Annotated in this window: 43 protein-coding genes, 2 tRNA genes and 1 other RNA gene (2 of these 46 only partly in view); 15 read left to right on the forward strand and 31 right to left on the reverse strand. The window is 58.2% G+C overall.

Features of this window, described 5'->3' with window-relative positions; translation table 11 throughout:
* The 6 genes from K227x_RS11235 to K227x_RS11260 form a co-directional block, all read right to left on the reverse strand.
* Positions 1–1,654, reverse strand: the 5' portion of a protein-coding gene (locus K227x_RS11235) for a 4Fe-4S binding protein (protein WP_145169578.1). It extends 716 nt beyond the left edge of the window; only the first 1,654 of its 2,370 coding nucleotides appear in the window; the start codon lies at positions 1,652–1,654; its stop codon lies off the left edge, out of view.
* Entirely contained in the window at positions 1,651–2,703 is a 1,053-nt protein-coding gene (locus K227x_RS11240) for a non-reducing end alpha-L-arabinofuranosidase family hydrolase (protein WP_145169579.1), read from the reverse strand. The genes K227x_RS11235 and K227x_RS11240 overlap by 4 nt, the downstream gene beginning before the upstream one ends.
* Positions 2,700–4,010: an FMN-binding protein gene (locus K227x_RS11245; RefSeq protein WP_145169580.1), complete on the reverse strand. Its 1,311-nt coding sequence runs from the start codon at positions 4,008–4,010 to the stop codon at positions 2,700–2,702. The genes K227x_RS11240 and K227x_RS11245 overlap by 4 nt, the downstream gene beginning before the upstream one ends.
* A gap of 136 nt (positions 4,011–4,146) precedes the next feature.
* Positions 4,147–6,054 carry a DNA polymerase III subunit gamma/tau gene (gene dnaX, locus K227x_RS11250; protein WP_145169581.1) on the reverse strand — a complete coding sequence of 636 codons (1,908 nt, stop codon included), beginning with the start codon at positions 6,052–6,054 and terminating at the stop codon, positions 4,147–4,149.
* Positions 6,055–6,130: 76 nt separating this feature from the next.
* Positions 6,131–6,225, reverse strand: an RNA gene (ffs, locus tag K227x_RS11255) — signal recognition particle sRNA small type.
* 274 nt (positions 6,226–6,499) lie between these two features.
* Positions 6,500–8,497, reverse strand: a complete 1,998-nt coding sequence (locus tag K227x_RS11260; protein ID WP_145169582.1) for a hypothetical protein — start codon at positions 8,495–8,497, stop codon at positions 6,500–6,502.
* Between the two features lie 377 nt (positions 8,498–8,874).
* Here K227x_RS11260 and wecB point away from each other — a divergent pair, with 377 nt between their 5' ends.
* The 5 genes from wecB (at position 8,875) to K227x_RS11285 (ending at position 16,845) form a co-directional block, all read left to right on the forward strand.
* Positions 8,875–10,035, forward strand: a complete 1,161-nt coding sequence (wecB, locus tag K227x_RS11265) for a non-hydrolyzing UDP-N-acetylglucosamine 2-epimerase (RefSeq protein WP_145169583.1) — start codon at positions 8,875–8,877, stop codon at positions 10,033–10,035.
* 270 nt (positions 10,036–10,305) lie between these two features.
* Entirely contained in the window at positions 10,306–13,389 is a 3,084-nt protein-coding gene (locus K227x_RS11270; RefSeq protein WP_145169584.1) for an AsmA-like C-terminal region-containing protein, read from the forward strand.
* Between the two features lie 371 nt (positions 13,390–13,760).
* Positions 13,761–14,855 (forward strand): polysaccharide biosynthesis/export family protein, encoded by a 1,095-nt coding sequence (locus K227x_RS11275; RefSeq protein ID WP_145169585.1) that lies wholly within the window; start codon positions 13,761–13,763, stop codon positions 14,853–14,855.
* Positions 14,856–15,266: 411 nt separating this feature from the next.
* Positions 15,267–15,488, forward strand: coding sequence for a small basic protein (locus K227x_RS11280; protein ID WP_145169586.1), 222 nt, complete (start codon positions 15,267–15,269; stop codon positions 15,486–15,488).
* Between the two features lie 379 nt (positions 15,489–15,867).
* A complete protein-coding gene (locus K227x_RS11285) occupies positions 15,868–16,845 on the forward strand; it encodes an acyl-CoA desaturase (RefSeq protein WP_145169587.1) in 978 nt (325 codons plus the stop codon).
* A gap of 143 nt (positions 16,846–16,988) precedes the next feature.
* On the opposite strand, the gene K227x_RS11290 is transcribed toward K227x_RS11285, so the two are convergent.
* Genes K227x_RS11290 through K227x_RS11320 form a run of 7 tightly spaced genes read right to left on the reverse strand, consistent with a single transcriptional unit; the run spans position 16,989 to position 22,597 of the window.
* A complete protein-coding gene (locus tag K227x_RS11290) occupies positions 16,989–17,915 on the reverse strand; it encodes a DUF1559 family PulG-like putative transporter (protein WP_145169588.1) in 927 nt (308 codons plus the stop codon).
* Positions 17,916–18,299 carry a hypothetical protein gene (locus tag K227x_RS11295; protein ID WP_145169589.1) on the reverse strand — a complete coding sequence of 128 codons (384 nt, stop codon included), beginning with the start codon at positions 18,297–18,299 and terminating at the stop codon, positions 17,916–17,918. It lies immediately after the preceding gene.
* On the reverse strand, positions 18,296–18,772 hold the full coding sequence (locus K227x_RS11300; RefSeq protein WP_145169590.1) for a prepilin-type N-terminal cleavage/methylation domain-containing protein: 477 nt from the start codon (positions 18,770–18,772) through the stop codon (positions 18,296–18,298). Before K227x_RS11300 ends, K227x_RS11295 begins: the two co-directional genes overlap by 4 nt.
* Complete coding sequence (locus tag K227x_RS11305; RefSeq protein ID WP_145169591.1) at positions 18,772–19,512, reverse strand: type IV pilus modification PilV family protein; 741 nt, start codon at positions 19,510–19,512, stop codon at positions 18,772–18,774. Before K227x_RS11305 ends, K227x_RS11300 begins: the two co-directional genes overlap by 1 nt.
* The gene (locus K227x_RS11310) at positions 19,509–20,747 is read right to left on the reverse strand and encodes a type II secretion system F family protein (protein WP_145169592.1); all 1,239 of its coding nucleotides are present in this window, start codon (positions 20,745–20,747) and stop codon (positions 19,509–19,511) included. The genes K227x_RS11305 and K227x_RS11310 overlap by 4 nt, the downstream gene beginning before the upstream one ends.
* Positions 20,748–20,792: 45 nt before the next feature.
* Entirely contained in the window at positions 20,793–21,584 is a 792-nt protein-coding gene (locus K227x_RS11315) for a hypothetical protein (protein ID WP_145169593.1), read from the reverse strand.
* An 11-nt stretch (positions 21,585–21,595) separates the two neighbouring features.
* Positions 21,596–22,597, reverse strand: coding sequence for a type II secretion system F family protein (locus tag K227x_RS11320; RefSeq protein ID WP_145169594.1), 1,002 nt, complete (start codon positions 22,595–22,597; stop codon positions 21,596–21,598).
* A gap of 854 nt (positions 22,598–23,451) precedes the next feature.
* Between K227x_RS11320 and K227x_RS11325 the strand changes: the two genes are divergently transcribed.
* From K227x_RS11325 to K227x_RS11340, 4 genes are all read left to right on the forward strand, one after another.
* The gene (locus tag K227x_RS11325) at positions 23,452–24,057 is read left to right on the forward strand and encodes an RNA polymerase sigma factor (protein WP_145169595.1); all 606 of its coding nucleotides are present in this window, start codon (positions 23,452–23,454) and stop codon (positions 24,055–24,057) included.
* Positions 24,058–24,373: 316 nt separating this feature from the next.
* Positions 24,374–27,631: a protein kinase family protein gene (locus K227x_RS11330; protein ID WP_145169596.1), complete on the forward strand. Its 3,258-nt coding sequence runs from the start codon at positions 24,374–24,376 to the stop codon at positions 27,629–27,631.
* A 20-nt stretch (positions 27,632–27,651) separates the two neighbouring features.
* Positions 27,652–29,682 (forward strand): matrixin family metalloprotease, encoded by a 2,031-nt coding sequence (locus K227x_RS11335; protein WP_145169597.1) that lies wholly within the window; start codon positions 27,652–27,654, stop codon positions 29,680–29,682.
* Positions 29,683–29,775: 93 nt separating this feature from the next.
* Positions 29,776–31,869 (forward strand): tetratricopeptide repeat-containing sulfotransferase family protein, encoded by a 2,094-nt coding sequence (locus K227x_RS11340; RefSeq protein ID WP_145169598.1) that lies wholly within the window; start codon positions 29,776–29,778, stop codon positions 31,867–31,869.
* 156 nt (positions 31,870–32,025) lie between these two features.
* Here the strand turns inward: K227x_RS11340 and K227x_RS11345 are convergent, their stop codons facing one another.
* From K227x_RS11345 to K227x_RS11360, 4 genes are all read right to left on the reverse strand, one after another.
* A complete protein-coding gene (locus tag K227x_RS11345; RefSeq protein WP_145169599.1) occupies positions 32,026–33,132 on the reverse strand; it encodes an aldose epimerase family protein in 1,107 nt (368 codons plus the stop codon).
* 213 nt (positions 33,133–33,345) lie between these two features.
* Positions 33,346–33,873, reverse strand: a complete 528-nt coding sequence (locus K227x_RS11350) for a hypothetical protein (protein ID WP_145169600.1) — start codon at positions 33,871–33,873, stop codon at positions 33,346–33,348.
* Positions 33,874–33,958: 85 nt separating this feature from the next.
* Positions 33,959–34,585 (reverse strand): hypothetical protein, encoded by a 627-nt coding sequence (locus K227x_RS11355; RefSeq protein ID WP_145169601.1) that lies wholly within the window; start codon positions 34,583–34,585, stop codon positions 33,959–33,961.
* A gap of 104 nt (positions 34,586–34,689) precedes the next feature.
* Positions 34,690–36,273, reverse strand: a complete 1,584-nt coding sequence (locus tag K227x_RS11360) for an OprO/OprP family phosphate-selective porin (protein ID WP_246146740.1) — start codon at positions 36,271–36,273, stop codon at positions 34,690–34,692.
* Between the two features lie 645 nt (positions 36,274–36,918).
* Here K227x_RS11360 and K227x_RS11365 point away from each other — a divergent pair.
* Positions 36,919–37,509 carry a hypothetical protein gene (locus tag K227x_RS11365; RefSeq protein ID WP_145169602.1) on the forward strand — a complete coding sequence of 197 codons (591 nt, stop codon included), beginning with the start codon at positions 36,919–36,921 and terminating at the stop codon, positions 37,507–37,509.
* Between the two features lie 282 nt (positions 37,510–37,791).
* Here the strand turns inward: K227x_RS11365 and K227x_RS11375 are convergent, their stop codons facing one another.
* From K227x_RS11375 to K227x_RS11385, 3 genes are all read right to left on the reverse strand, one after another.
* Positions 37,792–40,824, reverse strand: a complete 3,033-nt coding sequence (locus tag K227x_RS11375) for a VWA domain-containing protein (protein WP_391540431.1) — start codon at positions 40,822–40,824, stop codon at positions 37,792–37,794.
* A 2-nt stretch (positions 40,825–40,826) separates the two neighbouring features.
* Positions 40,827–42,017: a type II CAAX endopeptidase family protein gene (locus tag K227x_RS11380; protein WP_145169604.1), complete on the reverse strand. Its 1,191-nt coding sequence runs from the start codon at positions 42,015–42,017 to the stop codon at positions 40,827–40,829.
* A 231-nt stretch (positions 42,018–42,248) separates the two neighbouring features.
* On the reverse strand, positions 42,249–43,016 hold the full coding sequence (locus K227x_RS11385) for an NAD-dependent deacylase (protein ID WP_449314266.1): 768 nt from the start codon (positions 43,014–43,016) through the stop codon (positions 42,249–42,251).
* A 277-nt stretch (positions 43,017–43,293) separates the two neighbouring features.
* Here K227x_RS11385 and K227x_RS11390 point away from each other — a divergent pair, with 277 nt between their 5' ends.
* Positions 43,294–44,295 (forward strand): alkaline phosphatase family protein, encoded by a 1,002-nt coding sequence (locus K227x_RS11390; protein ID WP_145169605.1) that lies wholly within the window; start codon positions 43,294–43,296, stop codon positions 44,293–44,295.
* Positions 44,296–44,535: 240 nt separating this feature from the next.
* Here the strand turns inward: K227x_RS11390 and argC are convergent, their stop codons facing one another.
* Both argC and K227x_RS11400 read right to left on the reverse strand, forming a co-directional pair.
* Entirely contained in the window at positions 44,536–45,555 is a 1,020-nt protein-coding gene (gene argC, locus K227x_RS11395; protein WP_145169606.1) for an N-acetyl-gamma-glutamyl-phosphate reductase, read from the reverse strand.
* 51 nt (positions 45,556–45,606) lie between these two features.
* Positions 45,607–46,875, reverse strand: a complete 1,269-nt coding sequence (locus K227x_RS11400; protein ID WP_261343432.1) for a putative sugar nucleotidyl transferase — start codon at positions 46,873–46,875, stop codon at positions 45,607–45,609.
* Positions 46,876–47,087: 212 nt separating this feature from the next.
* Between K227x_RS11400 and K227x_RS11405 the strand changes: the two genes are divergently transcribed.
* Positions 47,088–48,305 (forward strand): hypothetical protein, encoded by a 1,218-nt coding sequence (locus K227x_RS11405; RefSeq protein ID WP_145169608.1) that lies wholly within the window; start codon positions 47,088–47,090, stop codon positions 48,303–48,305.
* Positions 48,306–48,313: 8 nt separating this feature from the next.
* On the opposite strand, the gene K227x_RS11410 is transcribed toward K227x_RS11405, so the two are convergent.
* Positions 48,314–48,387, reverse strand: a tRNA-Lys gene (locus tag K227x_RS11410).
* 121 nt (positions 48,388–48,508) lie between these two features.
* A tRNA-Ser gene (locus tag K227x_RS11415) sits at positions 48,509–48,597 on the reverse strand.
* Positions 48,598–48,835: 238 nt separating this feature from the next.
* On the opposite strand from K227x_RS11415, the gene K227x_RS11420 reads away from it, so the two are divergent.
* Both K227x_RS11420 and K227x_RS11425 read left to right on the forward strand, forming a co-directional pair.
* Complete coding sequence (locus K227x_RS11420; protein ID WP_246146741.1) at positions 48,836–49,999, forward strand: FAD:protein FMN transferase; 1,164 nt, start codon at positions 48,836–48,838, stop codon at positions 49,997–49,999.
* A 260-nt stretch (positions 50,000–50,259) separates the two neighbouring features.
* Entirely contained in the window at positions 50,260–50,496 is a 237-nt protein-coding gene (locus K227x_RS11425) for a hypothetical protein (protein WP_145169609.1), read from the forward strand.
* A 78-nt stretch (positions 50,497–50,574) separates the two neighbouring features.
* On the opposite strand, the gene K227x_RS11430 is transcribed toward K227x_RS11425, so the two are convergent.
* The 7 genes from K227x_RS11430 to K227x_RS11460 form a co-directional block, all read right to left on the reverse strand.
* Positions 50,575–51,252: a sensor histidine kinase gene (locus tag K227x_RS11430; RefSeq protein WP_145169610.1), complete on the reverse strand. Its 678-nt coding sequence runs from the start codon at positions 51,250–51,252 to the stop codon at positions 50,575–50,577.
* Positions 51,253–51,258: 6 nt separating this feature from the next.
* On the reverse strand, positions 51,259–51,624 hold the full coding sequence (locus tag K227x_RS11435) for an STAS domain-containing protein (RefSeq protein WP_145169611.1): 366 nt from the start codon (positions 51,622–51,624) through the stop codon (positions 51,259–51,261).
* A gap of 449 nt (positions 51,625–52,073) precedes the next feature.
* Complete coding sequence (locus K227x_RS11440) at positions 52,074–52,715, reverse strand: hypothetical protein (RefSeq protein ID WP_145169612.1); 642 nt, start codon at positions 52,713–52,715, stop codon at positions 52,074–52,076.
* Between the two features lie 139 nt (positions 52,716–52,854).
* The gene (locus K227x_RS11445; RefSeq protein WP_218933939.1) at positions 52,855–53,433 is read right to left on the reverse strand and encodes a hypothetical protein; all 579 of its coding nucleotides are present in this window, start codon (positions 53,431–53,433) and stop codon (positions 52,855–52,857) included.
* 116 nt (positions 53,434–53,549) lie between these two features.
* Complete coding sequence (locus K227x_RS11450; RefSeq protein WP_145169614.1) at positions 53,550–54,020, reverse strand: hypothetical protein; 471 nt, start codon at positions 54,018–54,020, stop codon at positions 53,550–53,552.
* On the reverse strand, positions 54,017–55,120 hold the full coding sequence (locus K227x_RS11455; protein ID WP_145169615.1) for a hypothetical protein: 1,104 nt from the start codon (positions 55,118–55,120) through the stop codon (positions 54,017–54,019). The genes K227x_RS11450 and K227x_RS11455 overlap by 4 nt, the downstream gene beginning before the upstream one ends.
* Before the next feature lie 30 nt (positions 55,121–55,150).
* Positions 55,151–55,420 (reverse strand): DNA-directed RNA polymerase subunit alpha C-terminal domain-containing protein, encoded by a 270-nt coding sequence (locus K227x_RS11460; RefSeq protein WP_145169616.1) that lies wholly within the window; start codon positions 55,418–55,420, stop codon positions 55,151–55,153.
* 1,045 nt (positions 55,421–56,465) lie between these two features.
* On the opposite strand from K227x_RS11460, the gene K227x_RS11465 reads away from it, so the two are divergent.
* A protein-coding gene (locus K227x_RS11465; protein WP_218933940.1) for a DUF1592 domain-containing protein crosses the window boundary here: on the forward strand, positions 56,466–57,671 show its 5' portion. 1,170 nt of this gene lie beyond the right edge of the window; only the first 1,206 of its 2,376 coding nucleotides appear in the window; the start codon lies at positions 56,466–56,468; its stop codon lies beyond the right edge, outside the window.

Below are 57,671 nucleotides of genomic sequence, written 5' to 3' on the forward strand. Positions count from 1 at the left end.
GAAAGTCTTGCTCGGGCACGCTTCCCGGTGGCCGGACCGGGCCAGCGGCATCCGGGGAACTCAGGTTTGCGCCCCAAGACTTGGTCGCCGCCGCGATCCCGACCCCGCCGGCTACGGCGGCGGTGGTGCCACCGGCCAACGACAGAAATCCACGCCGACCGATGGCGGTTTCATGCGTCGACGGAACACCAGCAACTTTCAATTCGACGACGTTCCAGCGTTCGACAAACTTGATCGCATGAGTCGGGCAGACACCGCCACAGGACTGGCACATCGTGCAGTCGGTGGTGCGGGTGGTGAAGTCCGGTTTGATCGCATCGAAGGGACAGATTTCGACACATTTGTTGCAATTGATGCAGGACGATTCGACCTTCCGCTCGGTCACTCGAAATAGATTGCCGAGCGAAAACAATGCTCCGCTGGGGCACACATATTTGCACCAAAACCGGGGACGCATGAATCCCAGGCACAACACGCCGGCGAACATCGCGATCGAAATCCACTGACCGGCATGGAACGATGGAACCAGGTGCCAGCCACGCAACGATCCCGATTGAATCGGTTCGGCAATGAACAGACAGGCTCGCGTGATCACCGGAATTGCGGAAACGAACCCTGACACTAGCACGCCCAACACGGCGCTGACCAACGTGCCGGCCAAAAGGTAATATTTGATGTGGACCCACCATCCATCCCCGGGGACTTGGAATCGTTTGGTGCGACGAGTGACGGCCCAATCAAAAAAGTCGATCGTGGTGCCTAGCGGGCACAGGTATCCACAGAATCCGCGTGGTATCAAAAGGCAGACGATCAGAATCGCCGCAGCCGAAATCAGCGATGCGACCCAGCTTCGCGACGCGATCGCGGTCGACAAACTGACCAGCGGATCGATCGTCAAAAAAAGGTCCGCCGGGATCCATTGTTTCGACGCTAGCGAGTCGGCATAGTGCGATGGCCAACCATTGGGATCGTGGTGGCGTAGTTCCAGATCCGCGCGGCCACTGATGTACGCATCCAGCAGTTCGGCCGAGATTTCATCGCCGGGTTCTAGTCGTCGCCATCCGGGTGACACCTCGGTGATCACGAACTGGCCTAGGACTGCAACGCCTGGACCGGCTTGGTTGCGAGATGAATCGGGATGGGCTAACCAACGCAGTGGGGATTGCGGCGGCGGTTTGTCCGCTTCATCGATGGTGTTGGAATCATCACGGGTTAGCAAGACGTCGCCGGTCGCCTCGTCGATCGTTTCAATCGACCAGCCGATGGATCCCGCATCACGGTCAACCGGCCGACTGTTGTAAGGCCACAACACGTACAGGAATTGTGTCAGGAAGATCAGCAAGCAGACGGTTTGGATCACGCGACGCACCGGAGACGCCAACCAGCTGATTCCTAGTCGTCGCAATCCGCGGCGAAGCACCCCTCGGCGTTTCGTTTGCCAATCCGAACGCAGTGACGGTGGGATGATCCGTTGGTAAACGCGGCCCAGCAGCGAATGGGAGCTTGGCTGTCCCGTTTTTCGTCGCCGCAAGGCGGGAACGAACCAGTCCAAACGCAGTCGAGCGGTCGTGCGGTTGCGATCCAGCAATGTCAACGCAGCGATCAACAGGATCGCCCCGGCGACGGCGGCCAAGGTTGCTGGGATGGTGTTCATGGCGACTTCAGCGTCAGAATTCCCAATTGCCAGGGCAGTTGGCCATAGGAATCGTCCGATGCGTCACGGCGGTCGATGCCTTGAAACAGAAAGCGAACGTTGTCGGGAGCGACTTCCAAGTTTTGGTCAAATCCCGCACGCAGCAGTTCGCCATGGCTGTAGTTGTCGGTCCACGATTCTTCGGAATCGATCATGTTGACCGGCGACGCGAATGGATGTTGTGGCGAATCGGCTAGCGGACGCCACTTTCCGTCCAGCCGGTCGGCGACGAAGGCTTTGAAGTAACGGCGTTTGGCATCCTTTGCTTCGATCAGTGAAACGTACTTCGATTGGTTTTGGATTCGGTAGGTATGACTGGCTTCGAAGATGTCCGTTTGCAAGGCGACGACGGGAGCGGACCAGCCGTTGGCTGGGAACTGATCCAAAGCGGTTTCCGATCGCCACATCCGCCCATCCAGCGATGTGAAGAACAGGTGCGCCCGTTGTTGATCGCAGATGACCCAGTAATCAAGGCCCGCTTTGGCACCGGGGGCGAACGTCATCATGGGTTGTGGTCGGGTCCATCCGGCGGCGTTGGTGATGTCCGGGTTGGTCGAGAAACAGGGGCCATAGCGGAGCCCCCGCGAGGCATCTTCGGCTTGATAGATCAGGTACCACGTCGATTCGGGTTCGAAATAGAAGATCTGTGGGGCGCCGTGATAGCCGGTGGTCAAATCCAACAGTTGCCAGTCCGAATCGCCCGCGTTGGCCCAGTCGTCTGCGGCGATGTATCCGATCCGAATTCGCCCGTCGCCCGATCCTGTGTTTCGAAGCGTACAGAAGACGTGCCAGCGGTTGTTGTATCGGACGACGCTAGGATCCTTCACTGCGATCCACGGGTCTGGGTCGGCCGGTGGCAACCGATCGGCGTCTGCACGGATCAGGGGCGCACTGACCTGCCAGCGGAAATTGCCGGTTGACCAGACGTCTTGGGATGATGCGGATCGCGGCGCCGCAAGCATCGCGAAAACGGATCCCAGCACGCATAGCCAAAGGGGGCGAGCCATCATCGGGACGCTCCGGCCAGCGCCTTGGCCGTGGCATGGACGATCGCTTCAGCCGTGATGGTGGCGCCGCTGGTACCATCGATGCCTTCGATGCTTTGCCGACGGATGATCTGACGCGGGACATCATCCAATGCCGCATAGAATTGTTTCTCGCGATGCTTGGTCACGTTCACCGATTGGATCTGACCTGATGCGACTTTCACTTCGACTTCGACATTGCCGTTGTATCCGGTGCTGCGGTCGGTGAAGGTTCCGTCGGGGACTTTCGCGGGGTCGGCGGCATCACGCAAACGAATCGCATCGATGCTTTGACGGGCCCGAGCCTGCAGGCGGTCCTTGTATTCTTGATTGCGAAAGTTGTCGTTGCTAAGAACGTTTTGGTAGTAGGCGATGGCGGCGTCCGTTTTCTGGTTGGTGCGCGCCGCGTCCCCTAAGGCCAGCAGCGTTTGGTTGTCCATGGCGGAACCAAGGTAGGGCTGGGCCGCACGGATCGCCTGGTCCAAATGGCCCATGTCACCGAGCAGTTTGACCGCGTCCATCGACATCAATCGCGAATCCAACAGGTCCAATGCCATCTTGCTGTTGCCCATTCGCCAATAGCATTCGGCAAGGTGGATGCCGTCTGGCTTGGCAACGGTGGTGTTGGCTTGCTGATACCAATATGCCGCCCGTGGATAGTCCTGCAGCAACGTGAAGTACAGGTTGCCCAGCTTTTCTTTGTCGCGCTGCTGCAGTGCCGGATCGCTGTGAAGCGAAAGGCAGTGATGGATCAGTTTGATGCCCGAATGCCAACGGCGGCGGTTGGGGCTGATCGTATCCCACAGATGTTGGCCAACGTTTTTGCGACCGTTCCAGGGGCCTGTTGCCTTTAGCGGCCAGCTAAGATCCAACGTGTTGGGATAGTCCAGTTGCGTTGATTCGAACCAATCCGGCAATGTTTGCCCGGCTTGGTCGATCAGTTGTTGGACCTGTTTCTGCGAACGCACAGGCGGGCTGTCTGCGTCCGGTTCCGACTGGCTGCTGTTCGCGGTGCCGGTGGGGGACATCGGTGTTAGTTCAAAACGTTTGTCACCGATCGTGACGGCGTGGACTTTCGAATAGGGGTAAGTCCGAGTGAATTTTCGCCCGCCCAACATTGTTTCGATATCGAATTCTTTGGCGTCCTTTCGAATCTGAAGGATCTTTCCTTGCAGTTTGGCACCGCTTAGAAACTCGACGCGGTCCTGGGCCGTTCCGGACGAGGCCGATCCCCACATGGTTGTGATGACCAGCAGGAAGGCAAATCCGATACGCGAATCGAAGGCTGGCATTGGCGGGGCCGCAGGTGGGGGCAACTTGTGAACGAACCGCGCGATCGGTCTGATTCCCGATCGCGTGGCGTCTAAGATAACCGATGCCAATGTCGCAAGTTGCCGGTGCGAGTCCCAAAATCCGAGTTGGGCTGGGCTATCGTGGGCGGTCGATCCGGACAATCTCTGCGCCGAATGCTTCGACGCAGGATTTGATCAGCGGATTGAGTTCGATCTCGCGCATTCGCTGCATCCGCGTCTGCTTCGGCGCGGCCTCTTTGACGGCGACCGGCTTTGGCTTGGGGGGAGCCGAGTGATATTCCAGTGCCACTCGTTCGCCCATCACTTCGGACACCGCATCGACAATCGCAGACCGATTGTCGGGTGCATCGCACCGCCGCATCGTTAGCCCGGCTTCGGCGGGAAAGACCAGGCGAAGCTTGCCCGGGCCCAGGTACTCGGCGCGTTCGATCTGACGCGCCAACGATTGGCGAACTTCTTCCAATCGGTTGATCGCAGCCGCCCAAACTTGGGACGCTGAGCTTTCCGTCAACGGGATCACATCTCCGGCGGCGACAGCGGCGGTTTCGCCCTGTGCAGTCGCAGCGGCATCGTCGGGGGCTGCCGCGGCCGCGCCGTTGGCCGAGGCTGCGCCGTTAGCCGTGTTGGCGCTTGCCCCGGCTGCGGAAACAGCGGGTGGCCCGGTCGCCGGTGCGTTGTTGGCGGCAGAGGTCTGCGGCGCAGCGGATGTGGGAACGGGATCTGGGGTAGGCGTCGGCGCGGCCGCCGGCGGATGGGGTGGCGTCGCCGCTTGTGGTTCGGTTCCCGGGGTCGGCCGGTGGGGGATCTCTGGGACCGGGCGAGATTGCGGGGGCCTAGGGGCTAGCTTTTTTTTTTCGCCCGAATCGGTGGCGGTGCGTGCCGCTGCGGCAAGGTTGACGATGTTTTGCAGGTCCGGCAGATTGCAAATCTGGATCAGTGTCGCTTCCATCAAAACGCGACTGTAAACACTTAATCGGATCCGCACCAACGTCTGGTCGATCAGCCCGACAACCGCCAGGACGGTTTGCAAGCCCCAGGTATCGCCCAGTGCTTTTAGTTCGCCATGCAGCGATGCCGATGTGTGTCGCATCAACGTTTCGTCGCAGCCCACGGTGACGGCCATCAGGTCGCGAAAGTAGCCCAGCAATTGTTCGGCCAGGCGACCCGCATCGACGCCGGCATCGACCGCTTCGTCGAGTTGCTTCATCGATTCGGCGGCGTCCCGATTGGCCATCGCGGTGGCCAGTGCGTGCAGGCGGACGTCGTCTGCGGTGCCCAGCATCGTGTGGACTTGATCGGCGGTCAGTTTGCCATCGCTGAACGACAACACCTGTTCCAGCAGCGACTGGCTGTCACGCATCGATCCGGCCGCACGGCGAGCGATCAGTTCCAGTGCGACATCATCCGCTGCGGCACCTTCGGCCGTGATGATTTCTCGAAGTCGACCGACGATCTTGGTGACTTCAACGGGCGCGAAATCGAATCGTTGGCACCGGCTAAGCACCGTGATCGGAAGCTTTTCTGGGTCCGTGGTACAGAAGATGAACTTCACATGCTCGGGTGGCTCTTCGAGCGTTTTCAGCAGCGCGTTGAACGCTGCCCCGGTCAGCATGTGGACTTCGTCGATGATGTAAATTTTGTATCGCGATCGGCTGGGGCGGACGCCAACGTTGGCCCGCAGCGATCGGATTTCGTCGATCCCTCGGTTGCTGGCACCGTCGATTTCGATCACGTCGACGTCTTCACCCGAATCGATCGCTTGGGCAACATCGGACGCGTTGTCGGGATTGGCGGTGGGGCCGGTCGGATCGTTCAGGGCTTTGGCAAAGATCCGCGCGGTGCTGGTCTTGCCGACTCCGCGAGCCCCGGTGAACAGATAGGCGTGGCCAACGCGATTGGTTTCGATCGCATTTTTTAGGGCGCGGCCGACATGGTCTTGGCCGACCAGTTCGTCAAATCCACGCGGACGGTATCGTCTTGCGACGACGACGTAATCACCAGCTTTGGACGTGCTGTCGGACATGCGGGACCGTCGCAGGGGGAATGCGCGTCGCCGATGGGGTTAAGCAGCAACGCGAGAGAATGAAAAAAACTTGCCCGTCAGAGGCGACCCTCACACAAAGCTACGCCGCTTATGGCTGCTCCAGTTAAGGCCTGACCAGGTTCACGACTCACAGTCGCAAGGGCCGCCACTGACGGGCAAGTGATTCATTGATGGGCATGCGTCGAAGCCGTGGTCGGGTTCGTCGCATCACCGTCGGACAGCATCATAGTGTGTCGAGGTATGAATCGGGAACCACCCCGACGACACATCGTTGATTGATGTCCAGGCGGGCCATGGTATAGACGATTTCAGCGACACGCCAAGCCCCGATTGGCGATAACTCGGGATTGTGTCCGAGGTCGCCCTTCCCGGCCTCGGAATTTCCGCTCTAGAAATTCGTCGGCCTCGCTAACAAAGTCGATGACTATCGCCGGCGACCGCGTCCACCGCGTCCACCGGATCCGCCACCACCTTTGTTCTTTTTGTGGTTGTCGATGTTGCCTTCGACAAACGAATCCACGGTTTCTAACCAGGTTGGAACGTCACCGCCACGTCGCGGTTCCCGGCGTGCGGCCGGTGCGTCGTCGGCGTTTCGGTCCTTGCCGCCGCGGTCGTCACGTGACCGGTCATCGCGATCGGTGCGTGCGGTTTCGGTGCGGTTTCCTTCGGTGCGGTTTCCTTCGGTGCGCGAACTGTTGTCGCGTCGGCCACGCCCACCGCGTCCACGGGGACGTCGGCTGCGAGGTGCGTCATCGCTGTCGTTGTCGTTGTCGGAATCCGAGCTGGTGTCTTCATCCGCATCGTCGCTGAAACTGATGTCGCTGACATCGTCGTCCAGGCCGAAGGCCGACTTGGATGCCAACGGGTCAGGACGCCGCGAAGTTTCCGAACGTCCAGCACCGGAGGTTTCTTCCGAGCTGTCTTCGTTGTCGCCGTCTTTGCTGGATCGGCCTTCGCCGCTGCGGCCTCGGCCTCGCCCACGTCGTCCGCGACGGCGAGATCGTGGTTTGCGATCTTCGTCACCATCGGATTCGGCAGCCGGCTTGTCGTCGTCGGAATCATCGTCGGATTCGTCGACAAAAACCTTCGCGTCGAGTTCGTCATCGTCAAATCCACTGCGGACTTCGACTTCTTCGACTTCGTTGGATTCCGAACGGCTGCGGCCACGTCCGCCTCGGCCACCACGACCTCGTCGCCGAGGTCGGTCTTCCGATGCCTGGTCGTCGCTGTCATCGCGGGAAACTTCCTCGCGTTTGACCGACGGAGCGTTGGAGTCAAGATTTTCGTCGCCATCGGTCTGTGCGACTTGGTCTTCGCTGGTGCGTTGACGTGATCCACGTCGTCCGCGTCGTCGACGTGTTGGACGTCCCTCGTCGTCACCACCATCGCGGCTGGGTTCATCGCGGCCAGGTTCGTCACGGACGGATTCGTCTCGGCCTGCGCCACCGCGAGCGGTCGTGGTGCGTGTGTTTTCCTCGGGTGCGGCTTCGCGGCGAGGTGACTCGTCACGCGGTGATTCGCTGCGAGGACGATCTTCGCTTGAACGATCCTCGCGTCCGCGGTCACTGCGACCCCGTCCACCTCGGCCGGTCTTCGGACGCGGGCTGCCCCAAGAATCGTCGTCGCCGTTATCGCTGTCGTCGACAAGTCCGGAACCGAATCCACCGGATGCCTTGCGTGGTTCAGCGCTGTCGCGTGGTTCATCTTTTCGTGAATCAGGCGACCGGCTGCTGCGGGAACCCGAATCATTGGAATCAGCATCGCGCCGCGGCTTGGGGCGGGATTCCGTTTTTCGTTGCAGCGCTGGATCGCTGGATTTGGAATCGTCGTTCCCATCGTCGCTGGTCGATTGATCACGGCGGCTTCGGATCGCGCTGTCCAGCGCCGATGGGTCGGCTTCGGGGCGCGGGGCCGGATCGTAGGACGAAGCGCCGCTGGATCGGGTGGGGGCACCGAATCCGGGCAACACCTGCGGCGGTTCGACGGCGGTCAGCGCGTCCAGGACTTTTTCAGGTGGAATGTCGCTGGCGTCATCGGAATCCGAAAACGCTGATGTTCGCGACGTCGCAGGTTTCTTTTCGGGTGCTTTGTCAAACGCTGGTTTGGACGCATCCGCCGATGGGGCCGGCGCAGGAGCCGACTTGGGCTGCGGTTCAGGTTTCGGCTTGGGAGCTGCCTTTTCCGGGCGATTGAAGTGGGCGAAAACGTCGTCCAGTTCTTCGATTGGGGGTTCTTCGGCAGCAATCGGAGCCGCCTTTTCAACAGGCGGAGCTTCGACAGGTTTGCTTGGGGATGGCTTGCTTTCGACCGGTGCGGGTTCTGATTTCGCAGCTTCGGCTTTCGCAGCAGCTTTCTTTGGTGGTTCGGCAGGTCCGGGGGTTCCCAGCAAATTGGCTAGGAAATTCCAGTGGTCGGATCTCATAAGTGGTTCGCTTCAGCGAGTGGGGTGATGCTTGGGCTGCTGCGGCTAGACAAACGAGTACCAAAGGCGCTCAAAAATTTGCCGAAGTTTCGCGCGGCCCGATAAGGTTGCGGAGCTTTATTCGGTGGGCGGGCGACTTCAACAGGCCGAGACCGATCGTCGGAATTTCGCATCGTTGCGATTTGTCTCGACGGCTGCTGGTTTCTGTGTTGATTTGCGCCGCTCGCGCATTGATGTCGGGCGGTTGGCCTGGGACCGGTTTCGGTTTAGGAAAAGTCACTCATCGGTCGCCTTCATCGACTATATGTATATCCGCCCGGCTATCTCTGCCCAAGGCCAAGCTACGGCCGATCCCTAAAACTGTCTCAAATTCAGACATGACGCCCCTCACCGCACGCACTTTGCGTCCTTTGATCGTTTTTGGCACCCGTCCGGAGGCGATAAAGTTGTGTCCGGTCATCCTAGAGTGCCAAAAACGTCCCGATCAGATCGCGCCGATCATCTGCAGCACGGGCCAACACCGCGAAATGCTCGCTCAGGTACTCGGTTACTTCGGCATCACGCCCGATATCGACCTGGGGCTGATGAAGCCGGGGCAAACGCTGACCGGATTGACGTCCGCATGCCTGGAAGCCGTCGACGGGGTGATCGTCAATCAAAAACCCGATTGTGTGGTGGTTCAGGGGGATACGACGACCGTGATGGCCGCCGCGATGGCTGCGTTCTATCACGGGGTGCCGATCGTCCATGTCGAAGCCGGGCTGCGAACCGGCGATTTGACGGCGCCGTGGCCCGAGGAATTCAATCGCCGCGTGGCGGGCATCATCACGGAACTGCACTGTGCACCGACCCAGCGGAGCGCGGATGCCCTGCGCCGCGAACACGTCCCACAGCAGAATATCCGCGTTACCGGCAATACCGTCATCGACGCTCTTCTGCACACGGTCCAAAAGGAACGCGTCGACGACGCCAAGTGGCGCCAGCAATACCCGGCGGCAACGGCCGATTCGGTCGTCCTGATCACCGGGCACCGCCGCGAAAACTTTGGCGACGGCTTGGCTTCGATACTGGATGCGATCGCCGATCTAGCCAGACTGCACCCCGAAACCCAGTTCATCTATCCGGTTCACTTGAATCCCAACGTGCAAGGTCCGGTGCACCAGCGTTTGGCCGGACTGGAAAACGTGCACCTGGTCCCGCCGGCAGACTATCCTCAGTTTGTTTGGTTGATGGATCGAGCCAGTGTTGTGTTGACCGATTCGGGAGGCGTTCAGGAAGAAGCCCCGTCGCTGGGAAATGCGGTTCTGGTGACGCGAGAAAAAACCGAACGTCCCGAGGCGGTCGAAGCCGGTTTGGCCGAATTGGTCGGGACCGATCGTGGACGGATCGTCCGCCGTGTCAGTGAGTCGCTGGCCGCGGCAGGCAAATCGGATCGCCAAAAACAATCCGGCGTGATCGACAATCCGTACGGCGATGGAAAATCGTCGGCAAGGATCGTCGACTGGATTCTGGAAAGATGGTCGGGTCAGCAAAAATAGTCGGATCGATCGCGTTGCGTTGAATGGGCCGATCGAACGAGATCGCCGGTGGATGCGATGCCAATGCTGCCGATCCTGAGGAATGTCCGATGGTGCCCCCGCCGGTGAACGCAGGTTGGGCGAACGCGGTACTGGCAGATGCCGGTACGGCAGACATAGGCACTGGCAGATGCCAGTACGGCAAAACAAGGGCCCACGCACACCATCGGCACCGCACGTCATCAGATACGTCGGGCAGATTCTGACTGAATAGGTGAAGGTCGATTTCGGATGATCATCGGAAGCCATCGACGAACGATCGTTTGGATGTTTGCGGTGCTGCTTGCGCTGTCCAGTGCAGACCGCAGTTGGGGCCAAGGCGGTGACGTCACGGGCCCGCGATCGGCCGATGATGCTGCCGCGCCCGTCGGCAAAGACGACGCCAATCTTCCGCCACCGGTTGTCGACGACGGAATCCGTCGCTGGACAACGGATTGGTCATTCGAAGACATCGATGTTGCCAACCTATTGTCGCGTTTGGCATCCATCGGGATCCAGATCCCGATCATCGCGGATGGGGATGTAACGGTCGGATTCGCCGTCGGTGTGCCGATCGCCCACGTGAATGATGGCCAGGTTTACCGGTTGCGAGGCCGGCTTTCGTCGCGGCGGTTACAGCTTGAAAATCTGTTGCTGGAAGACTTCTCGGCTGACATCGTTTACGACAATGGCGTGTTGCGTTTGGACCGGATTCGTGGGCGCTGGACCGATGCGGCGTCAGATGAAGAACCAGGCCGTTTTAGCGGGAACGGTTCTTTGGCGATTCTGCCACGCGGCAAAGCCGTGGTACGCATTCATGCGGATGATCTGACGATCGGTCCACTGTACGACTTAATCACTGCAGCCAACCGAGAGGATGCTGGTGTTCCCGTCACTGGAACCGTGACCGGGGATATCGACTGGGCCGCGCCGATCGATTCCTTGGTTGATATCGCGACCTGGACTGCAACCAGCAATCTTCGCGTTCGCAAGCTGAAGTCCGGCGAATCGATGCCGTTGTCGATCAACACCGGGGATTTGACTGTGCGTGACGGGATTGTGGCGGTTCCCCAGTTGCGGGTGACGTCTGATGCGGACGCCAGCGTTGGGTTCGACGGGGCGGCCCAGGTTGAATTGGTCGGGCGTCGGCGGTTTGAATTCCAGGTGCGTGGCAACGACGTGCCGATGCAGGCATTGTCGATGATGGCCGCCCAGGCGGGAATGGTTTCCCAGCAAGCGGTTGCCGGCAAATTGGACCTGGATCTCCGCGGCAACGGCCAATGGGCGTCAAAGTCCTGGTCGGTTCGGGGCCGGGTGGGGACGCCGCGATTGGAAGTGTTTCGCCAAAATGTCGGATTGATCGAGCACGAATTGATGTTCGATCAACAACGCTTTTCGCTCGATCCGATCCATACCGATACGCCCAACGCGAAAATGTTGATTCGTCGTATCGCCGCCGACTACTCATTCACGGACCAAGGGATCGAGGTTTCAAAGTTGTCGGCCGAAGTGTTTGGCGGGCGGGCTAGTGGAAACGTGGCGGTGCCCTTCGGCGACGAAGGCGATTGGAACGCGGATTTGGTGTGGGAAGGGATCCAGCCCAAAATCAACTTGGCGGCTTTGCTGCCCTTCGGTGTGCCAAAGACGTGGACTTCGGCATCGGCGCTGACCTCGGGTGCAATCCAGTGGAACGTTCCGGCCGCTGCGATCATGCAACCGGCACGTCATCGTGGGACAGCCAAGCTATCGGCCGCCGACATTCGGCTGGGCAGCGGCAGCATCGGTCAAGTCGATTTGGCGATTCAGGCCGGCGATGGAACGATCCGTTTGAATGGCGATGGCAAGCTTTTCGGTGGTGCGTTTTCGGTCGAAACAAAATCTGATGTTGATGCCAACGACGATTGGTCGTCATGGCTTCGGAAGGTGCCGGTTGGGCAGATTTCAATTCGTTCGGCCAAGGTCGATCAACTGATCCCGGTGCTGCGGCCTGATGACCCGCGTCGTTATCGCGGTACCGTATCCGCGGTCGCAAACATCCATCCGTCCGCCCTCGCATTCGACGCAGCGCAAACGGTGGACGCCGCAGCAGCCGCCGGCAGGAACGACACCGACAACAACATTGGCGACAACAACATTGGCGATGGGGACCGAGCGAATCTCACCCTCCAGATGTCGGCCAGCGATCTTGCCGTGGATGGCCGAACGGTATCGCGTGGCGGGAAAGCTGAATTGCAGATCGTCGACGGGGTGCTGGTGATCCGACGTGCCAGCGCGGCCTATGGTGGCGGGCGATTGATCGCCAGCGGACGCTGGCCGCTTGGGCAGGAAGCAGCAAAGTCTGGCCGACGGACGCTGCAGTTCACTTTTTCGGGGGTTGATGCACAGACCGGGCTGATGCTGGTCGCCCCGTCGATCGCCGATCGAGTCGGCGGTGCGGTTTCGGGCAGTTTGACCGTTGCCGGTGATCAGGATTACCGAATTCGCGGCAGCATCACCGTTCGCGAAAGTTCGTTGTTTACGGTCAGTGCCGGTTCGGTCAACGCCGGCGTGAACGGTTCGCTGTCGAGCGATTTTGGCCGCTGGAACCTTCGGCTACGATCGATCTCGGGAAACTTGGCCGGCGGTGAGATTCGCGGCGAAGCGGATCTGTCGTCCTCGACGGCGCTTTCAGGGACATTCGATCTGGACAGTCGATGGTCGGTCCGCCGGGTGGATTTCGGGACGCTGATCGCCACGACTGGGACAACCACGTCGCTAGCACACGGCCGGATCACTGGGGCAATGTCCGTGGCGGGTCGGCGGATCCGAAGCGTTTCGGATCTGAACGGCAATTTCACGGCTTCGCTCGCTCAAACCCAAGCCTCTGCTGTGCCTGGACTTTTGAAAGCGAACCAGTTCCTGGGAGCCCTCTCGTTGACCAACACCCAGTTTGATACCGGGACGTTGAAGGGCACGATCGGGCGCGGAGCGGTCCAAGTCGAAGAGTTTTCGCTTCGAGCCGACCGGGTGCGAGTGTTCGCCCAAGGGCGTATCGGAATCGCCGATTGGCGGATGGATCTGGATGCGGTGATCGCCACTGGATTGCTGGACGGTGACAGCGCCAAGATCGCTGCGTTGGCGGCCCAGTTGGCCGTCGAGGCGTTCATTCCCGTCGGGTTGATCGTCGAAATCAATCGCATGTTCAGCAATCGAACTCTGTTCTTAGGTGTCACCGGGCCGGCGTCCGATCCCCAGGTTCGGTTGAAGCCGATTGAAACCATTCGCCAAGCCGCCGTGCGATTCCTGGTCCGCGAGGCGATGGTGCTGGTTTCCGCCGGTACCCGCATTGCGAACTGACGCGGCCCGATCCAGCGTGAATTGCCGACCCGATCCACGGGGCAGCGCGGGTTGGGGGGCAGCGCGGGCTGGGGGGCAGCGCGGGCTGGGGGGCAGCGCGGGCTGGGGGGCAGCCGACACCGCGGTGCCGATCCGGCGCCGGTGTCAAACTTTACCGGATCTGACGATTATTCGCTTCGTCCGGGTTCTTCGCGTCGTATCGATTCTCGCGATCGTCCGGATTCTTCGTGTCGTACCGGTCCTATCGCCGCGGACGTTCCTGTTGTGACGGCTGTGTCGATCGTGCCGAATTCTCTTGTACGGAGACCTCGGTTCGACTCTGTCCCGGCTCGATTCATACCCGGCTCGAATTACACAGCGAAGACATGACGATGCCTACTGCCCTTACGACCGCGCTGCGTTGTTCCACGTCGACTGGGCTAGCGATCGGTTTGATGATGATTTCCTGTGGTTGCAGTAGCTTGGGGCTGTCGCTGTTTCCCACCGGGCACTTCCTGACCAAACAGGCGGACGAAGTCCTGGCTCAGTCGCCCCGCGGTGCCGATATCGCTCGTGAATTGTCGATGGATGTTGAACCGGTTCATTATCTGCAGCCCGGCGATACGCTGCTGATCGAACCGATTGAATTGGACAGTGAGGTGCGGATTCCGGCCGACCAGAAAGTGCTGGCCGACGGCAGCGTCGACTTGGGCAAATACGGCCGCGTCGTGGTCGCCGGACTGACGATCGAAGGGGCCGAGTCGCTGATCGAGTCGACGATTGTTCATTCTGGCGAAAAAGCGACGGCCGTGAACGTTCGCATGCTCGACCCGATTCATCGCTACTACGTCTTGGGTGAAGTGAATTCGCCCGGCAGCTATCCGCTGGAAGGTCACGAATCCGTCCTGGATGGCATCCTGGCCGCTGGCGGTCTGACCAGTGCTGCATCGCCTTGCAAGATCCTGCTGGCCCGCCCAACCGATCCCGATTCTTGCCGAGTGACGTTGCCGGTCTGCTATCGGGAGATCACGCAATTGGGCGATACGTCGACCAATTATCAACTGAAACCCGGCGATCGAATATTCGTGGCCACTCGCTCGTGCTACGAAGACATGATGTTTTGGCGAGCCAACGAAACCTGCGATCGATGCTGCAAATGCCAATCGGCATGCATGGACCCCCGCATGATCCCTGACGTGAACCCGATGGGCCGCGTGATCCCGACGGCATCTCCCCAGCCCGGTCCAGCGTCCTTGGGGGCCGAATCGGGGATGACACCGATCAAGCCGGAATCGATCACGCCGATGGATCCCAGCCCGATCAAGGCGGATCCGGCAGCCGTTCCCCTCCGGCTTCCCGCGGCCGAAGCGGCGGAACCCGCTGCAGCGGACGCTATCGTCCCGTCCGCCGATGGCGAGTTGGATTTTGACAATTCCCAGCCAATCGGACGATTCGCACCGATGTGGGTCACGCCGTCCAACCCGTAACGGAATGCTGTCTTTGCAGGTCGCGTCCCAGCTGGCTGGAACTCGCCGAGCAGCCGGCCTGCAGCTCGGGGCGCGCGGGAAAACCGGGGCGAACGCGGAAAAATTTCTGCCTGCGGCGGCGAAATTGACCCGATGATGTCAAACTCGTCGCGGCCAAACGGCGAATCAGCCAGCGGGTTTGGGCGTTCAATGTGGAGCCCGTTTCGGCGGAAATCTCCCGAAATGCCGCGTCTTTGCGGCTTTGCTTGGTTGCCGTATTGTAAAATTATCAGCAAAAACCGACACTCGTCGCTTCGAAGGCACGGAAATTGTTTGGCAACCTTGTCAAAAACGGTTTCAAACCCTATCCTCCGTGCCTTGCCAAGAAATCCAAGTCCATTTTCCAACTATCGTTACGACCGAGTTTTCCCCATGACCATGGATCGCAGCCTCAAGGTGCAAGCCGGGGCCATTAAAGCGCGAAATGTGCTTACGCGAGCTGAGCGTATTGCTCGGCTGAAATCGCTGGACAAGTTCGACGAAGAAATGAGCATCGTCGGCATGCCCAAGGTTCGCGTCGTAAAGGTCTCGTTGAAGAAAAAGAAGAAGGTCAAGAAGGCTGAAGAAGAGCCTAAAGACAAGAAGAAAAAATAGTCGCCGGACCATGTATCCAGCGAGCCGGCGAAGCGTTCTTTGCGAACGTCCGCCGGCTTTTTTTTTGGAATTTTCTTGCATGCGGGGCCATCGCGATCACCCGTTTCCGTCCATGAATCAGGCGGGTGCGTGCACCCTAGAATAGGTGCGGTCAGCAAACGTGGATGGCAAATACTGCCGGTTCCAGCGACCGATCGGCTCGCTATTGCCATGCCGATCAACGATCATGGAAATAGTTTCTCTATCGGCATTGGCGACATTCTGCCAAATTCGCTGTTGATGCCGGCGTGTGACCGAAGCGGCAAAACTAAAATACGTACGACCTGCTAGGTCGACCGGCAGCGCCGATCGCCAACTAGCAGAACGAAGGATCCGTGGGATGACAGACTCATTACTTGAACGTGAAGCCGAGCCTGCGGACACTGCGGCGATTGATTCGTTGCCAACCGAGGGCATCGATCCGCAGCGACTGCCGCTCCCCGAAGCCACCCAACCGCTGCAAATCATGTGGCGGTATGTTTTCGTGCTTGCTGCCGTCCACGTGGTGGCGCTGTTGGCATTGGTGCCCTGGCTATTCACGTGGTCCGGATTGGTGCTGGGCATCGCCGGGCATTTTGTGTTCGGAATGCTGGGCATCACCATCGGTTACCACCGCTTGCTGACGCACCGTGGGTTCACCTGTCCTAAGTGGCTCGAGCACACTTTGGCCATGCTTGGCATGTGCAATCTGCAGGATAGCCCCGCACGCTGGGTCGCAATCCATCGCATGCACCATCAACACAGTGACCATCAACCCGATCCGCACTCGCCATTGGCTAGTTTTCTGTGGGGGCATGTCGGTTGGGTCGTGTGCCGCCACAAGGACTTGGACCGAACCAGCCATTACGAGCGGTACGTGCGTGACCTGCTTCGCGACCGTTTCTATCTGAAACTGGAACGCAAAGACGGATGGTTCTTTGTGTTCGTCGGCCACGCGCTGCTGATCGTTTTGGCCGGCGCTGCCTTTGGCTACTTTACCCAAGGCGAACCGCTTCGCTATGCCGCTAGTTGGGCGGTATGGGCCGTTGCCGTTCGAACCGTTTTCGTGCTGCACGGAACCTGGTCGGTGAACTCGTTGTCGCACGTCTTTGGCTATCGCAACTACGAAACCCGCGACCACAGCACCAACAATTGGTTGGTCGCATTGATTAGCCATGGCGAAGGCTGGCACAACAACCACCACGCCCAACCACGGTCCGCTGCACACGGGCACCGTTGGTGGGAATTTGATATGTCGTGGTGGATCATTCGCGGGCTAGAAATGGTAGGCCTGGCCAAAGACGTGGTTCGGCCCAAATCCGCCAAGGCAACCGATTGAATCGGCGGTTGCCGCGGTCGATGCGCTGGTAGGAAAGGCCTCGCCCCGTTCGGCCCGTTGCCCTGTCCGGATCGTTGCTCCGTTCGACCTGTTGAATCGTTCGGATCGCAATCGACTCGTTCACTGGTCCGACGCTCTCTGGATCACTCCTGTTCGCCGGAATCGACCGCGATGGGGTTGGTGGCTTCCAGTTCTTTGGGCAATGCACCATCGGACCGTGACGCCATCTGTCGTAGCACTTCCAAATCCATTTGATTGCTGCGGAATTCGACTTCTCCGCCGCCCATCAACAGGTGCAGTCCGCCGGGGTGATCGCTGGCCAGTCCACCGACATAGGCTGCCGATACTTCGTTGGATGCGGTTTGGACACCGCGGATCCGATCTCGTTCGGCGTTCAGACCCAGCCCTGTATTCCGCAGGCTTGAACGTGTGCCGCTAAGCCATCCTAGGTCTTCGCTAAGCCGCGATAGCTTTTCGCCCGAGAACAGGGTGTAGGACAGACCGTCGGTGATGTCGTCGAATGTTGTGGCCTGGTTCAGTCGGAAAACGCCATCGTTGGATTCGTCGATCGGGGTCTCCGTCGATGCGTGGATGCCCGCGTAACAAGTGGTGTTTTCGGCCAGATCGCTGGCCGATGGGCACAGAAAATCTGGGATCCGCATCGTGCGAACAGGCGTGTTCTTTTTGTCGTAGACGCTGACGTCGCGATCGATGGCGTCGTAGATGATCGCCGAACCCATCATCGGCAACAGGCCTTCCAGCCAGTTGTGGTGATAGCCGACGGGAACGTTTTCGATCGGTCCCGTTGCGTTTAGCGTTCCGATTGGGAAATGTTCGTTGCGAGTTTCGTAGGCGGACAGCCCCAGCGACAGACGCACTAGGTTGTATTGGCAGTTGCTGCGGCGGGAAAGTTCACGCATGTTCTGCATCGCCGGGACGGCCATCCCGATTAGCACCCCGATGATCGCAATGACCACCAGTAGTTCCACCAGGGTAAAGGCATTCGCCGCACGCCCTGTGCGGCCTGGGAATTGGCGGGCACGGCAAGGTATCGAATTGGCCACGGTCATCTATTTCTCCTTGTGATTTGAATTGCTGTGCGCTCGCGTCAGCTGGTCGATTGTTTGGTCGCCACGGAGCCAGGTAGCGCTGTAGCGGTCGTTTTCGTCGTTCATCGATACCACGATTCGTTGGTCGGAATCGGGGTCGACGGGCAGGGTCAGTTCGGTCGCCGCAATCCGGCTTGCGGCTGCGATCGCCGATTCCATCGTGCGGACTCTGCGTTGATCACGGGTCGCTTGGCGTGATGTCCATACGCCGCGGATCATGACCGAAGTCGCACCCACGATGACCAGAAGCACGGTCAGCACTAGCATGAAGAACGCTGCGCCACGGCGGCGATTCGCTTTGCGGCGAAGGTCTCTCGGTAAGGGCGTTGTTTGCATTGATTTCATGGTCGATTCACCTCCACAATCCACGACACGCCGACACCGCGTGCCAGGGATAAACGAATGCGGTCTGGATCGGATTCCAATTGCGGATCGCACTTGATGGGCAGCCGAAAACGATCGGTCGCGATCCGGTCGGAATCACGCCAAATGGTTCGGTCGACGGCGCTTTCCGCTGGATCGTACTGGTATCGAATTTCAAGGTCATCGTGGCTGATTTCGACTGGCCACTGATCGGCTTGGACCGTGTCGGCCGCACGAATGTCTTGGCGAAACGAATCCGCCAAACGAGACGCTTCGGATCGTCGTCGGCCATCGTCGGCGGTCGCGATACCGATTTCGGATACCGTGGATAGCATGCGCACGGCTGCGACTGCCAGCACCAGCAGGACGGACATCGTGGCGACCATTTCCAACAGCGTCGTACCACGGCGGTGGGTGGGGCCAACCGGTTTGTCAGAGATTGGATTTCGGTGCATCACGAGTCCTCCTGGGGGCTTTGGTTGTCGGGCTCGCCGGATTCGTTCTTGTCAGTTGAATTGCTGTCGGACGGATTCTTGTCGGCTGCGGTCTCGTCGGTGTCTGTCATCTCGTCTGCATCCGCGGCGTCTGCATCGCCATCGTCTGCGTCAGTGGCGTCGTCATCCGGTTTGTCTGCATCCGCCACATCGTCATCGGCCGCAGCGTCATCGGCCGCAACGTCATCGGCCGCAGCGTCTGGTTTCGGTTCCCTGACGATCCAGTCGTGCTGTCGAACCGTGACTGCGTCGCCGAGCGTGGCTTGGACCTGGATGTGGACACCTTCGTTCGGGCCGCTTTGGAAATCGTCTACCGCAACAGTCACGGTGCATTGAGTGTCGTTTCCGACAGCGCTAGCGATCGCGTCCCCCTGCGTGGACCATTGGCCGGTTGGCAGAGCACGCATTCGTTCCAAGGTATTCTCGGCTGCCAGGGTGGCCGCCAGGTGTTGATCTGCAGTGCGCCCTAGCATCGAAGCGCCGCGCGAAAGTTTCGTCAGGGCGACGCCGGCCACGGCCAGCAGCGAAACGGCCAACACCACTTCGATGATGACGCTGCCACAGCGGACGGCTGGCGAACCGACCGGGGTTGGTTTGCGGTGGCAACCGAAACCTAGCGTCGGTGCGGCGGCCGAGCGACGTTGTGGCGGTCTTGTTCGCTGTCGGGCTAGCGCAAGATGCGGACGTTTGGTGGTGGTCACGATGCTGCTCCCGCCATCATGGAGATGAGCTGAAATAGGCTGGAAAAGAAACCGTATCCGTACATCAGCACAGCCGCAGCCAGCATCAGTACCAATGCGGGAAACACGATGCTCATCAACCAGCGTAGGTTGGCGTGCGCGTCACGAACCGTCTGGCCCGCCATGTTCCGCAGCAACTGCGCGGTGCGAACCGGCGATGCGCCCTCTAGCCAGGCGGCTTCGGACGAACCGATCCATCCGGTTTGGTGGATGGAATCGGCGGGCGTGCGCCCCTGTTCGATCAGTTCCATCGCTCGCTGCAACGATCGACGTTCGTACCGCCGTACCGAAATCAGGTGTCCCACGGCCAGCGCCCGGCCCATCGGCCAACCCGCATCGATCGCATCGGCCAGTCCATTGAGCACTTCGGATTTGTGTTGTGCTAGCCGTGGGGTGATCGGGAACCACATTGGCAATCGCCAACCCAGGATCGTGCCGCGGCTCATGATCGGAACGATGATCAGTACGACGAAGCTTAAGAAAAACAGAATCCAGTACGCCGGTCGGGCTGACATCAGCCAGCGGTCTTTCATGTCCATACCGAATTCCTCGAACATCACTTCCAAGGTTGGAACGATGAACAAGGCCATGAAGCTTAACACCAAGCACGTGATCGAAGCGGTTACGACCAAGTACAGGAATTGGCCGTAGACCGGCATCCAGCCACTGTCGATCGAATTGGCCGACATGTTGTAGATGTCGTCGGATCGTTCGATGCGGTCGATGGACGCCACCAGAGCGCTCTCCGGTAGACCGATGGGCTTCCGATCCAGATCGCTTTCGCCCGATTCGATACCACCAAGCTTGGACGGGTTTGGCTTGGGCGGAATCGGAGACTGCATGGCGACGGCCGTCCCCAGTTGCAAGGGGACACGCGAACGTGCTGCCGCTTCGATCGGATCTTGCCCCATCATCAATCGACGGGCGTATTCGTAACAGGGTCCCGCAAGCGGGCCTGATCTGGAAAACGCAACCGCCACTTTGGAGATCGCTCCGTCGTGATGGCAAACCGCGCGGACGGTCGAATTGAATGCTCGCGTTGCATTGAGGTGTCGTCGGGACGCAAAGTCCATCACACCGAACACCAACAATGTCACCAGTACCAACCCGAATAGCGACGGCAAGAGGTACACGAAGCAAAGTAGTGTCAGCAGGACCAGGAGTGTCCAGACAACAATTCGAAGTGTGCGATTCATGCCAGCCTCGCTGAATGTGGTTCGATCCGTGCAAACGACAACGATCTAAAATCCATAATCATTGACCATCTTCCCTACCATTTTCCACATCCAACCCAGCGTGGCGGAGATGGATATCCAAATCAAAAGACCAGCCAAAAGCGTCGCAAAGGTTGGCACGCAGTGGGTCAGTAGCATCAGTCGTCGACGGGCGACGTCGACAAAGTGCTCTGCCGCCAATTGCCATTGATGGTCGGGCTGTGTTTCGCCCGATTCCAACATCAATTCCAACATCGCAGCGTCGCCCCGGTGATAGACCCCTGGCAGCACGGGCGGCTTGCCACTTTCGACTCGTATCGCCGCGTTCAGTAGCCATCGCTGGCTGTCGCAGCGACGCATGCTTTGGGCTGCGGTGCGGAAGGCATCCGGATAGGTGCAGCCCAGGGCCAGTAGTCGAGATACCGCATGGCTGGCCAAGGACCAATCCAACGCAGAGGCGGCGGAGTTCATCCCGGGGAATCGTCCCGAAAGCCAACCGATGATTCCACCGATCAAGAGCACGGCCGAGATCAAACCTAGGAACCACGGGGCGTAACGAATCGTCGCTGTCGAGACCGCATCGCTTGCAAATTGACCGTCGAAAATGCCACGCATGCTCTCTGTCATCATGAATGCGATGGCGGTGCTGATCAGGGACGCAGCGGTCAGCATCAGCCAACCTGAAAGCAGGCACCAGGTCGCGCGGCGACGCATCGACGCTAATTCACGACGCTGTTCCAGCCACTGGATTACCGCAACCGAATCTCCGTTGGATCGCGACAGTGACTCTGCGACCGAGTCTGATTTTTGAGTGTTCAACGATTGGAAACCTACCACTGTGCCACCTGCTTGTAGATTGGGGCGATGACCCACCAAGCGTACGACAAGACGAAGCCGCAGCCGATCAGAATCATCACTGCGCGTGGAACCAGACGCGACCAGCAATAGATCGCGCGCTGGGCTGCTTCGGCATGATGAGCGCCCAAGTAATACAGTCGGGCTACCAGAATGGATGGTTCCCGTGTTGTCGGTGAACTTTCGCCATCCGGCTTGGGCGACGAAGCATGCTGGATGAATTCAACTTGTCGTTCGATGTCGGCCAATGTGTTCGACTGACCGATCAATCGAGCCACCGCGGGGGTGTCCAAAGTCGGCTGGTCGATCGATGCTAGTTGCCTTTCGCCAGCCAAGCGGGCCGCCAAGCTGATCGCATCGCTTTCGGGAACATTGCCGCGGATTTGGTCTGCTAGCGAGAAAAAGAAGAGGCTGCGCCGTGAATGGTAGGGCAACGCACTCTGGCCTCGCAGGAACAAAAACCACAGCACCAATGCGATGGCCAGAACGATCAGCGGAGGAATCCAATAGTTCGTGCTGAGCCACTGCAGCGACGTTGTCAGCCAAGGTGCCCAGTGAAAATCTCGTCCCCGATTCTGTAAAACCAAGGGCGCGGCCACCCACACCATCGATGCATAGGCAATCGAGGCCAGCAACAGCGGATAGAAATACGCGATCCGGCTGGCCCCTAAGTACTGGTCACGGCGGCGGAGCTGGTCTGCCAATCGGGCGATCAGACGGCCGTCCCCGCGGGCCGACGCCGCAGCAATCGCAGCTTGCAACTGAATCGTCACGGGGGATGCGATTTCGGAAATCGCCTCCTCCAGCGATTCGCCGCGATCCAATCGCAATGCGATCGCGCCGGCGACGCGTCCGACCTTGCCCATTCGTCGATTCTGAAGACGGCGCAGTGTCTGGTCGATCGGGTCCCCCACCTGGATGGCACAAGCGATCTCGTCGATCAGTCCGGCCAGTTGGAGGTCAGTGAGTTTGGTCATCGCGTTGGCTATCGAAGGCGTGGACGAAACCTAAATAAGACATTCCATCTATATTAGTGGTGCTGCCACCCTCTGACAAGTCCGCAACGGGGATTCATCGCACCTTTCTTTGTTCGGCCGAAAGCGGGTGAATCGAGGGCCGGAAAATAGAAACGACTTTTTGGAAAAACGTTTGTCGGGTTTTCGTCGTGTAATCCGCTTACCTAGATAACGCGGGGTGATTGGCGGCGAGCTTGACCGATTGAGTCTGGTCAGGGTCCGCTCACACGTGCGGGCGTAGTTGCCATGGGGCACCTTTACCAGTAGTTCGGCTTGTCCGATTTGCTCGTAGAGTCGTAGCAACTACGCCCGCTTCTTTTTGCCAGTGACTGATCTCGGTCGTGGCCCGGTCCCAGCGGTGATCCGGTGTAAGAGCATTCCAGCCGCTGCTGGGTTCCGCTCTGTGCTGTGTTCCTTTCTCCGTTGCGGCATCGCTTCAATGCCAATGCCTCGTCCGCCGCGTGTTTACGAGCTGGTTTCGAAACAGACAACAAGTCTTTTGGCGACGCATCCCGGCGCATCGTTTTGCTGCATGGTTTGTCTGCACCGCTCCAGTTCATTGCTTGGTTATTGCAAGGGACGGCCAGCGTGTTTCGTTGACCAGTGGATGGGGATGGGTCATTTGGTGAAAGTATGGTGGTTGTGTCGCCAGGTAGGCTAGGGCTGTACCACCCGACAGCGACACTTTTATGTCAACTGAATTCAGTGTGGTCATCGAATTCGGGTGATTGTGGCTTCAATGACATATGCGTGGCACTTAGAATGTTGCATTCGCCTATGTAGGTTTACTTGTCGTCCACCGGTTCATTTGCTTGATGCCACCGATTCCAGAAACGACCGATTCCGCGCCTTCGATGCTGACGCGTTCAGATCAATCGTTGGTTCGGATGGTTCGTGATGGTGACGAACATGCGGCCAGTCAGTTGTATGATCGTTATGCCCGGCGGGTGCTCGGTTTGGTCGATGCAAAGTTGGGCTCGAAGTTACGGGTTAGCACGGAACCGGAAGACATCGTTCAATCAGTTTTTCGCAGTATGTTTCGCGGTGTACAGACCGGGAACTACGATGCCCCGCCCGGAAAGACGCTTTGGAACTTGTTGGCGATCATCGCGGTCAGCAAGTTGCGCGATCAGGCCAATCGCCATTCGGCGCAGTGCCGCGACGCAAGTCGCAATGTTCGGCTGAGCGAGGATTCTCAGAATCTGGAGATCAACAATGATTCGCTGGAGTTTCTGAAGCTCTGTCTCCGCGAGACTTTGGAAACGCTTCGCCCGCTTGATCGCGAAGTCTTGACGTTACGGATTCAAGGGCACAGCATCGACGAGATCAGTCAATCGATTTCACGCAGCCATCGGACGGTGGAGCGGATGCTGCAAAAGAGTCGGCAACGTTTGGCGGACATGCTTTTAAGCGACGATTAGCACCGCCATTGGCTGTGGTTTCGTCGCTGCGTTTCGGTTTTGGGGCGCATTTCAGTGAGGGGCACATCGAATCGACCGTCGAATTGCACCATGAAATAGGGGGGCATCTTCGATCGGGGCAACGGTTGGGTGATCACGGGTGTCGCCGTGCAGGTGTCTTGGGCACCGGTGCAGCGGCATCATTCTTGGGGCTTTAGAAAAACATTGGTTTGTGCTGCAATTTCGTGGCGGACCAGTCCCGCCTCCATCGCTTTCCTGTGCAAGCGAATGTGGATCTGCGCATCGCAGGCACATTGACGTCAACCTTAGACAAAGCATGCTCCAGACTAGCCGTATCATGATCGACGTCGATTCGCTCGATGATGACGCTGAAACGACAATCGATCAGTTTGAATCGAACTGGACCGCTGATGGTGACTTCGCGGTCCAGACGCTATTGGATAGGCATCGAGACGAGGATCGGTTAGCGGTGCTGACCGAGTTGATTCGAATCGATATCGACCTGCGGAATGAAAACCGGGTTCCCTTTTCGCTAGACAGCTACACCGGTCTGTATCCGGAATTGCTGCATCATCCACATCGGATGTTGGCGATTGCGTTTGAAGACTTTCGGTCGCGCCGTCGCTGTGGCCTAGAGATTGACGTGTCACGCTGGGGGGAACTTCCGGGGATCGAACATGAACCGTGGTTTCGCGATTCGTTTGCGCGGCATGTCGATTCGGTTGGTTCATCGAATGCCAATCTGCACGCGGTGAGGCTGGATCAAGAGGTCGAAGCCGGTCTGCTGGAGATCGGATTTCACATTGTCAAACAGATTGGTGAAGGTGCGTTCAGTCAGGTTTTTCTAGCGACCCAGGGGCATTTAGCGGATCGCTACGTGGTGCTGAAGATCTACCAAAAATCGCTCAGCGAGCCAGAGAGCATGGCGCTGATGCAGCACACCAACATCGTGCCGATCTATTCCTGTCACCAAGTCGGTGCCATGTCAGTGATCTGCATGCCGTACGCGGGCCGAACCACCCTGGAAGATGTGTTTCGATCGGCCTTCAGCAACAGTGTCGTTCGCAACGGCGAGAACCTGGTATCCGCCGTGCGTGATCGAGTCAGTCCTGCGAAGGGGCAGGCCACTGAATCGGACAGTTTGCTCGTCCAAGCCGTTAGCGAATCTGTAAGTCCTGCAAATCATTCCAGCGATCAACCCTTGGGGGGTGGTTCGGGTTCCGTGGCTTGGGGGCAGAGTCACCAGGGCCGCTACGACGATGGCGCATCGCTGGATTGGGCGGGATCGGGGAATGCATCGGCCAGGACGGCGCCGTCCAGCCCTGCGTCGGAAGAACAGTCGGTGATGAGCCCCCTGGATCAGCTTCGTTCATTCACGAGCAACGAACTGACCACGTACTTGTTCGAACGGCTGACTTCGGCCCTGTCGCACGCTCATGCTCGCGGGATCCTGCACGGGGACATCAAGCCCGCCAACGTGTTGATTCGCAATGATGGCGAGCCGGCCTTGCTGGACTTCAATCTGTCGCACCGCGTCAATGATGAACGCCCGCGGCACGCAGGTGGGACTTTGCCGTACATGGCTCCGGAGGATCTGCGGTCCATGTTGGGGCATTCGCCGATCGCCGAGGTGTCGTCTGACATCTATGCGATGGGAATGATGATGTATCAGTTCGCAACCAACCGCTTTGCCTTCCCACCCCCGCGGACCGCCGAACCCAAGGATATCGAACAGGCGATCGCCGGGCGAAATGCCGAAGTCCAGTGGGCTGCCGGCGACCAAGTCGACGGCGGCCTGCGATTGATCATCGAGAAGGCATTGGCGTTTGATCCGATCGATCGGTATCAGTCTAGCGAGCAGATGCATCGCGATCTGCTGTCGCATTCCCATGGACTGCCCTTGGTGCACTGTCGCGAACCGATTCGAATCCGCGCCCGCAAATGGTTGGTTCGCTATCCCGCGTTGACCTCCGGTGCAGCCGTCGGTTTGATGTTCTTGGCCCTGTTGGTGCCTTTGGCCGGGACTGCGGTCGTGTACCGCCAACGAGCCGATCACGCGGCGATTACCAAACAAATTGCTCGATTCCAAGCTGAATCAAACGACAGTTTGGCGAAAATGATGGCCGATCCGACCCAGCGAAACGATGAAACGGTCGTCAGCGGTCTGGACCCCTTGATCGAAGTCGGTGCGTTCAGTGGGAATGCGGTGACCGATCGGCGTTTAGGATCGTTAGCGGCCGACGCAAAGGCGACCTTCCTGGATGGGCTACTGCGTCATGCTGTGATGGTAGGGTTCTTCGAATCCGATCGATTGGCAGTGCAGTTGAATGACGGTCCCTTGGATAGCGAGGCGTTGATCCGTTTGGATCAATTGATCAGGATTGCCGAACAAGCCAGCACGCCTGGGAATTCACGGGCGACGCTGTACTTGAAGGCCCAAAGGTCTCGTTTGGCCGGCGACCAGAAAGCATCCGATCGGTTCCGCAGCCAGGCCCGGAAAATTTCGCCCAAGTCAGACACCGAACGTTTCCTGGAAGCGGTGCGGTTGATGAAGAAAGAAAATTGGGAAGAAGCCAATGACATTTTTACGGCGCTGGCTGACCACGGGACAATTCCGCCGGAACTTCGCTGGACCAGTTTAGCGCGTGCTCAATTCAGCCAACGTGACTATTCCGCAGCTGCCATCTCTTTCACCCAGTCGCTGGAACGGGCTCCGGAATCATCGCGACTTTGGTTGCTGCGAGGCCTCTGTTATCTGCAGTTGTCGCAGGGGGAACGAGCCGTCGAAGACTTCACCGCAGCGATCAAGTTCAACCCTAGCAACTGGAAGGCGTTGACCAATCGCGGCTTGGTTTCGATGAACCGTGGCAACCCTGCCAGTGCGGTCGAAGATTTTACCGAGGCGGCCAAGCACGCACCCGATCGCGGCCACATTCTGTTGCTGCGTAGCCGGGCCTATCGCAAGCTGGGCAACACGGCCGCAGCCGATGACGACTTGGCCGAGGTGATGAAGTCCGACAAACTGTCGGCACGTTCATTGTTGTCACGCGCCCAAGCACAAATGGAATCGGACCCCGAGGCCGCACTGCAGGATCTGTTGCAGGCGGCTCAGTTTGATCCCAACTCGGCGACCGTGTTGGCGAGCACCGCGTCTCTGTTGGCCTTGGAACTTCATCGTGATGAAGAAGCGATTGAATATCTAGATCGCTTGATCTTGATGCAGCCCGAAAACGAACGCGCTCGGATCGATCGTGCCGTGTTGCTATCGCGAGTCGGTCGATACGACGAGGCGATCACGGATATGAATCTGGCGATCGAATCGCCCAACGCTGCACGCACTTTGTACCAAGCCGCCTGTGTCTGCGCTCTGCAGCCTCAGAAGACTTGGCACATCCGTGGGCTGACCTATTTGGCTCAAGCGATCCAGCAAGGATACCAAGCTGATCATCTTGCAACCGATTCGGACCTGGACTCGCTTCGTGCTCTTCCGGGACTGCAGTCGATTAGTCGTACGTATTGGTTGGCCAACCGCCTGAACAATGTCAGCCCCAATTCACAGCCCCTCCTCCCTTAGAATTTTGCAGATCCGCCTTTATGAAACGTTCGACGCGTCGCACGAAAAACCAACGCACTTCGCTGGAGACACTGGAGGCCCGCGACTTGCTGGCAGCCTTCGGAACACCCTGGCCCGAGGCTCGCGATCTATCTATCAGTTTCCCTGCTGATGAAGTCGCGATCGGCGAATACGAAAATGACATCCGTCAGACCCTGGATGCCGCCGATCAGCAGCAATGGCAAGAATTGGCATTGCGCGCCTATCAGACCTGGGCGATCCATGCGGACATCAATGTCGGACTGCGAAACGATTTCGACGTTTCGTTTGGTGCTGCAGGCTTGATGAATCAAGATCCGCGATTTGGCGAGTTTCGCATTGGTGCGTTTCCGCAAGACGGATTGATGGCCAATTCGCTGCCGTTCCAGGTGGCCGCAGGAACCTACTCGGGTGATTTGCTGCTGAATTCGAATCAGGACTATCGTCTGTACGATTGGCCCGATTCGGTTGCCCCTGACCTGTCGACCTGGGACGAAGGACAGCGAGACCTGTTCAGCGTCCTGCTGCACGAAGCCGGCAATACGCTTGGCGTGGACGACAACCAGATGGAATGGTCGGTGATGTTCGGCCAGTACACGACGCCCAAAGGCGTCTTGGCCCCGGAAGACATCGGCGAAATCCAACAACTGTACGGGATGCGCAGTGACCCCTACGAATCGGTCACCAACGATCAATTGGCGACCGCCACGATCATCCCCATCCCGATCGGTTTTGCGCCGGCATCAGAAACGATTCGCACGCGCGGTAGTATCGCGTCGGCCAACGATGTGGACCACTTCCGATTCTCCCCGGTCCCCGGTTCCAATTCGGTCACGATTCGATTGAATGCGGAAGGGATCAGTTTGCTAGAGTCGCAGATAGAGGTCACCTTGGCGGACGGCACGGTGGTTGCCCAAAGCATGGCCGCCAGCGTGTTTGAAAACGATCATCAGGTCGAATTGACGGGGCTTGGTGTCGGATCGGATCTGTTCGTGAAAGTGACTGCTGCGGATTCCGATAGTCTCTATTCAATCGGTGACTACGTTCTGGAACTGGACTATCGCGACGCTGCTGTGCAAAGTCAGGACATCGTTCCAGGCGACTACCAATCAGGCGCCGATTCGCTGTACTCGGGGTTTGATCTGCTAGATCTCGAAACGGATGTTTCGACGACCGCATCGGCGATCGAAATCGATGCACACGATTCAATCGATGAACGATTCGAAATCCAATCTTCGGTAGGGTCAGCTTCCGATGTGGATGTGTGGAAGGTCGTGGCGCCGTCCACATCGCAACAGCGTTTGATCGTTAGTTTGGCCGGTGTCGGAAGTGGATCGCCCGACTTGGACCTGTACGTCGTTGACGATCAGGGTCAGTCGGTAGGGACTACGGCGCGACTTCGTCCGGATGGAACATGGACAGTCGAAGTCAACCAACCGACCGCAGGACAGGAGTACTTTATCCGTGTCAGCGTCGATCCGGGCTCGGCGGTCGAAGTCGGCAACTATGTCGCGGTCGCTGAATTTGTGTCACCGCCGGCGCAGATGAATGATTTGATTTCCGGTGATGTTGACGCAACGGTCGATGAATTTTTCCGCTGGACTGCTTCGAAGTCCAAGTTGTTCCGATTCGATTTCAGTGCATTTGGTGCTGCGGCCGGTGACGGCGCTCGACTGCGGATTTACGACGCCCATACGCACGAAATTCGTCTGGTCATCGGCGCTCAAAACGACATGACACGCACCGGAATGGCTTGGTTGCAGCAGGGCGACTACGTGCTTCGCTTCACCGCCTTTTCGGCTGATGATCAATCGGTCGCACCGATTCAGTTCACGCTGACTTGTGACGGCATCTCGGACGATCAAGACGAAACGGGATACGACCCCGACAATGATCCCGATTACGATCCGTACACGTACGAATACACTTACCACGACTACGGGTACTACTATTCGAACTACGAGTACTACTACGACTGGGACTATTACTACCAGTACGACGGCGATCCGAACTACGCGCACTACTACGAGTAGGCCGTTATTTGTTGCCAAACTATCCGGTCACGCCAAACGATTCTGTTTGCGTGACCGGAGCCTGTTCCGTTGTTCTCCTGTTTGATCGTATCTATGCCGACGTCCATTTCTTTTAGCCCCGCTACTTTGAATCTGCTATTGGACGAAGCCGTGGGGGCCGTGCCGGGGACCCTGCCCGACGCGCGGCAAAAGATGATCAACGATGGTTTGCGTCGATCACGAAGCCAGCGTCCAGACGAAAATTCCCTGGTGGCTGCTGCCATCATCGATTTGATCAGCGACGTGAAGGGCGTTGGGAACGTTTCGAAGGTGCGATTAGCGGACATCGAAAGTGATTCGGCTCTGACCTGTCATGTCGCAGGACTGTGCGCGATTGCTTCCCAGGATCTTGCCGACGCTCAGCGACTTCTGGACCGCGCTGTCCGAATTGATCCCAATCGAATCGCATGCTGGACGCTGTTGGGGCGATTGGCCAGCGAGTTTAACCAACCCGAATTAGCAGTGAAGTACCATCAGCGTGCCATTGTGATCAGCGATTGCGGTGGCGAGTCGGATCTTGAATTGGCTCGAATCCATGCGCAAAACGGCCGGCTAAAGGATGCCATTCACACGCTGCGAGTTGCCTTGATGAGCGATCGGAATCATCCGGCGATCAACCGCGCTCTGGCCCAATTGCTGAGGCGGCGGGCCATGATGTTGGGACGCCAGAACAAGCGACTGGCACGTCACAAAATTTTGGAAGAACGGCTTCAGTGCCTGCAGGCGGCCAATCGCGCAGCCCCCCGAAGCGATAGCTATCTTCGACAAGGGCGTTTGGAATCGCGGTTAGAACATTTCGAGCAGTCGCGAGTTTCGTTCCAACGTGCACTCGATTTGGATCCGAAGTCCGAGCAGGCAATCACTCACCTGGCCAGCGCCAATGTGGATGATGGAAAGATCCCCGAGGCGATTGATCAGTTCCAGCAAGCATTGAAACTGAATCCGAACCATGCCGTGACCCATTTTCGCTACACGCGGGCAAAGCGGTTTACGAACGACGAGGAAACGGGTCGCTACATCGATCAACTTCGCGAACGCCTAGAGGTCGCAGACCTTCCCGCCCGAGATCGCATCTTTTTGCACTTCGCTGTGGCTAAGGTGTTTGACGACATCGGTAAGTATGACGACGCGTGGCTGCACTACGATATCGCCAACCGCTTGAAACCTGGACATCACGCGACCATCGCGACTCCCTCTACCCATCGGCGTCCGGCGGACGGTGCGACAGGGCAATCTTCGGCCGGGCGGTCTGCCCCGCCGCAAACTTCCGTCACCGAATCGGATCCGCAGTCAAAGACAAATTCCAAGCACAATCCGCTGCAGAAGATCGCCGATGACGCGATGCGGTTTTTCACGAGGGAATTCTTCGCCAACAATGGCAAGCTAGGAGTTGTCCGTCCTGACTTGACGCCGATCTTTGTCATCGGCATGCCGCGTTCAGGTACGACATTGACCGAGCAGATATTGACCAGCCATCCGTCGATCGCGGGCGCTGGTGAATTGAAGGCGGTCAATCAGATGCGGCGCACGATCGAACATGAAGTTCGTCTGGCAAACCCGGAACTGCCGAAATCGGCGACCGGCTATCCGGATGCATTGATGCACCTTCCGAGCTTCGAACTGCAGCGGTTGGCCAATCAATACCTCGACATTCTGTCACCGTTTTGCAATACCGAAACTTTTGTGACCGATAAGATGCCGACGAACTTCATGCATCTAGGACTGCTGTCACTGTTGTTTCCGAACGCCAAATTCGTGCATTGCAAACGCGACCCGATGGATGTTTTGGTTTCCTGCTTTTGCCAAAACCTGAATCCGCCGTTCTGTGACTTGGAAACATTAGCTGGGTATTTTCGCCGATACCAAAAGATGATGGTTCACTTCGAAAGTGTGCTTCCCATTGCGATCCACAGTGTCCAGTACGAACAGACCGTGACGGAACCCGAGTCAACCGCGCGGCAGTTGATCCAGTACTGTGGCCTGGACTGGGATCCGGCCTGTTTGTCGTTTCACGAAAACAGTCGCTCGGTTCGCACGCCTAGCAAATGGCAGGTGCGTCAACCGATGTACACGTCATCGATCGGCAAATGGAAGCGATTCGAAAAGCACCTGCAAACGGTAGCTGATTTAGTAGCGACAACCGATTGAAAAGGCGATCGGTTGCCCGTGGGCCAACCATCCCCGGATCATGGATCCTTCGTGGCCATTTCGCGTGCGGCCGCCGTCATTCAGATTTCAATGACGGGGCCGAGGGCGGTGGCGGGGCAGTCACGATTCCACCCGACGGTTGGATTCAACCGACGATCATTTTCGCGTGGAAAATTTGAAGATCGTAGTCGTGTCGTAGGTGTCGCCCGGTTCTAGAATGGCGGACGGAAAGTTGGGCTGATTCGGACTGTCGGGGTAGTGTTGAGTTTCCAGACAGAACCCGCCACGGTGTTCGTAGGTTTTGCCGGATTTGCCCTTCAATCGCCCGTCCAGAAAGTTTCCGCAATAGAACTGGATTCCAGGTTCGGTCGTGGTGATTTCCATCACGCGTCCGGTGGTCGGTTCGAACACGGTTGCCGCCAATCCCATTTCGCCTAGCGGTTTGTCGATGACGAAATTGTGGTCATAGCCGAGACCAAACTTCAGTTGTTGGTCGTCTTGTTCAACGTCACGGCCGATTGCTTTGGAATCAGTGAAATCAAACGGTGTTCCAGTCACGCTGGGGATGTCGCCAGTGGGGATCAGGCTTTCATCAACCGGTGTGTAGGTTTTGGCGTTCAGCATCAGTTCGTGATCCAGGATGGTCCCCTCCCCTTCGCCTTTCAGGTTGAAATAGGTGTGTTGGGTTAGGTTGATGGGAGTCGCCTTGTCCGTCGTGGCGTGATAGTGGACGGACAATTCGTTTGCGTCCGTCAACTTGTAGGTGACCTTGATCTGTAGGTTTCCTGGATAGCCTTCTTCCATGTCTTTGGCCAAATACGAAAGCTCCAGTCCTCGGTAGCCTTTGCCATGGATGGGGTTCGCATCCCAAACGACTTTGTCGAATCCGATCACACCGCCGTGCAAATGGTTGGTGTTGTTGTTGGTGGCCAGCGAGTACTCGGTGCCGTCGATCGAAAACTTGCCTTTGGCGATGCGGTTGCCATAACGGCCAACGATGGCGCCAAAGTAGGGTTTGTCGACTGCGTTGATGTAGTCTTCGACGCGGTTGTAGCCAAGTGTCACATCGCCCAGTTTTCCGTCTCGATCCGGGACCGAGATCGATGTCACGATCGCCCCGTAGTTCGTGATCGTCACCCTCATGTCGGACTTGTTGACCAGCGTGTACAGCTTGATCGAATCAAAATCGCTGACGATCATTTGGGCGCGGGCTGGACCGGCAAGTGCGAATGCCAAGCCAACTGCGAAAACGAAACTCTTCATTAGATTTCCAAGGGGAGGTGGGAAAGTGGCGATCGTTGGCAGTGCCTGCCCACGATCCACTGACAGTGGGTCCGATGAATTTTAGTCAGCGGTTCGACCCAACAGTTTCGTCCCCCAGGCGTTCAGAAACAATGAGACGGGGCCTGTCAGCATTGAGTTTCTTTGCTGAATCGCAGCTTGGGTCCGGAACGGTTCACCCGCGAAACATCGCTCTTAGGCGTTCGCGTTGGCGGCTATGACGACGGTGGGGGGAAGGCCCGCGAGCCAGCGAAGAAGCTGCTGGCGGAAGACCTGGGCTGTGGCGCCCTCGGTTCGCCAGTTTGCCGTCGAATCATCAGCGATTCGCTGCGTTTTCGCGACCCATTGCGATAGTGATCGGAGAATGTCGGTGATGGTTTCGTCATCAAGATCCTGGTGGACCATCGAAACCCGCCCGCCGCGGTTCGGGCGGACGAGTTCCACCAGTCGACCGTGCTGGGCAGCGAATCGTCGATCCTGCCAAAACACGCGGCGTAGCTGGTGCTGTTGATTGAATTGAAAGACAGGTGCCACACCGCAGTACAGGCTGACCTGGCCCATCTGGCGAAATCCGATGACGATCGGGGATCCATCGACCAGGACTTCCCCTCGGATCGGCATGTTTTTGCCTTCACGGATTAGGTCTTCGCGGTCGTGCTCGTGGATTGCCATCGCATCATCATGATGTTCGTTGGCTGGGATTGCAATTCGATGTGCCATCATCAAGCAGCGATCAACCCACAAAAAAAGAGCCACCAAGTGATCCAGGTGGCTCTTCGAAATTCGCTTCGTCTTGCAGTCCGAAAGATCAGTTCTTGACCGGCTCTGGCAGTCGACGATTGTTCAAGTTGGGTGCTGGGGGAACTGTTTCGACGCTGATCGAATGCATTGGTGACACCTGTGATTGGGTGTAATCGGTCGACAACACCGGGGATGCCATCGTAGGTCCGCCGGATGTTTCCGATGAACCATAGACGGTTCCGCTGTCGCATCCGCCTGCACAGCCAACCGAGCAACCACCCGCACAGTCAACTTTTTCGGCCGACCAAGTGTATTCGCATTCGGGGCACGTGTACTTTTTCTTCTTCAGTACTTTCACCTTGCGAATGGTAGCACCGTTGTTGACGCAGCTGCTGCAGCCGCGTCCATCACAGGAGCCGCAGGACTTGCAGGATTTGCGTTGCCAAGGGAATACGACGCGGGGGATGCAGATTGCTTTGGTTTCGACTTCGAAGCAAGACTTTTCGGCGTCGACTTCTTTTGCATCCAGTTTGCAGACGTGACTGCACTGGGGGCAGCAAGTGGCGCACTGGGCACAGCCCGAGCGGGTGCTTGAATGCAGGCCACATCCGGCCTGCGCCGGTGCCGACGTCAGAGTTGCGACGAACGCGATTGCAAAAGCGACGGCGGCACAGCAAGAGAATTGGCGGATCATGATTCTACCTAGGAATGATTTGGCACGTAAAAAGGTGTCCGGTTCCCTTTGGATGGTGTATCGAATTTAGAAAAGGTACCGGACCCCTTTTCGGTGATCGATCCCTAGAAATCGATCATGAATCGAGTGCCAAAGATGTTGTAGCGGCCTGATTCGGGACCACTGCCAGCGTCGCGGTCTTCGATTTCACCGGCGATGTAGTTGAACTGCATGCGTGCGTTGGCGTTCCAGTGCCAATTCATGCCAAAGGTCCAAGAGTCACCAACTCCGCCAAGAATGTCTTCGTCATTAAAGTCTGCATGAGAGTACCGCACAGCAACCTGCCAGGCTCCCCAGCCCGCATCCCGGCATCCGTCGCACTTGTCGACCAACCAGAAGTTTTGAAACGGTTTGACGCGTCCCAGAGTTCCGGATTCCCGATCCCAGGGCATGTGTTCGCCGGTCAGGAAATAGCTGGCGTAGACGTACCCGCCATCGAAGCGTGTGTCGTTGAATCCTTGGTCCCGACTTTGCCAAAGGCTTTGGTATTCGCCCACGACTTGGACGCGGCCCACATTGACGACACCTTCCAAGCCCATCAGGTCAAAGTAGTCAGCGCCATCGATTCGCCCGGTGTCGATCCAACGAGCGGATGATCGCGCCTCGGGGCGAGTTCGGAATCGGGCTTCGTTGGTTGCGTTGGTCGTCGAATCGGCGTGGCTACCAGAGATCGCCCAGTGGGCGTACCCGCGTCCGCCGCTGACTTCGTCGTACCAGATTGTGTTGGCAAGGCGGCCGGTGACTTCCAATTGCAAATGGTCATCGATGTAGTTGCCCAGCGACTGAACATTGCGTTGGTTGTAAACGCCGTATCGCCAGTTCCACCGTTGGTTCTCCGAAACGCCATAGGATGCCAGTCCGAGACGTCTAGCGTCCTGGTTGATCGCTTCGATCACGAACGGGCGTTCCATGAACACGTTGTAACGTGAACTGTTCAGGTGGTCCAAACCGTAGGGTCGTTTCTGGTTCCCCAGCAGCACGGTGCGTAGAACTGGCAAGTCGGTCCAGCCTAAATAGGCATCACGAAACTCGACGTTGCTACCGCCGGCGAACTCGGCCTCGATCTTGTACAGCATGTTGTCTTTGACCTTCCCCGACACGCCGAAACGCAATCGACGGAAGCCAAGACGGTTCTGAGGGTCGCCGCCGTCCATGAACGACGGGGCTGGGTCATCTTCGGTGTCGAAGCCCCATGCGTCAGCGTGGACTCGCCCGCTGATCTTCATGGTCGAATTGCTGCTGCCGCTATGCACGATCGACTTGTCGCCGGCAACGTCGTCAACGGCTCCTTCGATCTTCTCTAGCTTCTTTTCCAGTTCAGCGAACTGCTTTGACAAAGCGGCGTACTTGTCGTCCTGGTCCGCGTCATCATCGTCGGCTGAATCGTCATCGGCGTTTGATTGGCCGACGTTTTCGTCCGGCGTGCCTTCTTCAGCGGCTTGGTCGGCCAGGTTGTTCGCCCACAGTGCAGATGAGTATCGCACGGGCACGACTTGTCCGGCGGTATCGAACTCTGGCAACATCATCGCTTGCGCCAACGAACTTTCGTCGGCCGTCGCGGTAGCGATCACCGTGAAAGGTGACGCTGCTCCCGAGATGCTTAGCAGTAGCATCAGCGCGCGGCGTACCGCACGTTTTGTATTCGCCATGATGGAAACCGTCCTTGATTTCGGTAGTTGCTGTGCGTCCTGCACGGTTCAATGTTCGGTAGCAGCGATGGCGACTTCTTGTCACCTCGCATAATCTCATCTTCCGGTAGGGAAGTCGCAATCATTGCTACACAAACGCTATCGACAAACGGCTTTTCAATCGGCAACCCCGCAAGATCAGTCTTAACACGAATACAACGAAGTCAGCCGGAATATCGTCCCAACCGGAAAAATCGGATCCTCTTGCAGCCACCGGTCCCGGCGATCGGCCCGGCGCATGCGTCATCCCCAGCCCAAACGGATTGGTCGTCTGTCGCCGTTTGGACGTTACCAAGCACAACGAACGCATGGACCTAGTGCGGGGCTGCCTAGCTGCTTGGCAACGAGCGATCAATCAGTGTCGTTTCTTTCTTCCCCCTTTCTCTAACTCTCTGCCCCCCGCAAACCGCTGCGCGGCGGGGGCGAGATGACTTTCGTCGCGACACTGATTGATCGATCGTTGCTTGGCGGGCAATGGTTTGGATGAATGTTCAAGTTTGACGATTAGCCAGACCGTTCCGCTAATCGCCACTGACATGACGTCCCGTGGCAAGGAATGCCGATCATTCCGGTAATGACAATTTTTCCCGTTGGATGGTCGTTGCCATGATCCAGGTACCGCAGCTGCGTTTGACCACCGTGTGGGTGATCCTGTTCGCCGCAAGCTCCTCGGTAGCCAGTGCACAAACGCATGTCAGCGACGCAGAATGGACCGTCGAGCCCGGTGACCATCAGGGCGATGCTCATTGGCAGACGGCGGGATCGGTTGACTGCGGTGGCTATAGCGGAGTGGCAGCAACAAGCCACGGTGTCTGTCGTGATCCGGGGCATCCCGCCAAGCCGAAATTTGATCGGCCGGGTGACCGTAGCCGGAAAGACAATCCGCCACTGCGATACACGATGGACAACTGTCGCCGATCCGGGGCTCCGTTCTGTGTTCATCGATTTGCCAAGCCCAGTGTTACCGACCGCTACAGCGCGTGGTTCGTAGGCGGTGGAGCGGCGTTCTTCCGGGGGCGGCCCCGCGAGAGCACCGAAGGCACTTGGGGCCTGGACTACAGCGGGCTGCTAGGAAAAGCGAATATCTGGTCCAGGTACACTCGCGGTCGCAGCCAAGGTGGCGAAGGCGCCTATCGAACCGATGGCGAACCCAAACTGGTAAGCCGAACAAGCGAACTGCTGGGCATCGGGCATTGAATCCGCTGCGCTGATTCCCCGAACGCTTGTAGTGTGTTGCCAATTGGCGATTGGGACCAACCGGTTCCGCCACACGACACCGTTCGATGGCGAAGGCAAGCAAGTCACAGGTGCATGCCGGAACAGCGGCCCAAAAACTCGAACTCGAACTCGAACTCGAACTCGAACTCGAACTCGAACCCGAACCCGAACCCGTACCCGTACCCGTACCCGTACCCGTACCCGTACCCGTACCCGTACCCGTACCCGTACCCGTACCCGTACCCGTACCCGTACCCGACGCTACTCCTTCGACTGGTCTTTTTTCGCTTTGCGTTTGGCTTCTAGCAATCGTTCGGTATAGCTTGGCCCATCGGGAATTTCTGGTTTAGCAGGCCCCGCGGACTTGGCGGCATTGGGTGCCGATGGGCTGCCAAGATCGATTTCCGGCGCTGCGTTACTGTCCTGGGAAGGTTCGAACCGAACACTGGCTCGTCGCTTTTGAAGCGAAGCGTCGACGGAGTCTTTGTTTTTTCGCAGTGCATCCAGACGGGCGGTCACCGCGGCATCTTTCTGAGAATCCTTGCCACCTAGTGCCTTCAGTTTCTTTCCGATCCAATCGAATCGGATCGATACACGTCGAACGAACACATCGCCCAGGAACATGCAGCAGCCCGCCAGCACGAACCACGGCCAGGCGTCGCGGATGCTGCGAGCCAAGGGCAACCCGCCGCGAAACGGGTCGCTGTTGATCAGATCTTCCGAGGGCTGAGTTCCCAGCGGAACGGTGACCTGCCCTGCTTGGCCACCACGGGGTGTGGTCGACGCCAACGATTCAATCAGTGCTTGGTTGGTTTCACGTACACGGAATTCGTCGCTGTAGGGAACCGTCACGCCGGTCGTCAGCGGTGCAGCGCCCGGGCCCGGGATCACGTTGACAAAATAACTGCCTGATCCGTCCGCCGGAAATTCGCCCACATACCGTCCCGGTGCCGACTGTCGCATGCGAAGCGGAATCGGTTTCAGATCGGGGCCCAGCGCGGTCGCGTTCATATCCAAGAAGTTTAGAAACGAATCGTCCTGCGACAACGCGTTGACGACAACTTGCACTTGGCCATCACGAACCTGTGTGGCGATCGTGAACTTGCCGGTATCCCCGGTGGGGCGCATCAACCATCGGACCAATTGGGAATAGAACTTGTCGTACCCGGCCCATCCGGTCCACTCCGAGGCCCACTTGGTCCCCGAGTCGGTGGTTAGGACCGCCGTGCGGCCAAGGCCATAGGTCCAGACGGCCAAGATGGTTGCGTTTTCCGGCGCGTCGGGTTTGGGCGATTGAATCAGGACTTGGGCCAATGGGCTATCCTTGGCCTGGGTCAGAACAAAGCCGCTAATGTTGGGCAACACACGGTCAACGCCATCCAGCATGGGGTGCGGGAAAATGACTTCGGGCAGCGCGCCGCCCGGTGGCTCGTAAACCAAGGGGCGGGACACCCGGCGTGCTTCGCGTTGAAAGATCCGTGGTAGAGCGCGGCCATTGGCGACGGCGTAGTACTTACCGCCGGTCGCTTGTGCGATCTGTTGCAATCGACGACTTTCGGTCAAACCATGGGACGCCACTGCGACCGTGCTGATCGTGATGTTGTTGTCTTTGAAGGACTTGATGGTCGCGGGGGATGGATCGGTCGGGTCACCATCGCTAATGATGATGCTGTGTTTGACCGATGCGGGGGTGCGTGCCAAACCGGCGACCGCCATTCGCATCGCAGGATCGAACTGTGGCATATCACCGGGCGACATTCGACCGAGTGCCGCCAACATGGCTTTGCGATTCGGACCCACTTCTAGCAGTCCATTGCGGCCGCCCCACATCCACGAATCGCCACGCATGGTCCAGTGCAACACCCCGGCGTAATCCGATGGGCCCAGCTGTTCGATGGCCGCTTTGGCAATCACTTTCTGCCAATGGTTGCCTTCGGCCATTTCGCTAGCGTGCATGATCAATGCCAGCGCGCCGACCGCTTGGATCTTGGTGTTTTTGATCTTAAAGTCGACCGGCATCGCATCTTCGATCTTGGTCCCGGTCCAGCCGCCGGCACCAAATGATTCGGGGCCGCCGATCATCAACAGGCCTGCCCCCAACTGCTGAGTATTGCTGACCAGCATCTCGATCTGTGCATCGGTGAACGACGTGATCAGATCCGATGATTCGCCGGACACTCTTGGCACGCCTGCCAAGATGACCGCGTCATAAGCCTGCAATTCCGCCAGCGATCCAAACAGTTCGTCACTGGCCTGAGTGACGACTTCGATGTTGGCATCGCGAAGGGTTTGCACCAGCAGGTCAAAGTCGCCCATTCGGCTGCGTTCTTCGATCAGCAATACCCGCCCCTTGCCGCGGACATAGGTGTAGGCGGTGGCGCTGTTGTTTTGTCTCAGACCATCGTCGTCTTCGGTGGCAGGGACAAATTCGGCATCATAGATATAGGCGGCGGGCTGTTCGATTTGGTGCCGCAGCGGAAAGACGTTTTTGCCCGGATCCAACGTGATCGTTTCTTCCAACAGCAACGTGTCCTCGCCGCCGACGCTTTGTTTGACGCGAAGCTTGCCGCGGACCGGGGCACTGGAACCGGATTCGGAATAGTTGTTCAGTACCACACGGGCTTCGAATGGCTGGCCTTTGCGGATGTTGTTTGGCAAGTCGATTTTTTCGACCAGGACTTCGCTGGATGATTCGAGAACCACCGGCACCACATCGATGCCGATCCCCGAGTCGGCGACTCGCGCGGCCAACGACTTGGCTTGCCCGATGTTTTCGTTGCCGTCGGTGACAATCACCAGTCGCCGAGTCGTGTCCTCGGGCATCGATGCCTTGGCCAGATTGATCGCTGATTCTAGGTTGGTCGCATCGGTACGACCGCCCAAACTTTCTAGTCGTCGCAGTTGCGGGATGTAGTCGTCATACGGTGGAATCTCGATCGCCGCGTCGCGACCAAAGACGACGATGCCAGCCCGGTCTTTTCTCGCTTCGTCGCGATGTCGCCGCACATTTCGAATCACGTAATCCAGCATCACTTGGCGTTTTGCCACGGGGATGCTTTCGGATTGGTCCAACAGGTACATGACCGTCACTCGGTCGCTGACCCAAACCAATTGGACACCTGCGATGGCAAGCACAAGCGTTGTCCATACCACGGTCCGCAGCAACAACGCCATCCATCGACGAAGGCTTCCCAAGGACGCCAAGGATGCATACCCGATCCACCACAGCAGCGGTAACGCCAGCAGCAACCACAGATAGCCGGGATGATCAAATCCGAGTCGAAACGGAAGCATGGTCATTCACCGTAGGGAGGAGACGAGATAGAGGGGCGAGCGTCAGCGGAGTGCCGGTCAGCGGGTTGCCGATCAGCGGGGTGTTCATTATCAGGCACTAGCCTGGCCATGATCGGGCCAGTCGTGGTCGTATTGTCCGCCGCTGGTTTGAACCAAGCGATCGAAAATATCGTCCCCCCCATCCCGACCAAACCAATCAAGATGATCGACATCGAAATCATGATTGCCGGGGCCGCCAGCACGTCGGTTGCGTCTTCCGGCGCCATCACCACCAACACCACACTGATCACGTTGTTGACGAAATGCCCCAACATGGCAGGGAACAGCGAACCGCTTCGGTAACTGATCACGCCTAAGAACATGCCCATCGGAAAGACGGCGATGACGTGCACCAAGTCCATATGAAACGCGGCAAACAAAAACGACGCGACGAAGATTCCGATCAGCGGATGAAACGAACGGACCAGCCGGGTTTGAACGTAGCCGCGAAAGAGAAACTCTTCGCATATCGCGGGTGTCGCACCGATCATCATCGCCAACGGAAACAAGAATCCCGATTCGCCATGATTGCGAAAGATGCGAGACATCTCTTTCAGGTTCTCGCTCTCTTCCATGAACGATCCAACGACCAAGCTGCTGATCAAGCCGACCAAAGGAGTCGCTGCGGCGGCGGCAAACCATGCCCACACCGGCCAATGGCCACGCACCAAACCGAGACGTTGACGAAATGGAACCGGCGACAGCTTTCCGGCGACGATCGATGGCATCACCAATGCCAATTGAGGCAGGACGACGACGATCAATAAGCCCCATCGCGATGCCGAAACCTTGGTCATCGTTTCCATCGATCCCAGCAGTTGGGACGACAGTTCGCCGAAGACGACCCACACGCCCAAGATTGCCATCAACAAACTGGCGATCATGAACGACAGCCAAGAGGCCGCGCTGACGGCCAAGGGTGTCCACCACCGTGGGTGTGCCTTGGGGGGCGAAACGAGACCGGTGTATGGCGGATCCATCGTCCTGGATTGAAAATCATCGGCCGGCATGGAAACGTCATTCGCCGGCGGATCAGCCACGTCCTCCGAAGCAGCCGTTGGTGTGGAGGCGTCATCGGCAGCCGGCGGACCGGAGGCGCGCTGGTCCTCCGACGGGCGTTGCGGCTGAAATGCATCCATGAAAAAGTTTGCCATCGAATCGAGCTAGAATGACCTGTCCACAGTGTAAGCACTTTCGGTCGGCCCCGAAGGATCGCAAGCGGAATTTGCCGGGGGCCAAGCGGACATCGTCACCCGGACGCGATCCTGATGGGCGGGCTGGTGGGCGCGAGCGGTCTTTAGGCTGCTTTCAGCACGCTGGAAACGCGCCTGCATGCTGATCGTATTGCTTCGAACAGCGGACCACGCCACCGGTGATGGTCGAAACTAACCGAGTTTCCATTCCTTGGCCAATCGGTCTAGCAACTGGGGAACCTCGACCGTCGCTTTCCCGCGAATCGTTTCGTCGAAAACCGACGATGCCGGAGTGTCGTCGAGGTTGATTTCGATTCGACGACATGCCGGGGATGTTTGCCGAACGATGCCCGCAGCTGGATAGACCAAGCCGGATGTGCCGATCGCCAAAAAGACATCGGCGGTCGATGCGGCGCGGGCAATCCGGTCCAATCCGATGGGCATCTCGCCAAACCAAACCACGTGCGGCCGCAGTCGCCCGCGTGCACGTGGGTTGGATGGATCTTGGGGATGCGGGGTGTCCAGTGAAAGGTCATCAGTCCAATCAAACACTTCGTCGGTATCGATGCAGCGAACTTTCAGCAGTTCACCGTGCATCGGTAGGACCCGTTGGCTGCCCGCACGAACATGAAGGTTGTCGATGTTCTGGGTAACCAGCAGAAATTGGTTTGCCGATTCATGGTCGTCGGCGGTGTGCGGGGACATCACCGCCTGTTCGAATTCAGCGAGTGCGAGGTGAGCCGCGTTGGGGGCAACATCGGCATGCTGCAATTGTTTCCGCCGCTGGTTATAGAACTGGTGGACCGACTGCGGGCGACGGGCAAAGCCTTCGGGGGTCGCAACGTCTTCGATCGCGTGGCCTTCCCACAGCCCGTCGGCGCCTCGGAACGTCGGTACACCCGATTCGGCTGAAATGCCCGCACCGGTCAGTACTAGAACGTTGATCGGTGGGGAAGCCATGACAGTTTGATTCCTAGCGAATGGCTACAGGCGAGAAGATGTCGGGAAGCTTAGGTTACCAAAGCCGTCGTCGACCGTTGTGCGTGTTCAGGGACGACTGTGTGGGGATGACCTTCTGCGTAGAGGTGGGGCGACGGAATCCTGGAGATCTGGAATCCTGGGGATCTGGTTTACTGGGGATCTGGTTTACTGGGGATCTGGCAGCGGCTACCCTAGGTTGTGCTGCTATCGGCAAAGATTCACGCCCTTGGTTCCCTTCCCGTCCTCAGGATTTTCGATGTCTGGATCGCTCTATCGCTTCTGTACAAACTCGTACTTGTTGGTCGCATTGGCGTTGATGTTGCTGCCGCCTGTCACCCTGGTTGGTGCAGAATCCGATTCCGCCAGCGAATCATCCGCGGTGTCCGAGGGCGTTCCGCAGAATCGTGTTCTGGTGATCGGGATCGATGGGACCCGAGCGGACGCATTGTTAGCAGCCGAGACGCCCAATCTAGATTCGTTGATTGCGGGCGGCCGATTGTGGCGGAATACACAAATCTTGGGCGATCGTCCGACTGAAAATGACACCAGCAGCGGACCTGGGTGGACCAGTTTTCTAACCGGCGTCTGGGCTGACAAGCACGGCATCAACGACAACAGTTTTGAAGGCAAGAACGTCGAAGAGTATCCCCATTTCTTCGCCCGAGTCCGTCAACAGTTCCCGCACGCCCGAATCGGTTCTTTTGTGGACTGGCAACCGATCGATGAACACTTGGTTCGAGACGCGGATGTCCGCGTGTGCGAAGAGTCTCATGGTGTGGACCAGTATCGAATCAGTGACAAGAAGCTGGCCGACGCGGCATCCCAATTTTTGGCCACCGGACAGCCCCACGTTGCGATGGTCTATTTCGGTGCCGCCGACGAGGCCGGGCATTCGCATGGGTTCCACCCCAGCGTTCCCGAGTACAAAGCGGCAATAGAAAAGATCGATCAGCACATTGGCCAAGTGCTCGATGCCGTTCGCAGTCGGCCAGGTTTCCAGCAAGAGTCGTGGCTTGTGGTCGTTTCCACCGATCACGGCGGCCAAGGCACCGGGCACGGCGGTGGCAGACAGATTCCCGTGATCCGCCAAACCTGGTTCATCGCGAGCGGCAATGCTGATCTGGTCGGCGAGGACCAGCCGACCTACGTGGTCGACGTAGCGGCCACGGCACTGGATCACCTAGGCATCGCCGCCAACCCCGCCTGGAGACTCGATGGAAAATCCGTGCTCAGCAGCACCGGCAAGCCGAAACCCTAAACCACCAGCAACGCCCGCACCAAAAAAATCCCGTAGCGCAAGTCGCCAAGACTTTCGGCAAACCCCCGTCCCTCCATCCCTCCGTCCCTCCGTAGCGCAAGTCGCCAAGACTTTCGGCAAACCTCCATCCCTCCATCCCTCCATCCCTCCATCCCTCCGTAGCGCAAGTCGCCAAGACTTTCGGCCCCGCCAAGCGGGTCGGCGGGGGATGGGATTGGCCGAACGTCTTGGCGACCTTCGTTACCTTAGGCCTGTGACCTCGGGCAACCCGAACATGACGTTCATATTCTGGATCGCGGCCCCACTGGCTCCCTTGGCTAGGTTATCGATGGCGCAGACCAAAACCGCGCGGTCTCCGCAATCGCGAGCCGTCATCTGAACGAAATTCGTTCCCGCGACATGCTTGGTCGCCGGCAGATGATCGACCGGATTGACGAACGCGCTGGACGCGTACTGATCTCGCCAGCACTGCATCATTTCATCAGCACTGTGTTGTCCGCGGCGAACATAGATCGTGGACAGGATGCCGCGATCCATCGGGGTCAGGTGCGGGGTGAACAGAGTCTGGACGGGTTTGCCCGAAATTCGGCCGACCAAGTCGTTGATCTCTGGCCCGTGGCGATGGCTGCCGACGGCATAAGCCGAAATCGATTCGTTTGTTTCGCAGTACAGCGTAGCGACTTTGGCGCTTCGCCCTGCACCGCTGACTCCACTCTTACTGTCGATGATGATGTCGTCGGTATCGATCAAACCGGCTTGGACCAGAGGAGCCAGGGGAAGGATGGCGGATGTGGGGTAACAACCCGGATTGGCCACCACGTCGGCCGTCGCGATCTGTTTGGCGAAAAACTCTGGCATCCCGTAGACCGTTTTTCCTACTCGTTCCGGCCAAGGGTGTTTGACGTCGTACCACTTTTCGTAAACGTCCAAGGATGACAGACGAAAGTCGGCGCTGAAGTCGATCACGCGAACATCATGTTGCACCAGCGCATGCACGGTTTCGGCCGATGCACCATGTGGCAAGCAGCACATCACGACGTCGCACTTCTTGGCGATCGATTCAGGATCCAGTACTTCGATGGGCACGTCACAGCGGCCAGCAAGCGATGGATGAATTTCGGCCAGCGAACGACCGTCATCGGCGCGGCTGGTTGCCGCAACCAATTCGGCTTGCGGATGGGCGGTCAGCAGTCGCGCGACTTCCAACGCGGTGTAACCAGTGGCTCCGACGATTCCGACTTTGATTTTTGACATGATGATTGATTCGCAGCGTCGCCGAGTGTTAGCAAGTAGAAAGAATGATTTTCGATATCACAGAATATCAGGGTCCGCCGAACGTTCGTCGGCGGTCATGTCGTACATGTCGCGAATCAACTGCTTGTCGCATTCACGTTGCTCGACTTTTCGCCGCGCGAACATGCGTTTCTGGGTATTGATCATGACGTCGGCAGGCAACAGAGACGTTTGCCCGAACAGCCGTGCATAGTTGACGTAGCTGGGCACGTTGGAGGTGACAAAGCCGTACATCATGCTGCAGACCCCAATCACTTTGCCCGTAAAGATGCTGGTGTTGATTGCGGTCTTGGAATAATCGCCAATGAAGCACCCCAGGAACTGCATGCCGGTGGCGACTTTGCGGTCGCCGTAGGTGATGTTGATTTTGCCATACGTGTTCTTCAGGTCACTGTTGCAGGTGCCTGCCCCCAGGTTGATCCAGCTGCCCAGGTAGCTGTGTCCCAAAAAGCCGTGGTGTTGTTTGTTCGTGTACGGTTCGATCACGGACGCTTCGACTTCGCCACCAATCTTGACGGTGTGTCCAAGCGATACGCCGTCTTTCAGCGCCGCATGCTCGATCACTCGCGTGCCTGCGCCGGCGTGAACCGGGCCCGACAACATGCAAAACGGTCCGACTTTGACGTTGTTTTCTAGGATGATCGGTCCAGCCGATGTGTCCACGACTGCGTACTGTCCGATCTGAACGCCTTCGCCGGCGAACACTCCGTCCGCCGTTTCGGTGTAGTTTCCCCATTCCAGTCGGCGGTTCATCGACTCGGGCATCGATTTCATGTGACAGGCAATGATGTCGTGCGGCCAGCGAAACACCGCCAGCTTTTCGTCCATCGGTGCCAGCCCCATGGCCAAGGACAGCATTCGGCCCAGCAAAGGTTCGCTCGAACCATCGTTCAGCGATGCCACGTCGGCGGCCGCCAATCGGGCTGCCAACAACGAACCGTCTTCTGGATCGATCAAGACGCCTGGGCGATCGGATTTGGCCAACCGCTGCAACGTGGCTTCGTTGTCCACCGTCGGCGCGACGCGAGCATTGACCAGCAGGACACCGTCCGCATCCGAGATCTCGCCACCGATCTTCGCTGGCATCGCCTGCAGACCGTAGTCCAACGTCTGGACATCACGCAAATACGGACGGACGCGGCCGCTTAGCGTTCCAGGCAACCGTTTCAGCCAATCGACCAGTCGGAACGATGCGCACGTGATTGCATAGGCGGGACGGGCGACCGCAACCGGGCGAAGTTGGTCGACGCGATCGTCTTCGAAGCAAAGCGTGTGCATGGCAGCCATCAGATGAAAACAAGAGAAGATAGGTCGACAATCGCTACGACCGGAACTTGGTCGTGGACGACTGTAGCGGTTGTAAAGTTTAACCGTTTCCGACCAGAAGTCTCTGCCCCGTCGAAGCGTTCTGGCAGACAGGTCTTCGCTGAGTGCGAATTAAAATTGCTAGATCCGCATGCTTGGAACGGATCCGCAAAACATTGATTTCACGAGCGAAAATGTCTGAGACCCGATCCGTCGTCGCCGTCATTCTGCAGCGGATCGTTGTCGGTGGCAGTTTGGTGGTTTGTGGCAATCTAGTGGGGCTGGTGCATTCGCTGCCGCGATGCGCTGCTGCCCCGCCATCCGGTGATGTTGCGGTGCCCGTGACGGCCGAAGTTTGGGTTCGTCGGTTGTCAGCGGACTCGTTTCACACGCGGCAAACGGCATCGCAGCGGTTGTTGGACTTGGCCATGTCGGATGTGGACGACGCATCGTCCAGCGTCATCGTCGCACTGAGGTCCGGTTTGTCCGATCCCTGTGTCGAAATTCGCCTCGCTGCTGATGAACTGTTGCGGCAGATTGAACAGAGCAAATTGGATCGTCAGATCGATCAGCTGAAGAATCCCCGAACCCCTGCGGCGAAGATTGATCTGCCGGGATGGGATCGGTTTTCGCGATTGATGGGCGACGATGACGTCGCACGCCAACTGTTCGCGACGATCGCGGCCGAGCATCCCAGGCTGCTCGGCGACCGGGCGGCGGTAACCGAAATGGTCAGCCAGTGGACCAGTCCGCGTTGGGATCCCTATCGGATGTCGCCCCAGGACCATGTGCGTTGGTCGCTATTGTTGTGGTTGGACATCGAAGACGCGGGCCGCGGGCAAAACCGGCTTTCGTCACGCATCGGCATGTCGCTGAGTCATGCCCCGATGGGCCCGGACCCCTGCACGATCGAAGGATCGGCGATTCAGCGATTGATCAGTCGTTGGATCCAATCTGAAGGACACACGCCGACGGCACGCAACAACCTGGTGATCGCGATGCGTTACCGCTGTCATGATCAAGCCCATTGGTTAAGCGAGCAGATGTTGGAATCGCCGGCATTGTCCGCTTCGGCGACGGTCACCGCGATGTTGACGACGTCGGTCTTGGGGCACCCGCAGTTGCACCAGCATTTGGTCAACCGCGTGGGCGACCAGCGGACGGCTCACGTCTGGCAAACCGTCCATGCGGGAAAGAACAAAATCCGGACTCAGGTGCGGGACGTTGCGATTGCATTGATGCTGTATCACCAAGGGTTGGACCCGCGAGATTTCGGGTTTCGCGAATTGGAGGCGGATCCGCTGCTGATCTTTCGTGATCAAAGTCTGGGATTCGCCAGCGAAAGCGATCGCTCGGATTGCCATCGAGCCGCACTGGCAAAGCTGGGGCTGGATCAGCCACCGGGCCAGTAGAAAAAAAGTGAGGGCGCTGGGACTCGAACCCAGGACCATTCGATTAAAAGTCGAATGCTCTAACCAACTGAGCTACGCCCTCAATGTGCACCCCAATGGGGCACACTATGAGTACCGAAAAAACAACCCGGAAGTAACTTCTGCAATTTAGCCGTCGACCGACTTTTGCAGATTACATCCGGGTACGTTTCCAGACTGTCAAACGGAGCGGACAGGATTCGAACCTGCGGAACCAGTTGCCCGGTTCACCGAATTAGCAATCCGGCGCTTTCGACCACTCAGCCACCACTCCCATTTGTGTTTCAGCACCGAAATCGAACGACACCGGGCGGGAAGCCCGATTCACACGATCCAGTCGGCCGTTGGCCTGCTGAACACGTTGACTCTCATTCGCCAGATTGTGCGTGATCGACCGATTTCACGCAACCCTCGCTTGTCACACAAATCTAAGAAGCCTTGGCGGGTGAAAGGTTCGCCCATCAGACGATATGCTGAATCAAAAATCGTCCGTTTTTTCCGGCAACCGACGCATGTCTTCTGTCCCACCTGATCGTTCTGAACCCGACGCCAAAGGTCCTGATGGGCCAGAATCGGGTTGGAAGAATCCAAAAAAATTTACGGCGGAATCGTCGCAATCGAGTTCATCGACATGGTCCGAACCCGGGGACATCGATTCGGATTCGCTCAGGCGTACCACCCCGCCGCGTGAATCGCTGATCACCCACGTCACGCACCGTGCGATGGCGACGGATTTTGTGGTGATGTTGCCCGAGCATGCTGCGGACTCCGTCGAGGTGGCGCTCGAAGCGCTGGAAATGTTGGACCAGATCGAGGCCGCGCTGACGATCTATCGGCCCCAGAGTGAGATTTCGCGTGTGAATGCGGCCGCCGGTGGTGATCCCGTCCGCCTTTCACGAACTACTTTCGATCTGATGGATCGATCGGTGCTGTGGAGCCGACGGACCGAAGGAGCGTTTGACGTGACGGCCGGCCCCTTGGTCGATGCGTGGGGATTCACCCGCCGCAGCGGCCGCAAGCCGACCAGTGACCAGATCCACGCAGCACGTCAGAACGTTGGGTTCGAAAAAATCCAATTCGCACCCGATGATCGGACCGTTCGTTTAGAAAAACAGGGCATGTCGATCAATTTGGGGGCCATCGGAAAGGGGCATGCGTTGGACCGGATGGCTGCGCGTTTGAAAGGCGCTGGGGTTCACGATTTCTTGATTCACGGGGGCAACAGCAGCCTGATCGCCTCGGGCGATCAAGATTTGGGGGACGGGCGTGGGTGGGCGGTCGGCATCGCACATCCCACCAAGCCACCGCGACGTTTGGCGGGGCTGTGGCTGCGGAACATGGCGTTAGCGACAAGCGGATCTGGAAAACAGTTTTTTCATCATCAAGGACGCCGATACGGGCACGTCATCGATCCACGCACGGGATACCCGGCCGGCGATCTGTTGGCTTTGACCGTGTTGATGCCCTCGGCGACCGATGCCGATGCGGCCGCCACGGGAATGTTTGTGGCAGGGTCACCGTGGATTCGCCAACAGCTAGGCGGCGACGATCTGCCAGACTGGATCGAATGTCCGATGTTGCTGGCGGCGGCCGGGGCTAGGCAGGACGAAGTGGTGGCGGAGTCACTGGGAAGCTTCGACTGGATCAATCCGCCCGAACCGCCCCGCACTCCCTAGGGTGTCTTTGCCATCTGGTTCGGGGGGGATCTTCTCTCTTTGCCCCATCCCAAGAGGTCTGAACCTGGCCGCGTCGCAATCGGTCGTGTGCTGCTGTTCTGGATCGCTGGTCCGACGAAAATGCGCGATCGTCGCAACCAGAGTCACTTTGATCAAAATCGGTATGGACTGGATCGCTTGGCGAAAGTTACAAGCCAAAGCAGAGGACGTTGCCTGCTGGTGACCAACCCCATCCACCTACCTAAAAATCACCGTTGACTATGAACGTTAACTTTTTTGAATGGCTTCGTGACGGAGTCCGCCAATCGGTGCTGCTGGGCGTCAGCGATGCCATCGAAGAAATCGGTACACCTGCCGATTCCGACAAATTGCATCCCAATGTCGCGGCATTGCTGCAGAAAGAGCCTGCGAAGCCAAAGCGTGGGGGAACCACCGCCGGACGCAAGCGATTGGGAAAAACATTGAAAGATATGGATCCGATGCCAGCGAAGTCCTAATCACGACTTCCGCGCAGCGTCGGGGCTGATTCCCGTCGTGCCAGGCAGCTGTATCGAACCCGACCTACCGGTTTCATATTAGCCGGTTGAGGTTGCTGGGATCTCGATCCCCACACGGGTCGGGCCGCCGGGCTGTGTTTCTAGACGGAACGTGCCACCGATCAGTTCAGCCCGCCCACGCATCGACCGGATCCCGAAATGACCATCGGGGATGGACTTGGCATCAAACCCGACGCCATCGTCCGTCACAGAAATTCGGTGGCTGCCGTCGGTGGTGTCGGCTTGCACCCGAATGGTCGTTGCTTTGCCGTGCCGGACCGCATTGCGAATCGCTTCGACAGCGATCCGGTACAGGCACACCGAAATCTCGGGCGACACATCGTTCACGCTATCCGCCAGGCGCCAATCAAACTGGACCGGGGATTCGCTGAACCACTGGTCGATGATCCGTTTCAGGGCAGCGGTCCAGGGCGTACCTGCCAGTTCGGGAGGATACGCTTGGGTCAGGATCTGTCGGCTGACGCCCATTGCTTGCTGAACCAAATCGCGGACCTGGGCACTGCGGTCCAGCAGCGACTTTTGATCAGATGGTTCCGCAAATGCAGCTTTGGCAAGGTCGTCGCGAAGACGTCCCGCAGCAGCGGAGGCGGCAAACAGGTACGGCACCAACCCATCATGGATCTCATGCGATAAACTCGCTCGATCTGCCTCGATGATTTCCAGAGCTTCTTGGACGTTTCGCTGCGATTCAGGCACGGGGGATTAGCTGAACCAGCCTTTTTTGTCGAAGCTGGCCAGGGCTTTTTCTTCGCCTTCTTGGATGTCAAAAAGCTTGTTCAGTTTGGTGATCTTGAAGACTTCCATCACGTTCGGCGAAACCTCGCAAAACTTCAGGTTCACGCCCTGGGCTTTGCAGCCTTTGTTCAGCATCACCAACTTGGTGATCATGGCCGAAGACATGAACGAAACGCCACGAAAGTTCAGCAACAGCTTTTTGTGGATGGCTTGGGAAACGACTTCTTGGAGTTCGCGTCCGACTTGCTCGATCCGTTGATTGTCCAGGATTTTGCTATCGGTGAACCCAACAACCAGGGTTTCGCCGGCGTTCTGAGTGGTAATGGCCGCCATGTGCGTTTCTTTCGATGGATGCTGAAAGGACCGCAGCGGCTCTTCCGCTGCGATCTCGTACGCACAGATTATCAGCGATCCGAGGCCAAAGCAATTCGCCAGAGGCCTGAGTGGCCACCGAGTTTCCAGATGCCTTCCCGGTTGCCCGAAGAATCGCCAGGGTTCCGGCGGTAGCCCCCCCGCTATTCCGCCCCGGTCGGCAGCAATCAGCGAACCCCGCCAGATCGGATCGTTGGCGACGGGGAAGGTCAAACGGGGCCAGGCTAGGTGGATCGCGAGTTTTTTTTGGGGGGGGACGTTTGGCGAAGCGCGAGATTCTTAGCAAGAACAGGAGTGCGAGTTTCCAGCTCGCATTCCTGTCTGCAACTTAAACTTAAACTCGAACTCGAACTCGAACTCTTTCTCCCCCCCCGCTTTCTCTCCCGCTCTCCTCTCCCTAATTCCCAACTTCAATGATCCGACTGATCCAATTGATCTAGCAGTTCATCCAGATCGATTCGCCCGCTTTTCGCTGCTGTCGATTGGGCCGGCGGGGCGGCCGACTGCTTTTGCGAATCGCCTTCGGGTTCCGCCTTGTTCGGCGCAGCTGTTTTCGTTGCTGCTGCGGTCGGCGCCGTGACTGGCTTTGCCGCGACTGGCTTTGATGGGGCGGTGATTGGCTTGGCTAGTGACCCGATTGCGAATGTCTTGACCCCTCGCGACTGCAGCGTTCGCTGCAGCGACAGCAGGATCGGATCGGCTTCGGCAAACGAGCTGAGGTCGAAAGCGAAGATGCGGCGATCGCCATTCGCTGTCGCCGTGGCCTGCAGGTCATGTTCGTGGGGGCTTCGGTGTCCGGCAAAATTCACGGCCGCCAAATCGGCCATCGTCTGTTCGATTGGACGCCAAGCCATCACGACGACGTCGCCGGATATCGAATCCAATGTCAATCGATCGGTTGATTCCGCTGGCAGGCTTTCGATCGGACCGATCAGTACTAGGTCCATCCCCGGGCGACCAATCAATTCGCCTACCAGAACCTCTGATACTCGTTGGGCAGCCGCGGTGGGCGGTGCAGAGTGGACCATGACAATGGACAATCGAGCGGCCACGCAGGGGTTCCTTTCGCATCGATTCGGCGCTGGACGCGGCTGGATCGAAGCCGTTGGTGGGGCAAATGGAAGAGCGGCGGACAAGGGTGTGCAAGTTTATCTTGATGCACCAAGCCGGTGGCCACCCGGGGTTCGGATCTTAGCGATCGGAGCCCGACAGATGACTCGACTGAACAATGTCGTACAGATCAAACCACAGGTCACGCACGTTTGTCACCCCCGCTAATTGTCGGGCCCGAAGTTCGCCGTCGATCTGGTTTCTTGTCGCAGGGGCGATCGGCATGGTGGCGCCCGCGATCAGGTCGTCGGTCAGCGATCGAATCAGTTCTGCGGAGTTGCCGGTCCGATGCAGCTCGATGGCGCCCGGCAGCGGTTGGTGGCTGGTGGCCAATAGCGTTTGGCCTCGGTGGCAGATGCGGCGACACAGTCGAGACCAAGATTGCCGGGAAAGCTGTTCCGCTCCGTCGACGATCAGCCATCCGCCGCTGGCCAGGGATGTTTGGGCTTCCCGAGCGGTTCGGGCAGCCGACCTGCGGTGACGGTGCCGGCGAAGCCAGCCGGTGCATTCAGGATTGCAAAGTTGCACCGAGGCGATCGCAGGGAATTGTGGTCGCAGCATGTCGACCAGGCCGGTCAGAAGCGTGCTCTTGCCGGTCCCGTGCGGGCCCACCACAGCGGTGACTGAGTGCTGCAGCAGCCGATGGGCGATCGACTGCATTTGCGGCGACTCTGCGGTCGCGGGTTGGCCGTCGGCGAACCGATACGGCACTGCGCCCGGTCGGACGAATCGAGTGCAGAAGGGGTTCGAGAACTCGAGTGACGGCGAGCCGATGTTCACTGACCCAAGCTGGCAATCGTCATGCCGTCCGACACGCCCGATCCGTCATCCGGATCGACCGCTCCGGTGCGATTGCGAGCAGCCGAGGTGGCGATCGGGTAGGCACCCGGTGCCACCAAGTGGAATGGTTGCTCGGCCATGATCTTTCGGCCGTCCTGCATGAACAGCCGCATCCGGATGCACCAACGGACGGTGATCAGGTGACCTTGGTAGCTGAGCGGCGATGCGGGCAGGACGCAGCGAATCGCTTGTTCGTCGGCAAAGCCGATCTGACGAATCTGGCTTTCCACGATCCGATGAAAGTGGTGCACATGCAGATCTTCGTCGCCCTTGCCTTCGGTGTGCCACAGCACCGACACTTCGATGCTCTGCAGGTCGTCCATCGAAATTCGGCGGACTCGCCACTTCGCCATCAGTTCGCCACCGGCTTGATAGACACCGTCTTCGCGGCATAGCGTGACGTTCAACGCGGGCTGCGTTTCGGAGGCAGCCCCGGTGGATGAACGACGACGGGAAAATTTCGGCAAAACGATGGCCACGGACGCGACTCTCCAAGAACAACAATCTTCCAACGTATAGCGTTGTGAGTCCCAACGAAGGAATGCATCACACCTTTGGGCAGCTCGACTTCTAATTGTTGCTCCCAAGGGCTCATTGGGTCAACGCTCACATCCCGTTCTTTGCACAGAACCTGGGTAAAACATTCGTGGCGATCGACGCGAACATCGGTACCCTGACGATAAAATGTTTCTTCCTCACAAGTCAGCTGGACAGTCAGTCGGCGAAGCTTCAATCGACCGGTCTGCGATACGTAAACATCACAGGTGTCGCCGGGGACCAGCGGGTGATGGCTGATTTCAACGATTGTAGGGCCTACGCCGGCGCGCTGGCGAAGTTGGGCTAGGAAGAATCGAATCGCCCATATCCCAATCACCGCAAACGGTACCAACAACATCGCCACGATCCAGCGCGGCCGCCCGTACCAGAATCCCGAGACGACGACGGCTAGCAGCACGAACCAAACCGCGTTCCAAAGCAGTGCCAGTGTGGCTGGCCCGGCGATGCCTTTTTCGTCCGTCTCGGCTGCCAATCGGTAGGTCAGTCGTTCGCCCGGACTATCGGTCATCGACCGCACCCGTGGCACGCTGGGGAATTTCCCCAGGTCTTCCGATGCTGGTCCGATCAGGTCGATCGCGTTCTTTTCGAGTGCCTTGGTTCGCGAAAAGATCGCACTCCGCCGCTCACTCGACGCGTTGATCCGCATCAACCGAAAGATCAGCCCGCCGGTGCCCGAAAGCAGCGATGCGAGCGAAAGGATGCCAAAGATCCACAGGCTAAGGCTGGTGGAAAAGGCCTGCGTCGGGAACGCCTGTGCCGGCACGCTAGCGACTGTCGATGGTGCAAATCGATTGATCAGCACCAGCGACAAACCGAACACGCCGACTAAAAATAGCAGCATGTAAAAGATGACTTCGCCGGCTACCCCGCTGGCGTCGTTACTGAGTCTCCGTTTGCCCCGTTTTTTACTCCAGGGCCTCGGGATCCACGATCGTGGGAAACGGGGCATGCGTAAATCGTTTCGCCGAAGTGCTCGGCTCTAAACCTTGGCGGCTTCGCGGCTGGGGCGATAGAAGCCCAGCGTTTCTAGTGCGGCATAAACTTCGTCCAACGTCTTCTCGCCGAAGTTGCTGATCGAAAGCAAACGGCGTGGCGTCGCGTTGAGCAGATCGCGAACGGTCAGAATACCAGTCTCTTCCAAGCAATTGGTCGTGCGAACAGACAAGCCCATCTCGGCGATGCTCAAGTCCAGACGTTCGCGACGCATGCGAGATTCTTCTTCAGCGCGGCTTAGCGGAATGCGGGTCATACCAAACTCCCTTTTGTGATGGATCGACCGATAAGGCGAACTTGACGCGGTGACAGATCGGCGCTCGGCCACGACCCTAAGATCGATCGCCATTGCCGCCCACCTTCGATTTCACTACGTCCGTTCCTGATAGGTCGAAATGTAGAAGATCCATCGAGGAATCGAAAGACACCCAATTGCGAAGCGGCGAAGTTTTTTACCGCTGAATTGCTATCAAAGTCGGCCCAGACGGGCCAGCTTCTCAGCCAGGGGGCGTGGTCGGCTCGCCGCTGACCGGCCAGCGGTGGCGAAAGCTCCCCTCGTTCGCGATCTCGGTTTCGCTGCTTTTCTTGCCAGCCCGGGCTCGCACCCGATTTCTTTGCTGTCGGGTCGTGCTCGCTGCACGGTCAAACTCCTGGCGGTCCGCCCGCCGCGGTCGACCCGTCTTCACCGGCAAATGCTGGATGTAGGTACCACCCACGCCAGTTTCCGCCGTGAAGGGGCCGGGAAAACCGGTCAAACGGGGCGGAAGTCGACGCGAATTCGACAAAATCAGCCGATGCCCAAACGCGGCAGCACCACTTTCCAAAATTGCTAACGAGCGAATCGCAGCCACTGCTTTGTGAACTCTGGTCGACCAGGCTATAATGGGGCTACATCAGCAGGCCGCTGGTTCTGGACGCGATCGCCCTTGAACCGAGCAATCCTGTTGATCCTGCCTTCCTTGATCCCCGCCCTACCCTATGTCGCTACGGTTTGCCGAATCTTTCGGCGTCCAACGGTGGCATTCGTCAAACATTCAACCGATCGATCGAGCCGTTCAATCGGCAACCCTGGTCCGTTCATCGAAAAACTGCCGCATCCGACCTTTCGTTCGTCTCCCTGCCCGCTCGGCTGGCAGATTGGCGATCGATCCCGCTTTCTCCCTGGCCACGCACGGAGAATCGGGTTTCGTCGGATGGGTGCGGTTTCCATCGGCAGCGACGGGGCGGACGAACGGTGGACGCCAACACCCGATCATCCAAACACACTGTCTCGTTTCAACCTTGGCAGATTGCTGACTTCCATGAATCTGAATGCCCCAACATTTTTCCGACTGATCATCCTGTTTGCAGGCTTGGTGTGCGCGGGATCTTTGACAGCGGCCGCCAAGGAAGACGACGCGGTGGTCCGTGGCGAATCGATCTATCGTCAGATGTGTACCGAGTGCCACGGCGGCGAAGGCCAGGGTGTCGAAGAGTACTATCCCGACCCATTGATCGGCGACCAAACGATCGGCGAGTTGGCGGCGATCATCTCCGAAACGATGCCCGAGGAAGATCCGGATGCGTGTGTCGGTGAAGACGCTGCGGCCGTTGCGGCCTTCATCCACCAAGATTTCTATGGCGAAGCGGCACAGGTTCGCCGCCGTCCCCCACGCACCGCATTGTCACGTTTGACGGCCGAACAGTTGCGTCAGAACCTCGCCGACCTGTACGCCCATTTCAGTGGGATGCCATGGTCCGAATCGAAGCGTGGGATCAATCACACCTGCTATAGCGGAAAAGATTGGAAGGACGAAAACAAAAAGATTGAACGCGTCGACTCGGTCATCGATTTTGATTTTGGTGACAAGGGCCCCGGGGAAGGTGTGTCGGCCGAAGAATTCCATATCCATTGGAATGGATCGCTGAAGGTCGACCAGACCGGTCGCTACGAGATCGTTTTAAGAAGCACCTGTTCGTGCACGCTGGAGTTCGGAAGTCGCGGCCGCAAGTTGGTCGACAACCACGTCCAATCCGAAGGCAAAGACGAGTTTCGCCGAACGGTGCAACTAACCGCTGGGCGTGTCTATCCGATCACGTTGGACTTTCATCAACGCAAACGAAAAACTGAACAGCCGCCTGCGAAAGTGTCCTTGTCTTGGGTGCCACCAGGTGGCGTCGAAGAGATCATCCCGGCGCGGTACCTGATGCCGACCTCTCAGCCTGGCGCGTTCGCGCTGCAGGTGAAACTGCCGCCCGATGATCGTTCCTATGGATACGAACGCGGCACGGCGGTCAGCCGTGTTTGGGAAGAGTCAACGACGGCGGCGGCGATCGAATTTGCCGAAGTCGCTAGCGACGAACTATATCCGGCCTACCTCCGCAAACATAAAAAGGACTCCGACGAAAACCGCGGCAAGCTTCGTGGATTTCTAAACGAGTTGGTCCAGACGGCGTTTCGAGGCCCCGTCGATGATGGGCTTCGCGAACTTTACATCGACCGACAGATCGAGCAATGCGAAGACGAT

The sequence above is a fragment of the Rubripirellula lacrimiformis genome (assembly GCF_007741535.1).
Lineage (GTDB): Bacteria > Planctomycetota > Planctomycetia > Pirellulales > Pirellulaceae > Rubripirellula > Rubripirellula lacrimiformis.

What these genes read in the sequence shown, in the direction of transcription:
- K227x_RS11285 (WP_145169587.1), top strand. Translation starts at nt 15,868, where the DNA reads ATGACAGACTCATTACTTGAACGTGAAGCCGAGCCTGCGGACACTGCG.
- wecB (WP_145169583.1), top strand. Translation starts at nt 8,875, where the DNA reads ATGACGCCCCTCACCGCACGCACTTTGCGTCCTTTGATCGTTTTTGGC.
- K227x_RS11435 (WP_145169611.1), bottom strand. Translation starts at nt 51,624, where the DNA reads ATGGCGGCCATTACCACTCAGAACGCCGGCGAAACCCTGGTTGTTGGG.
- K227x_RS11455 (WP_145169615.1), bottom strand. Translation starts at nt 55,120, where the DNA reads ATGCCCCGTTTCCCACGATCGTGGATCCCGAGGCCCTGGAGTAAAAAA.
- K227x_RS11460 (WP_145169616.1), bottom strand. Translation starts at nt 55,420, where the DNA reads ATGACCCGCATTCCGCTAAGCCGCGCTGAAGAAGAATCTCGCATGCGT.
- K227x_RS11260 (WP_145169582.1), bottom strand. Translation starts at nt 8,497, where the DNA reads ATGAGATCCGACCACTGGAATTTCCTAGCCAATTTGCTGGGAACCCCC.
- K227x_RS11350 (WP_145169600.1), bottom strand. Translation starts at nt 33,873, where the DNA reads ATGATGGCACATCGAATTGCAATCCCAGCCAACGAACATCATGATGAT.
- K227x_RS11380 (WP_145169604.1), bottom strand. Translation starts at nt 42,017, where the DNA reads ATGGCAAACTTTTTCATGGATGCATTTCAGCCGCAACGCCCGTCGGAG.
- K227x_RS11425 (WP_145169609.1), top strand. Translation starts at nt 50,260, where the DNA reads ATGAACGTTAACTTTTTTGAATGGCTTCGTGACGGAGTCCGCCAATCG.
- K227x_RS11245 (WP_145169580.1), bottom strand. Translation starts at nt 4,010, where the DNA reads ATGCCAGCCTTCGATTCGCGTATCGGATTTGCCTTCCTGCTGGTCATC.
- K227x_RS11310 (WP_145169592.1), bottom strand. Translation starts at nt 20,747, where the DNA reads ATGAATCGCACACTTCGAATTGTTGTCTGGACACTCCTGGTCCTGCTG.
- K227x_RS11345 (WP_145169599.1), bottom strand. Translation starts at nt 33,132, where the DNA reads ATGAAGAGTTTCGTTTTCGCAGTTGGCTTGGCATTCGCACTTGCCGGT.
- K227x_RS11405 (WP_145169608.1), top strand. Translation starts at nt 47,088, where the DNA reads ATGTCTGAGACCCGATCCGTCGTCGCCGTCATTCTGCAGCGGATCGTT.
- K227x_RS11335 (WP_145169597.1), top strand. Translation starts at nt 27,652, where the DNA reads ATGAAACGTTCGACGCGTCGCACGAAAAACCAACGCACTTCGCTGGAG.
- K227x_RS11330 (WP_145169596.1), top strand. Translation starts at nt 24,374, where the DNA reads ATGCTCCAGACTAGCCGTATCATGATCGACGTCGATTCGCTCGATGAT.
- K227x_RS11390 (WP_145169605.1), top strand. Translation starts at nt 43,294, where the DNA reads ATGTCTGGATCGCTCTATCGCTTCTGTACAAACTCGTACTTGTTGGTC.
- K227x_RS11400 (WP_261343432.1), bottom strand. Translation starts at nt 46,875, where the DNA reads ATGGCTGCCATGCACACGCTTTGCTTCGAAGACGATCGCGTCGACCAA.
- K227x_RS11375 (WP_391540431.1), bottom strand. Translation starts at nt 40,824, where the DNA reads ATGCTTCCGTTTCGACTCGGATTTGATCATCCCGGCTATCTGTGGTTG.
- K227x_RS11240 (WP_145169579.1), bottom strand. Translation starts at nt 2,703, where the DNA reads ATGATGGCTCGCCCCCTTTGGCTATGCGTGCTGGGATCCGTTTTCGCG.
- K227x_RS11270 (WP_145169584.1), top strand. Translation starts at nt 10,306, where the DNA reads ATGATCATCGGAAGCCATCGACGAACGATCGTTTGGATGTTTGCGGTG.
- K227x_RS11445 (WP_218933939.1), bottom strand. Translation starts at nt 53,433, where the DNA reads ATGCAGTCGATCGCCCATCGGCTGCTGCAGCACTCAGTCACCGCTGTG.
- K227x_RS11420 (WP_246146741.1), top strand. Translation starts at nt 48,836, where the DNA reads ATGTCTTCTGTCCCACCTGATCGTTCTGAACCCGACGCCAAAGGTCCT.
- K227x_RS11320 (WP_145169594.1), bottom strand. Translation starts at nt 22,597, where the DNA reads ATGACCAAACTCACTGACCTCCAACTGGCCGGACTGATCGACGAGATC.
- K227x_RS11295 (WP_145169589.1), bottom strand. Translation starts at nt 18,299, where the DNA reads ATGAAATCAATGCAAACAACGCCCTTACCGAGAGACCTTCGCCGCAAA.
- K227x_RS11365 (WP_145169602.1), top strand. Translation starts at nt 36,919, where the DNA reads ATGATCCAGGTACCGCAGCTGCGTTTGACCACCGTGTGGGTGATCCTG.
- K227x_RS11300 (WP_145169590.1), bottom strand. Translation starts at nt 18,772, where the DNA reads ATGCACCGAAATCCAATCTCTGACAAACCGGTTGGCCCCACCCACCGC.
- K227x_RS11340 (WP_145169598.1), top strand. Translation starts at nt 29,776, where the DNA reads ATGCCGACGTCCATTTCTTTTAGCCCCGCTACTTTGAATCTGCTATTG.
- K227x_RS11280 (WP_145169586.1), top strand. Translation starts at nt 15,267, where the DNA reads ATGACCATGGATCGCAGCCTCAAGGTGCAAGCCGGGGCCATTAAAGCG.
- K227x_RS11355 (WP_145169601.1), bottom strand. Translation starts at nt 34,585, where the DNA reads ATGATCCGCCAATTCTCTTGCTGTGCCGCCGTCGCTTTTGCAATCGCG.
- K227x_RS11325 (WP_145169595.1), top strand. Translation starts at nt 23,452, where the DNA reads ATGCCACCGATTCCAGAAACGACCGATTCCGCGCCTTCGATGCTGACG.
- K227x_RS11290 (WP_145169588.1), bottom strand. Translation starts at nt 17,915, where the DNA reads ATGACCGTGGCCAATTCGATACCTTGCCGTGCCCGCCAATTCCCAGGC.
- K227x_RS11360 (WP_246146740.1), bottom strand. Translation starts at nt 36,273, where the DNA reads ATGGCGAATACAAAACGTGCGGTACGCCGCGCGCTGATGCTACTGCTA.
- dnaX (WP_145169581.1), bottom strand. Translation starts at nt 6,054, where the DNA reads ATGTCCGACAGCACGTCCAAAGCTGGTGATTACGTCGTCGTCGCAAGA.
- K227x_RS11385 (WP_449314266.1), bottom strand. Translation starts at nt 43,016, where the DNA reads ATGGCTTCCCCACCGATCAACGTTCTAGTACTGACCGGTGCGGGCATT.
- K227x_RS11275 (WP_145169585.1), top strand. Translation starts at nt 13,761, where the DNA reads ATGCCTACTGCCCTTACGACCGCGCTGCGTTGTTCCACGTCGACTGGG.